Source organism: Saccharicrinis aurantiacus, assembly GCF_947489045.1.
Classification (GTDB): domain Bacteria; phylum Bacteroidota; class Bacteroidia; order Bacteroidales; family Marinilabiliaceae; genus Saccharicrinis; species Saccharicrinis aurantiacus.
This window is the reverse complement of sequence record NZ_CANLCN010000006.1, coordinates 173015-230685: the sequence shown is the minus strand read 5'-3', so window position 1 is coordinate 230685 and position 57671 is coordinate 173015. Positions and strand designations below refer to the sequence as shown.

Below are 57671 nucleotides of genomic sequence, written 5' to 3'. Positions count from 1 at the left end.
TATGTCTTCAAAGGTGATACATCACCTTTTACTCAACCGTTTCAATTCAACTACCAATAAACAAAACTTAATGTCAAACATTAATTAATTACTTCTTAGCATCTTTCGGACGCTTAGTTCCGTATTTAGAACGACGCTGAGTACGACCCTCTACACCTGAAGCATCTAAAGCCCCACGAACTAAGTGATAACGAACCCCTGGAAGATCTTTTACTCTACCTCCACGTACTAATACGATAGAGTGCTCTTGTAAATTGTGACCCTCTCCTGGAATGTAAGCATTCACTTCTTTCCCGTTTGTCAAACGAACCCTAGCAACTTTTCTCATTGCCGAGTTTGGTTTCTTAGGTGTAGTTGTGTACACCCTTACACAAACGCCTCTTCGTTGCGGACAAGCATCTAGCGCTCTAGACTTACTTTTCTCAACTAACTGAGTACGGCCTTTGCGAACTAACTGTTGAATTGTTGGCATATAACTATATTTGTTTAAATAAAATTTTCATTATCAACGCTTTTCAGCGACTTCTTATCTTAATAAAACATACTGATTTACAGTAGTTTTTACACATTTAGACAAAAAAGCGATGCAAAAGTACTAATTTTCAATTAATAAACACCATACATGCGCTTGTTTTTTCAAATTATTGTCGGATTTAACAAATTATAATATCTACGGAATGAGCAAGATAGACCTCAGAATAATCACAACTGCAAGTTTTAGCGCACATATTCTATATGATTATTAAAAAAAAGCTTCAAATATCAATAGTTCAATAGTTTCTTTAAAAAAAATCTAAGAAATTAAACCTAATAATAAATTACACCATCTTTAAAAAAGAAAATACACTCTCATATGTAACATTATAACTTTCCAACAATTGATACTTATTGACATCATGATATACAAACACAAGTAAGTTTACTTTAAAAATATACACGAATATTATAGATTAAAGCAAAATGTTAACATTCTGATAATCTATAATAAATAAAAACAGCCTACACAATATTTATTATATTTGCGCCAAATTCTTTTATTAATTAGAATAAAAAAAAGAACTTTTGTTCTTTAAAACTGCACGTATATTCAAATTATACTCTGTGCTAAACATATTAAAAACACAATGAAAGCATTTGTATTTCCTGGGCAAGGTGCCCAATTCGTAGGTATGGGAAAAGACCTATACGAGAATTCTGAAATGGCTAAAGAACTTTTTGAAAAAGCCAATGATATTTTAGGTTTCAGAATTACTGACCTGATGTTTGCTGGCACTGATGAAGACTTAAAGCAAACAAAAGTTACGCAACCTGCTATATTTTTACACTCTGTTTTATTAGCTAAAACAATGGGTGAAGATTTTAAACCTGAAATGGTTGCTGGTCACTCATTAGGTGAATTTAGCGCTTTAGTTGCTGCAGAAGCAATGTCGTTTGAAGATGGCTTAAAATTAGTTTCACAACGTGCTCAAGCAATGCAAAAAGCATGTGAAGCAGAACCTTCTACTATGGCTGCAATTATTGGATTAGAAGATTCTGTAGTTGAAGAAGTATGTGCAAGTATTGACGAAGTTGTTGTAGCTGCAAACTACAACTGCCCAGGACAACTTGTAATCTCTGGTTCTTTTGCTGGCATAGATAAAGCTTGCGAGATTTTAACTGAGAAAGGTGCAAAGAGAGCTCTAAAACTTCCTGTAGGAGGAGCATTTCACTCACCATTAATGGAACCTGCTAGAGTTGAATTAGCAGCTGCGATTGAAGCAACGGAAATAAAAAATCCGGTGTGCCCAATCTATCAAAATATTAATGCAGAGGCAAACACCGATGCTGCTACAATAAAAGAAAACCTAGTAGCTCAATTAACGGGTGCTGTAAAGTGGACCCAAACAGTTCAAAACATGATTGCTGATGGTGCAGATTCATTTACTGAAGTAGGTCCTGGAAAAGCATTACAAGGTATGATTAAAAAAGTTGACCGTAAAATGGCTGTTGCTGGGGTCAGCAGTTTATAAAAATATACCTTTTACAAAGGTATAAAGCCGGAGGTAAGCACCTTCGGCTTTTTTGTATCCCTATTTCGCAAACTGAAATACAAACCTATTTAGATATAATTCACAGTAAACACACATCTACCTATAAATAAGAGGCAGTTACGCTTCAATTCCCCATCATTTCAAATACATTTAACTGAAAGATAGTTTGCTAAATGAAAAACCCGAAAACATATTTGTCATCGGGTTATATTCATCACTTACGTAGAATCAATATTTCTAATAAAGAAGCTCATTGATAATTACCTACATAAAAATAACTAACAATTCTAATACTTAACCTAAGTAAGCACTATACATCCATACTAATTTTTCCTGTTCTCGGATGTAATCGCTCATTAAAGCTCCTGTTCCCTCATCGCCGGCATCTCCTGCAGCCTCAAGAATATTGCGTTGCTTTGTAATCAAAATAGAGAACGATTCCAACAAACTTTTAATAGCCTCAGTACCATCGGTAATATTATGAGCTGCTTTTATATCGCTTGCTTTAAGGTATTCTTCAAAGGTATGCGTAGGCACACCTCCTAAGGTTAATACTCTTTCTGCAACCTCATCAACTTTGATTACTAGGTCGTCGTATTGCTCTTCAAACTTTGCATGTAATTCAAAAAAATTGGCTCCCTTAATATTCCAATGAAACCCTCTTACATTCATATAGAATAATTGATAATTAGAAAGTAAATCATTTAACTCTCTTACTAATGCTATTGCCTTCTCACTATTTAATCCAATCTTATTCATAATCTCAATATTCTAAGTGTTTTATTTTCTTTGAACACTACAAATATGAGGCTCTTCATGATATCAATCAAACTGATTTTATCTATGCAGTAATAGATAATATTTATATTCACACCAACAAACCTAGGTTACTTACTAATTTCTTCGAGTACCTTTACCTTGAAACTTAATTCTAAATACAGGTTAGTATCCTCATTTAACTTACCCACAATTCCACCTTCAATTGTGCTTTTATTAGCATCATAGTTAAATTCGGTAATGCCAAATTGCGCACCCTCATCCGACTGAATATTCAATACTCTATTATCCTTTAATTTCTTAACCATACTAAAATTTAATTCAACCAGGCTATCTTTTCTTGCATCTTGAATAATAAAGAAATCTGTTGTGCAAAAGAAGTTTGCCATATTTAATACTGAAGATCGATTGTAAACATTAAACTCTTTTATAAAAACAGCATCTTCAACATATTTAATAACGGTATTGTCTCCTAAATCGGAATACTCTAAATTAAATGATTCATCAATAACAGTTCCATCACTCAAAAGCCCACGAACAACCCCTTTAACATAGCCATTCTTACTTTCTATTTGATCTTTTTTGACATAATCGCCTTTTTTACAAGACATAACACCACCACACAGTACTACCAACAAAGCAGCTACTAATTTATTAACACTCATACAATAACGATTTTCTGCGCCTTGAACTAAGGCCATTTACAAATTGACTTTTGTAATTTTCACGAAGGGGTGCACAAATATATTACAAATTATTAAAGTTAAAATGCAATGATAATGTAATACCAAAAACATCATCAAATGATTGATATAAGAAGTAATGAATTTTAGGATCACACGATTATAGAAGATTTATTAGACCTAGATTTAAAAGTCTTACTATTTTTATGCAAAATAAACCATGATAATGCGAAAGGAATACGATTTTATTGGAACCGTTGATATCCCAGATGATGCTTTATATGGCATACATTCAGTAAGAGCACGGGATAACTTTCCGGATAACACACGCTTTCATAAAGAATGGTATCAGGCTGTAGGCACTGTTAAGGAAGCTTGCTACGTATCTTATAAGAACTTTAAAGTTGCTACACAGTCAAAATTTGGAGATGCACACAAACATCCGTTTATGAACGATGCAACTATTGATGTCCTTATTAAAGGAGCAAAAGATGTGGCACTCGGAAAACACTACAATAACTTTATTGTTCCTGCCATGCAAGGAGGTGCTGGCACTAGTATCAATTTAAACATTAATGAAATAATCACTAATGTAGCACTTGGCTCATTGGGATATAAAATTGGTGATTACTCACAGATTGACCCCATAGAATCGGCTAATATCTTTCAATCAACCAACGACATTATTCCGTCCGCACTAAAAGTAGCCTCAATGCAACTACTAAACGATTTAGACAAATGCATTGATGGATCATTACGTAGCCTAGAAAAAATTGAAAGTGCAACCAGAAATAGGCTTCGGATTGCATATACTCAAATGCAGGCAGCAGTACCTAGTTCGTATGACAAATTATTTAGTGCTTATAACAATGCATTATCGCGAGATTGGTGGCGCGTTAGTAAATGTAATGAGCGGATTAAAGAAGTGAACCTTGGTGGTGGTGCCATAGGAACTGGCATGAGCATCCCATCCTATTTTATTATTGAAGCTACAAGACAACTTCAACGAATAACAGGATTACCCCTGACTCGATCAGAAAACCTAATGGATACAACCTCAAATTTAGACGTATATGTTGAGGTACATGCCACACTTAAATCACACGCAGTAAACCTTGAAAAGATGGTTGCTGACTTAAGACTTTTAAGTTCCGACTTATTTATTGATCAGGAACTCACTATTGCACAAAAACAAGTGGGGAGTTCCATTATGCCAGGCAAGATCAACCCCGTAATTAGTGAGTTTGTAATTTCTGCCGCACATAAGATATATGCGAACGATTTGCTAATTTCAAATTTATGCGGTCAAGGATGCCTAGAATTAAATGCATACATTCCTACAATAGGTCATGCTTTAATCGATAGCTTAAAACTATTAATTGCCTGTAATAAAACCATCACGCAAAATTTGCTTAAGGATATACAATTCAAAAAAAATGACACCATAGAGACAGTATTGAAAAATCCTTCAATTACAACAGCACTCAGCCCTTACATTGGCTATCACAAAGCTGCTGAATTGGCACAATACATGAAAACAAAAAACACTTCTATTTTAGATGCAAATAAAGCCTTAAAAGCTATCTCAGACAGCAAGCTGAACGAAATCTTACAACCAGCGTTCTTATTAAAGTTAGGTTATCGAATTGATGACTTATAAATAAACTAAAAACTGGATTATGGCTGGTGAAACAAATTTAAGCAAACTCCTAAAAGGAATGACTCCTAAGTTAAACAAAGGCTCTTATGTTTTTGTAACTGTTACCGATCCTTCGGTAGTTGAGAGAAGTAATACTTTATGCGAATTTAAAGAAGCCGAAAGCACCACTCTCATTATAAAACAGCAAAAAGCAGATGAGCTTTTGTTAAAATACGACTATGTAGCTTCTTGGATTAGTCTTGAAATTCATTCTTCTTTAGATGCCGTAGGATTAACAGCGGCCTTCTCTAATGCTTTATCCGAACATAATATAAGTTGCAACGTAGTGGCCGCATATTATCACGACCATATATTTGTTAATAAAAACGATGCTGAGAAGGCTATGAATATCCTGAGTAAATTCTCAGACTAATAAACTATTACAAGTAATTCAAAGAACCCTCGTCTATTTTTACAAAAGGAGCAACAGCTCTTTCGTAAATACCTAGTACAAATGCAATGGTCATTCCGTAGTTGGTAATAGGCACCCCGGCATCAATAGCAGGCTTTAATCGCATTGCTAGTTGCTTTCGCGATATCATACATCCTCCACATTGAATCACAATAGAATAATCCTCTATTGGGTGTGGCAAATTATCAAAACCTGCAACTACATCAAATTCGTGATGCTTGCCTGTATAATTTGAAATCCATCGAGGTATTTTTGAACGTGCTATATCATTGCATGAGACATGATGCGTGCACGACTCTAGTAGTAAAACTCTATCTCCATCCTTTAGGTCATCAATTTTTGGCGTACCCTGCAAATATCTCGTAAAATCACCTTTATAACGCGCAAGCATAATACTAAAACTAGTTAAAGGAATTTCTTTTGGGATAGATGCGTCTGCCTTGAGGAACACTTGACTATCCGTAACTGCCAAATTAGGTTTAATCCCTGTTCTTTTTAAAAATGCATCAACCTCCCTCTCTTTTAAAACAATACAAATAGCATCGTTATCAATAATATCGCGTATAGCCTGAACCTGAGGTAGAATCATTCGGCCCTCTGGAGCTTCAATATCAATTGGTGTAATTAACAACACAATATCGCCATAACTTATTATATCGCCCAATAAGGAAGGGTGCGTAAAAGCTGTCTCAGGAATTGCTTTAGTAATTGCTTTTATTAATTCCTCGGTATCCTCCTCTTTATTAAAAACTATAAAATTAGCGTGGTTTGTATTACCAATTGCTTGCATAATATCAGCATTTGGCGAGCTTACATCACTCTTGCTGTATACAATAACATAAGGAATATCGTTTTCTTCGAAGCTTTTAATTATCTGAGTCTCGGCATCATCAAACCTATTATTACTAACCAACAAAATACCCAAGTCTACAAGCTTGATAGATTTTTGAGTTTTCTGAACTCGCTTTTTACCCAATTCACCAACATCATCATAACCCGCAGTATCAATAATAGTAACTGGACCAAATCCCGTAATTTCCATTGTTTTCTTTACCGGGTCAGTAGTTGTTCCTGCCTGATCAGATACAATGGCGATTTCTTGGTTAGCGAGTAAATTTATTAAGGTACTCTTGCCATAATTTCTCCTTCCAAAAATACCAATATGAGGGTGCTTATCTCTAGCCATCGCTTTTTTATGCAAAGTTATAAAAGCATTAAGTTAATTGGTAAAAAAAAAAGAAGGAAGATAAGCCAGAAGCTTAATACACATTGATATTTACATATTAATTCACGTAATTGCTAGAATAGCTTCGCACAATAGAACGGGAGAGATTGATGATTGAAATTGAAGAACTTATTTTCGCACTAAACGAGTTAGAAAGTATTGTAGTGATTACAGATACCAATGGTATGGTGCGCTATGTTAACAATGCTTTTATTGAAAAGTATGGTTATACAAGACGTGAAATCATCGGACAATCTACCAAACTATTAAATGCAAGCTACCACAAACCCGCATTTTATAAGGATATGTGGGACACTTTAAATACTGGCGAGACTTGGGAAGGCATTTTTCTTAATAAATCTAAAAATGGCAGGCTAATTTGGGAACGAGCAAAAATATCACCCATTAAAAGAGATGGCAAATTAGAAGGTTTTATTGCCATCAAAGAAGATATCACTTACAAAAAACAACTTGAGGAAGAATTCCGCAAAGAAAAATTCTTATTAGATGAGCTTTTTGAAAATACTCCTTTTGGAATAGTCATTTTTGAACCCAAGAACAATAAGAAATCTTTTGAAGAATTACTAGTTCTTAAGGCGAACCCAAAGGCAAATGAAATATTTCAGCAAAAGTCATTAACAGGTTTTAGCTTAAATAATTTCTTACCCGACTTTAAGTCGATAAAAGAGGGTAACGTTGATAACCTATTGTACAGAAACTCCATTGAAGAGTACTTTAAAAGCATTAACAAATACCTAAAGATTATTAGTTTCCCTCTTGACAAAGATGGCTACTGTATGTTTATACATGACATTACAGATTATAAAAACATCATTAAAGCAAAAGCAAAGAGCGAACTACGCTATGCAAAGCTAGTTGAGGATGCACCTGCACTAATTAGACGATTTGATATTAATGGCATTTTGAGTTATGTGAATTCATATTATGCTACCTACCTTAATTCTGATACAAAATCCTTATTAGGTGCCAATGTATATAGTTTATTAGAAGACGGAAAAAGGCGTGTCTTTAAGAAAAACATAGATCTATTATCTGCAATCAATCCCATCATAGAATACGAACAACATTTTATTGATAATGATGGAAAAGAACATTGGATTAAATGGATAGATAGAGCACTATTTGATTTACAGTCAAATATTGTAGAATATCAATCCATTGGAATGGACTTTACGAACCTTAAACAAACAGAACTATTGCTAGAAGAACAGAAAAACAGATTGGATGCCATTTTTGAAAATTCACTTATGGGCATCTGTGTAATTAGTAATAAAGGAAATTTAATTACCAGCAACCAAAGGTTAGCTACAATGCTTGGTTTTACGCACATGAAAGACTTTATCGGTAAAAACTATTTAGATTTTGTAGCAAATAAAAGTGTACATGACGATATAAAAGAAAATTTTAAAACCGTTTTTTCAGGCAGTGTAAGTAGCTTCAACACTCAACGTCAATATAGAAGCATCGATAATAGATTGTTTTGGGGAGATATTTATATTACACCTATCTCTTTCGAAAATGGTAGAGTAACAGAGGCCGTAGGCATGGTGGTTGATATATCAATGCGTAAAAAAGCAGAAGAAGAACTCAAAGAGAATGAAGAGAAGTTAAGACAACTAAATCTCACTAAAGACAAGCTATTCTCTGTTATAGCACATGATATTAGAAACCCTTTTAATGCAATATTAGGCTTCGCTAATATTCTTGAAAATAGCATTGAAGATTTATCTACAATTGAAATTAAAGAGTTTGCACACAAAATTGTTAACGCAAGCGAACAAACTTTTAAGCTACTCGAAGATTTACTTACTTGGGCAAAATCCCAACTAGGACAACTTAAAGTCTACAAAGAACTTTTTAATCCTTCCACTGTGGTTGATGAGTGCATTCTATCACTTGAGGCTTTAAGCAAATCAAAAGATATAAGTATAGAAGCGACAGTTACAGAAGGTTTAATTTTAAACAGCGACTTAACAATGTTTAAATTTATAATGCGAAACTTGTTGCACAATGCTATAAAATATTCTTATAATGGAAGTAAGGTACTCTGTGTAATTGAAGGATTTGATGACCAGAACATTGAACTCAGAGTAAAAGATTATGGCGTTGGAATAAAAGCTAAAAAGTTGAAAAATCTATTTGATATTAATGAGCTAGTCTCTTCAAGAGGAACTGCTGAAGAAAAAGGCACAGGATTAGGACTATCGATGGTAAAAGAAATGACGGAATTAAATGGCGGATACATCACTGTAAAGAGTCAAGCAAAGAAGGGAAGTGAGTTCTCTGTCATTCTTCCCAAGGGCTAAAAAGCCTCTGAAAGTCTAAAATACACATTACTATTCTCACGCCCCATTGCCAAATCTAGTGCTGCATTTATCTTCAGCTTCTTAAACATTTTAAACCTAACTCCAGTTCCAATAGATGGAAGGAAATTGGCATTATTGATATGCCAAACTTGATCAAATAACAAACCAACTCCACCAAACGCAACCACACCCCACCTTTTAGAGAACATCCATCGCATTTCTGATTGATAAGTTACGATGGAATTATCCATATAACGTCCACTAATATAACCTCTCAGAATTGACGATCCACCGGGGGAAGCCTTCTCGTGTAATGGCATTTCTCCAAAACCAATTTGTGAATAAAGTCTATTGGCAAATATAATTGGCTTGGGTGTATCTATTGGAAAGTAATTTGTAAGTCCGATTGTTACCTTCTGATAGGGTTCTATTTCGTTATCTAATTCAACTAAGCCCTGAATTGTACCTTCTAAAAACCAAGCCTTTGTTGGAAAATAGATATCGTCGCGTGTATCAAATGAAACTTTTAATCCAGGCGTTACATACCAATTATAATTTACTTTTTCACTCTCGTCTGATTCTGAGCCAAATTCACTCAAATAATTTGCATTCACAATAGGTCCTAAGTAGAAGTCTGGCACAATGCTATACAAACCAGAAAAGCTGGAAGAAAATCCACGAAAGTGTAATTTGGAGTATTGCGAATTCTCTGGATCAAGATGGACATTCATATAACCTACATAACCATCGAACCAAAATTTATTTTTATTTAGATAGTTAGTACTCTTTATACCAGAAATTAATGACCCTCGTAAATTAACCATTAAAAGACCCTGAATGGTAGATGGGTGCGTCTCCTCACTTAAACCAGGCAATTTATATATAACTACTGGCACAATGGCAATTCCTGTTCCAAAGGATGGGTTAAATGTAGGAGCAGGTAATATACCAACATCTTTTTGAAGCGCATCCGTTACTAAGGAATCAAGAGCTTTATAGGAGTGCTGTAAAGATTGCGGGATTTGTGCTGTAGATACTGAATACATACAGATTGTTAGAAATAGATAAATATATCTCAATCCACCTTTTATATAACGCAATGTATGTTTCCCAGATAAAGTCATTACTGCAAAATAATAAAAAAGCAATGCTTAGACATTGCTTTTTAAAATTAATAAGGGAATTACTTATGCCTTTTTCTTAATTCCTCGGCTAAATCTTCAATACGATACCCTTTGTAGGTAAGTAGAACAATTAAATGATACAAAAGATCTGCACCTTCATACAAAAAGTTTTCGTCATCGTTAGCCATAGCTCCGATTACAGTTTCTATTGCCTCTTCACCAACTTTTTGTGTTATTTTTCGAATACCTTTCTTAAATAAATGAGTAGTATAAGAATCAGCAGGCATTTCCTCTTTACGCTTATCAATAAAATCTTGAAGCTCTGTTAAAAAGGTAATATCTGCTTTATTTTCCTCTTGAAAACAAGTATCATCGCCAGTATGACACACGGGGCCAACTGGATTAGCCTTAATTAGCAATGTATCATCATCGCAATCAATTGCAATTGAAACCACATTTAAAAAGTTGCCCGACTCTTCACCTTTGGTCCACAAGCGATTCTTTGTGCGGCTAAAGAAGGTAACTTTTCGCTCTTCTTGTGTTTTATCAAATGCCTCTTGATTCATAAAACCAAGCATTAATACTTTGTTTGTAACTGCATCTTGAATAATTGCAGGCACCAATCCATTTCCTAATTTATCGAAATCTATTTTCATATTTAAGTCTTTAGTTAGCTGTTAGCATGTGCCGAAATAGCAATTAACAAGCTTTTGTTTTTATTACAACCTTACACTAATTCCCTCGGTATTGAGGTATTGTTTCAAATCAGGAATTCCGATTTCTTTATAGTGGAAAATACTAGCTGCTAAACCAGCATCTGCTTTTCCTTTTGTAAACACATCTTTAAAATGCTCCATACTACCAGCTCCACCACTGGCAATGATAGGAATAGTAAGATCTGTTGATAGTTTAGCAAGTGCTTCGTTCGCAAAACCTTGCTTTACACCATCATGATCCATTGATGTAAACAATATTTCGCCAGCTCCTCTATCTTCAGCTTCCTTAGCCCAAGAGAACAAGCGCTTCTCTGTTTCAATTCGACCACCATTTACAGTAACTGCCCAATCGTCGCCCGACATATGCTTAGCATCTATAGCAGTTACAACAAACTGGCTTCCGAAATTGAGTGCCATATCATTAATTAACTGAGGGTTTCGAACTGCAGAGGAGTTAATACTGATTTTATCGGCCCCGGCATTAAGTAAAGCCTCGGCATCTTTAATTTCACTAATTCCACCACCTACTGTAAACGGGATATTTACGTGCTGCGCTATACGCTTTACCAAATCAACAAAGGTTTTACGCCCCTCGTGACTAGCTGTAATATCAAGGAATACAAGTTCGTCGGCCCCTTGTTCGGCATATAAAGCACCCAACTCAACAGGATCACCAACTTCTTTTATTCCTACAAATTTAATCCCTTTCACTGTCATCCCATTTTTAATATCTAAACAGGGAATTATTCTTTTTGCGAGCATTTTTCTTTAGTTTATTAGCCAGTAGTCAATGGCTAGTAATTTAAGTTTGTATTTAGGCTTTTTTGCAGTAATTATCATCATCCTCTAAAGTGAGTTTGCTATAAACTACTAACTATACCTCTCCAATTCCTTCAGGCTAATACGTCCTTCATAAATTGCTTTTCCGGTAATTACTGCAGGTACCTTAGCTTCAACTAATTCGTCGATATCTGCTAAACTACTCAATCCACCACTTGCTACTAAGTATAAATCAGGAGATTGTTTTAATAACTTTTTGTACAGTTCTGTTGAAGTTCCTTGCAACATCCCATCTTTACTGATATCTGTGCAAATTACTTTATTAATTCCTAGTTGCTCATATTCTTTAACAAAAGGAAGTAATTCTAAATCTGATGTTTCGAGCCAACCACCAACAGCAATCTTTTCATCTTTAACATCAGCTCCTAAGATTATCTTATCTGAGCCGAACTTCTCTATCCAACTTGTAAAAACGGCTTTATTTTTAACAGCAATACTTCCGCCAGTTATCATTTGGGCTCCACTCTCAAAAGCAATTTTAAGATCCTCATCGGTTTTTAAACCTCCTCCAAAATCAATTACTAAGTTCGTTTTGCTGGCAATTTGTTCTAGCACCTTATAGTTAATGATTCGCGAAGCTTTAGCCCCATCTAAATCTACTAAATGTAGTCTTTTGATACCATGATCCTCGAACATCTTAGCCACTTCAAGCGGGTTTTCGTTATAAACCGTTTTTTGGTCATAATCACCCTGGCTTAAACGCACACATTTTGCATCGATAATATCAATGGCTGGGATTATATCTATTTTGGCCATTATTATAGTTTAATGAAGTTTGCTAAAATTTTTGAACCTACATCACCACTCTTTTCAGGGTGAAATTGGGTAGCATAAAAGTTATCCTTTTGCAAAGCAGAACTGTAAGGTAAAATATAGTTTGTTGTAGCTGCAGTATCATTACCTAATGCCACATAGAAACTATGAACAAAGTATACAAACTGATCTTCGATGCTCGAATCAAACAAAGCACTTTTGGTATTACCAATGGTATTCCATCCCATTTGAGGCACCTTAATATTCTCTGTATTATTTTCAGGAAGTTGAAATTTCTTTACCTCCTCATCAAATATACCAAGACAATCAACATTACCTTCTTCGGAGTGTTTACACATTAGTTGCATACCAAGGCAAATGCCTAAAACAGGTTGCTTTAAACTCAAGATAAGTTCATCCAACTCTTGTTCTTTCAGGTATTTCATGGTTGTGCTAGCCTCTCCCACTCCTGGAAAAATAACTTTATCTGCACTTTTTATTTCTTCAGGATCTGAAGTTATAATATGCTCCACTCCCAACCTATCAAGCGCAAAGCTTACGGATTGAATATTACCCGCGTTATATTTTATTATAGCAATTTTCATATTTATTAGGCCTTATAGGAATTTGTAATCTTACTTTAGTAAATCTTCAATTACAACATTCATTTTATTAAACTCTTCTTCATTAAAAAGACGAGTTAACATTACAATTTTACCGTCTCTATCGATAATTACATTTCGTGTAATACCAGCCTTCTTCTTTGCGTATAAACCAAAAATATCAGCGCCATCATCTAAACCTAAAGGATAAGATATGCCTGTATCTTTAGCAAATTTATTCACAGTCTCAAGAGGTTCATCTCTATCTAAGCCAACCAGTACAAAGTCCTTATCTTTATTCTTTTTCCAAATATCATTCTCAATATGTGGCATCTCTGCACGACAAACACCACACCAACTTGCGGTAAATTGTAACATTACAACTTTGCCTTTATGATCAGACAACTTAAACGTTTTGCCATTATTCAATTTACACTCAAAATCAGGAGCTATATCTCCAACTTTAACAATATACCCTCTATCATCCTTCTTCTGTGCATGAGTAAAATTTAAACCAATACACATTAATGCTAAAGCAAATAAATAGTTCTTCATTTTTCTTAATTAAATATTATTGTTCGGTTTTTATAAACCAATGTTTTTCTATCGATATGCGCTTTTACGGCACGTGCCAACACAATTTTCTCAACATCTTTCCCTTTTTGGATAAGGGTTTGGATTGAGTCGTGATGAGAAATACGATTAATATCCTGTTCAATAATTGGCCCTGCATCCAAATCAGAAGTTACATAATGACTGGTAGCTCCAATAATTTTAACCCCACGTTTATGTGCAGCATGATAAGGCTTAGCTCCTGCAAATGCAGGTAAAAAGGAATGGTGGATATTAATAATCTTCTCAGGATAACTTTTGATAAACTCGGCTGAAAGCACTTGCATATAGCGTGCTAATACAGCAAAATCAATCTTATACTTTTTCAGCACCTCAAGTTGTTTCTTTTCTTGTTCTGCTTTTGTTTCAGCAGTAATTGGAATATGCACAAAATCAATTCCGAATTGCTTTGCCACAGGCTCTAGGGTAGTGTGATTACTTATTATAACTGGCACATCTACCTTATATTCTCCAGTTTGATAACGCGCCAGTAAATCGTATAAACAGTGCGCCGCCTTAGACACAAAAATTGCCATACGAGGTTTTTCATCAGAGAAATTTAAAGTATACTTCATCTGATATGGCTCACCAAGAAACTTTGAAAAAGTAGAATCAATTTCACTTTTAGGTAGATTAAAATTACTTAAATCCCAAACCACACGCATAAAGAAAAGATTATCTTCTCTATCTACATGCTGATCTACCTCAACAATATTACCATGGTGGAGATTAATAAAATCGGTAACTCGTGCAACAATTCCACTTTGATCAGGGCAATGTATCTTTAATATGGCTGTATTATTAACTTTGTTTTCCATGCAATTCAGACTTGATAGTTTATTTTGTTTCCTCTGAGAGGGCTGCAAAAATAAGGATTTATCATCAGATGTTAAATGAAAATCTGATTTTTATCATACTTCAATTAAGCTTTGATGCTTTTAATGTAAGTATTGATATCTTTCTTAAGATCGCTTGCTTCTCCAAGCATTTTTACAAAGCCACTTCCGATAATTGCACCTTCGGCATATTTACAAGTAGTTTCAAATGATTCTTTATCACTGATACCGAATCCGATTAATGATGGATTTTGCAAGCCAAGAGACTTCACTCTTTCAAAATAGGCCAACTGCTCATCTGATAATCCTTTTTTTGCACCAGTTACTGAAGCTGACGAAACCATGTAAATGAAACCATTTGTATTGGCATCAATTAACTTAATACGTTCTTCAGGTGTTTGAGGAGTTATTAAGAAAATATTTGAAACTCCATTGGCATCAAAGGTTGGCTTATAAACATCTAAATATTCCTGAAAAGGCAAGTCAGGAAGAATAACACCATCAACACCAACTTCGTTGCATTTCTTGGCAAAAGCCTCCATTCCGTATTTGTGTACTGTATTTAAATAACCCATCAATACAATTGGCATTTTTACTTTTGAACGTACATTAGCCAATTGTTCAAAAAGAACTTTTAGGCTCATTCCGTTTTCTAAGGCTTTCTCTCCACTTTTCTGAATGGTTGGCCCATCTGCTAAAGGATCTGAAAAGGGAATTCCAATTTCAACAATATCAGCACCTGACTCTTCAAGAGCTTCGAGTATTGGTACAGTATCATTTAAATTAGGGTAACCTGCCGAATAATATATTGAAAGTATATCTTTCTTATTTTGAAATAATTCTTTTATTCTGCTCATCTTTTAAAGTATCAAGTCTATAAACTAAAACGATCCATATAGGTACTCATATCCTTATCTCCTCTACCCGATAAAGTAATAACCACAGTATCTTCTGGCTTAAACTCCATTTTATTAAGTGCCACAAAAGCATGTGCACTCTCCATAGCCGGTATAATACCTTCTAATCGGGTAACTTCAAGCGCCATATCTAAAGCCTCTTGGTCTGTTGCATCCAGAAAAATAGCTCTATCTGTATCTTTTAAATGTGCATGTTGAGGTCCGATACCTGGATAATCTAAACCTGCAGAAATGGAGTAAGGCTCGATAATCTGCCCATCGTCATCCTGAATTAAGAAAGTTTTGCTTCCATGGATAATACCAATATCACCTAATGCAATTGTTGCAGCTGTTTCTCCAGAATCAATACCTAGTCCGGAAGCTTCTACAGCAACTAATTTGACTTGTTCATCATCTAAGAAATTATAAAAACTTCCCGAAGCGTTACTGCCACCTCCCACACAAGCAACAACATAATCAGGGTATTCACTTCCTGTTTTCTCTTTAAGCTGTGTTTTTGTTTCCTCACTAATCACACTCTGAAAACGCGCTACAATATCGGGATAAGGATGTGGGCCCACCACAGAACCAATAATATAAAAGGTATCCTCTGGATTACAAATCCAATCGCGGAGCGCTTCGTTTGTAGCATCCTTCAAGGTTTGATTACCTGATTCTGCTGCAACTACTTTGGCACCTAGCATTTTCATACGAGCCACATTGGGAGCTTGACGTTCAATATCAAGTGCACCCATATAAATTACACAATCCATGCCCATTAAAGCACAGGCCGTTGCTGTTGCTACCCCATGCTGACCAGCACCTGTTTCTGCAATAATGCGAGTTTTACCCAATTCTTGGGCCAATAAGATTTGACCTAAAGAGTTGTTTATTTTATGAGCTCCCGTATGATTTAAATCTTCGCGCTTTAAATACACATTGGTTTTATATTTTTCGGAAAGACGCTCTGCATAATATAAAGGGGTCGGGCGTCCTACATAATCTTTTAGAAGCTTTACATACTTCTTACTAAACTCAGGTGTATTAATAACATCTAAATACACACTTTTGAGTTTATCGATATTGGGCTGAAGCATTTCAGGAATATAAGCACCGCCAAACTGGCCGTACATTCCTTTTTCATCAACATTATACTTAGAACTCATATTATTGATTTTTAATTTTCTGAATAAACTGTTTTACCTTCTCTACACTTTTAAGTGCTGGTTCAATCTCAAAACGACTGTTAATATCGACTGCATGAATATTTACATCCTTCAATTTTAGAATATCTGAAGCATCATCCACATCGATACCTCCACTTAAGAATAAAGGCTTTTGATTATTGTATTGTTTTAATAATTCCCAATTGAATTTATGTCCGCTACCTCCATAATTTTTGGTTTTGGTATCAAATAAAAAGTAATCAGTACACAGTGCATATGGATCAAGAGTACTAAAGTCAAACTCTTCTGAAACCTGAAAGGCTTTAATTGTTTCCAATCCTAAACTTTGAACTGAAGCACAAAACTCAGGCGATTCATTGCCATGCAACTGCACGGCATTCAGTCCACATTTATTAACGCAACTTTTTATGTAGCTGAATTCAGCATTTACAAAGACACCCGTTTTTGTAATGGTATTGGGAAGTTGCTTTAATAACTCAACATCGATAATACCCTCAACAAAACGTGGTGATTTACCATAAAAGATAAAGCCTAAATAATCTGGCCCTAAGGCAGCGACAGCTTTTATATTATCACTATCGCGCATACCGCATACTTTTATTTGTATGGATTGTGACATTTACTGTGCTATTGATTTTGAGAATTCGATGCAAGCGTCACCAGGGTTGTTGGTGCGCATAAAGTTTTCGCCAATTAAAAAGCCTTGGAAACCATGTTTGCGAAGCAGGAAAATATCCTCGGGAGTATAAATTCCGCTCTCTGAAATTTTCACAGCACTATCGGGCATTTGTTTTGCCAAATCGATACTCTGCTGTAACGAAACTTCAAATGTTTTCAGGTTTCTATTATTAACCCCTACTACATCAACCAAAGGATTTACTATATCTAACTCTTCTTTACTATGTACTTCCATTAAGATATCTAAACCCAAATCCTTAGCTAACTTTGAAAGTTCCTCGGCTTCTTGATAGGATAAAATAGCTGCAATTAATAAAATAGCACTACCTCCAATGGCTTTTGCCTCATGCACCTGATACGGCGAAATCATAAAATCTTTACGAAGCAAAGGAACAGTAGTTAACTTTCTAGCTCCTATTAAATCGCTTTTATTTCCTCCAAAAAACTCGGAATCCGTCAGCACACTAATGCCTGAAACACCCGCTTCTTCATATTTGGGCACAACATCTTCAACCGTTGACATACTGTTGATAACTCCTTTTGAAGGAGATTGACGCTTATATTCTGAGATAATTCCATTATGCTCCCCATCAGTTAAATAGGTTTTTAACGATGGTACTTCAGCTTTATAACAATCGTAAGATTTAAGTTTATCTATTGTTTTAAATTCTTCGTGTTGCTTCACTTCAATACGTTTCTGAGCAACTATTTTATCAAGGATATTCATAATCTTTATGATTGCTTATTTTATTTCAATTAAGGTTTTAAGTACACTTTCGGCTTTGCCTGATAATAATGAATCTTTTGCCAACTCAATCGCCTCCTCTATAGATTTAGATTGATCCATACACTTTATAGCCAATCCTGCATTTGCAAAAACAGCACTATTTTGAGCTTCAGTTCCTTTACATGAAAGGATATCTGTAAATATTTTGGATGCTTCGTTTACCGTATCTCCTCCAAAAATTTCATTTTGCTGTATACGTTTAAAGCCAATTTGTTCAGGAGTAATTAATTTCTCTCCTTCATTATCTATAATTTTAAAATCGCCTGTTAGCGATATTTCATCATAGCCATCTAAACTATGCACAATAGAATAATTTTTTGTGGTATTTTGATAGAGGTATTGGTACAAACGTAACAACTCTAAACTAAAAACACCTAAGAATTGATTCTTCGGAAAAGATGGATTTACGATTGGCCCTAACATATTGAAGAAGGTTTTTAAACCCAATTCTTTTCTGAAAGGTGCTACCGCTTTCATGGCCGGATGAAAAAGCGGGGCATGTAAAAAAGTTATACCTGCCTTATCGACTTGCTTTTTAAGTAAGTCTTCATTATTTGTGAAAGAATATCCTAGATACTCCATTACATTTGATGAACCACACGCCGAAGAAACCCCATAATTCCCATGCTTGGTAACTTTATACCCTGCACCAGCCACCAAAAAAGAAGACAATGTACTAATATTAAAGGTGTTTTTACCATCGCCACCGGTACCCACAATATCGATGGCGTTAAATTCTGAAAAATCCATTTTTAAACAAAGCTCCAACAATGCATCGCGGAAACCACTTAGTTCCTCAACACTAATTGGACGCATCATAAATACACTTAAAAAGGTAACTACCTGCGAATTATTGTATTTATTGGCGGCTATATTTATCAGCACTTCTTTGGCCTCTTGGCTAGTGAGCTGTTTATGCTGTATGAGTTTTTGTAATATTTCTTTCATCTTTCTAATAAATAACGAAACACAAGTATCAAGAAATAGGGCTTAATTACATTGTGCCTTATATTAAAATTCGATTTAGTTAGTTAACCAATTGCGCATCATATCTTTTCCGTGCTCGGTTAAGATAGATTCTGGGTGAAACTGCACACCTCTAACATCGTGTTCTTTGTGTCTAATTCCCATTATTTTACCTTCATCATCACGCGAAGTAACTTCGAAACAATCTGGTAAACCCTCATCTTCAACTGCCCAAGAGTGGTATCGGCCAACATTTATTTTTGATGGCATATTTTTAAACAGAATTTCACCCTCATCAATAATATCAATTGGAGTAGCTATGCCATGAAAAACAGTGGGTAAGTTGGCAATTTGTCCGCCATAAGCCTCGGCTATTGCCTGATGACCGAGGCACACACCCATAATACTTTTTGAACTACCGTACTTTTTAATAAGATCTATTAAAATACCTGCTTCGTGCGGAACGCCAGGTCCGGGTGATAATAAAATCTTATCGTACTTATTAATTTCTTCAATGTCTATTTTATCATTTCTATAAACATCTACCTTTTCACCAACAATTTCCTCAATATAATGAACCAAGTTGTATGTGAACGAATCGTAATTATCGAAAACTAATATCTTCATTTCTTTATAATTATTGAGTTATTGTATGTTAAAATTCATTTGCTAACTCGATAGCTTTTTTCAAAGCACCCAATTTATTATTTACTTCTGCCAATTCGCTTTCTGGTTCCGATTTTGAAACAACTCCGGCTCCAGCCTGATAAAATAAAGTATTATCCTTGCAAAGGAATGAGCGAATCATGATGGCCTGATTAAATGAACCATCGAAATTGATGATTCCAATACAGCCACCATAATAACCACGATTTTGATTCTCGTATTTCTCAATCAGCTGCATTGCTTTATACTTAGGCGCTCCCGATAGAGTTCCTGCAGGGAAAGTATCCGCCATTACCCTACAGGTATTAGAACCTTCCTGCAGTTCTCCGCTCACATCAGAAACCAAATGCAATACATGTGAGTAATATTGAACTTCTTTATAAGTATTCACTTTTACATTCTCACAATTTCTACTTAGGTCGTTACGTGCCAAATCAACCAACATCACATGCTCTGCATTTTCCTTAGGATCAGCACTCAATTGCTCGGCTAATTTTTTATCCTTTGCATCGTCACCAGTTCTTTTAAAAGTACCAGCTATTGGATTAATTGTAGCCACATTATCATCTATTACCAACTGAGCTTCGGGTGAAGAGCCTAATATTTTATAGCCACCATAATCGAAATAAAACAAATAAGGAGAAGGATTGATATTTCTTAAAGCACGGTATACATTAAAGTCGTCGCCCGAATATTTTCTTTTAAACTGACGAGATAAAACTATTTGAAAAACATCACCTTTAAAACAGTGCTCTTTTCCTTTCTTAACCATTTCAATATACTCCTCATCCGTCACATTGCTAGTTTCCTTTTCTTCAGCATTAAAGCGGTAAGAGGTAACAGTTCTATTGTTAAGCAATTTGATAATCTCATCTAACTCACTAGAATCACCTTCAGGTAAATTTTCGATGAGTTTTATCTGATTTGAAAAATGGTTAAAGGCCAGTATGTACTTATAATAATTATAACGCATCTCTGGAATCTCATAATCGCTATTCACACCATTATCAAACTCTAAAGACTCAAAATGCTGCACTGCATCGTATGATGAATAACCAAATAAGCCATTTGTTTCAATATGGTTATCGCTATTCGAAACATTGAATAATTTTAAAAATGCATCTAGCTGCGCCGGAATATCTTTTTCTGAAGCTGGTAATCCGTCTTCTTTACTTCCATCTGTTGAAGTAAGCTCTACTTTTCCTTTTTTTACCAGAAACTCTGCTAAAGTATTAAAGCAAATGTAAGACATTGAATTACTATTACCATGATAGTCAGACCCCTCTAACAGAATCGTGTTAGGAAAAAGATCTCGTAATTTTAAATAAACACTTACAGGTGTTACAATATCAGCAATATCAGCAGGTATTTTTTTTGAGCTGCATTTTATATTTATGTTTTTCATGATATGACTTATTTGAAATTGTTGAAAAAAAAATGGCTTACCGAGGATTCGGTAAGCCATTTTTCAAAATATTTTGTATAGCGTAGCGATTAACCTCTTTTTAAGTTAAGAAAAGCCAATGCCACCACCATGTATTGTTCATATTATTTATCATCTGCTTATAAATTGTTAGCGATTGCAAAGTTTAATAATATTTTTGAAATATCAAAATAATATCAAACTGAGTTTACGATAATTTTAATGATGTTTTAGCACCAAATACATCTTGTGATATACTAAAGATTGTTTGATCAAATTCTTCGCTAAGCCACTTGTAGAGAGTTGTAGCTTCAGAATCGTTTAACCATCCAAGAGATTTTTCCAATTCTTTTTTAAATAACTCAGGGTATTTGGCAACGCCTAACAATACCGACTTTTGATGTTCTAACATAATAATTATAGATTTCAATTAAAATTTACTTTGCAAAAGAACCACCTAATTATTAAGCTAATATATCTTTAACTACAACAATAAATTAAGTTCCCTTACTTCTGTTGGATACTTGAAGATAGGAATAATTATCTGACTTAAAAATTTAATCAAGTACCATACTTAGAGGGTCTTTCATCAATAATAAAAACAACAAACGACACATAACCTACAAGTTACACGCCTCCTTTAAAATGAATATAAATAAGACAAAAACACATCAAACATTTTGACATTACTAGGCATAGCTATTGATTACCAAACTCATAAACTTGTGAGTTTTTGTTGAAAATTTTATCTTTATTAAATTCTCAATAATCCAGATCTTATTATGACGAACACTCCTATTTATTTTATTGATGCATTTACATCTGATTTATTTTCAGGGAATAGTGCTGCTGTAGTAATATTGAATAATTGGCCAAGCGATGCGCTAATGCAAAATATTGCAAAAGAGAATAATTTATCAGAAACGGCTTTTGTAGCTCCCCATAATTCTGAATTAAAAATACGTTGGTTTACTCCAACTATCGAAGTTGATTTATGTGGTCATGCTACCTTAGCGGCAGCATATGTAATGTTTGAACATGAGAATTATGAGGGTGATGAAATTACGTTTCATTCAAAAAGTGGAGTTCTTAAAGTATACCGCAGAGACGATCACTTGGAGCTAGACTTCCCAAAGGATACTATTACTCCCGTGCTCGAATTTCCTGAATTAATTAGATTTGACAAAAGTGAGTTGATTAAAGAAATATACAAAGGCAGAACTGATTATATGTTTGTGCTAGACTCTGAAAAACACATTAAAGACTACGCCCCTTCTTTTAATATAATAAAGCAATTGGAATGCAGAGGAATAATTATAACTGCTCCATCTAAAACAGAGGTTGATTTTGTATCTCGTTTTTTTGCACCTCAAAGTGGAATTGATGAAGATGCAGTTACTGGCTCAGCCCACACAACGCTCACTCCCTTTTGGGCTCAAAGGCTAGGTAAATCTAAACTAACTGCCCATCAACTCAGCGCACGTGGAGGCAAGTTAAGCTGCGAACTCAATGGCGATAGAGTTTATATAGGTGGCAACTGTGTAACCTACATAAAAGGCAGCTTACTTATAAACACTTAACTATCGTATACTTTTTACACTAGATCGCTTATTTGGTGTTAAGTCGAAGTTAACACCAAGCTTAAAACCAGCTTTTGTTAATTGAATTTTATCTGCAATATTAATGGTTCCTGTGTAAGAATTTGGATCAGTTAATAAGCCTTCAGCAGTAGTGCTTGAAATATTATTAAGACCAGGCTGATAATATAAACCAAATGCCAAATTTAATCGCTTACTAACATAATATTCCGAACCCACTTCAATTAACCATGCGATAGAAGTATTAAATTCGGTAACGGTAGATAGCTCGGTAATATCCCGTGTATAAAAACCATATTCGGGCACATCATCAATTGTTAAATTCCATTGTGGATAATAACCAGAGGTTGACAAACTCCCTGAATTTATGGTAGTTTTAACGGTTCCTAAAAACGAGAATACCGGCCCTGTAGCACCATACAAAATAAAGTCGCTACTAATCCACTTTTGATATCTGAAAAACAAAGGAACCTCTATTGCTCCAATCGTATGCTCCTCTTCAATGTTAGTGCCACTAGCCATTAAAATGTAGGCATCATTATCCTGATCAATCATCGGTGCTTCCGATTGAAATGATCCGAGATTAAATGTAGCGCCATATTCATTATAGCGAATCCCAGACCCAATTATCATATATTCTGATATATGGTATTGAATATCTGCTCCAAAGCCTATACCCATCATTGACTCAGAACTATTCGTCCCATAGTCGTAGTTTACAGATTGTGAACCATACGATATAAACGGAGACAGTTTAATCTGCGCATTTAAGACCACAATTGGCATCTGCAGAACAAGAATAATTAAAGAGAGCTTTATATAGTTTTTCACAATGTAGTTGTATTAAAGGTAAATTATTAGCGTACAATAATTTTCTGAGTTGATGTAATTCCTCCTTGTGTTTTTATGATATAGACACCGTTTTTATCCAATTGAAACACTTCTTTCTGGCCAGCATTAAAAATCTGTTTTACTAGCTTTCCTGAAGTATTATAAATGGATATGGACGTTGGCTCAATTACATTAGTATTATCTGCTGATAACTCAACATTGATATTTTCTCCTGCTTGAGCAGGAGATGGGTAAGCGCGTGCCGATTTGGTTGCGGATTGAGAAATTTTATTACTTGTATAAACATCTCCCTTATTGGTAGTAACCACACAATAATACTCACCATCTAAACCTTCGGCTGAGTGATAAAATTGCTTTTCTGCATCAGTAAGTTTAGCCCCATTCTGATACCATTGGTAACTTTCAAATTGCTCTTGAACATTATCAACTAACAACATATTACTTCCCTTACTATGTATGGTTACATCTAGGTTTACCGTAAATAAAACTGAAACCGATTCAGCAGCGTTATAATTATTATTACCATCTTCTGAAGCAATAATATTAACTGATCCATATGAATGAATGGTTAGAACATTATTATCAACACTCACTATATTATTATCGGAGCTACTAAACGAAATAGCCTCGCCAGAAGTCGCAATTGCAGATAATTCGATGGTTTTGTCTTTCTCGTAACGAGTACTGGTTTCCATATCAAACTGAATACTATTTTCAGCTTTATTTATGGTGAGCGTACCCTCACTATAAATAATATTATAGTTTAAGCCATTGTTTCCATCATCAACTTTTAGAGTATTTTGTAAAATGTTGTACTGTCCGGCATCAAGACTTGCATTTACACCTATTTCGCCAACAAAATCATCCCCATTAAGTGGTGCTCCAGATAAAATTACATACGATAAAGTTGGCAATGGCTCTCCATATATTATTGTTTTATTATCCGCGCTAATTTCGATACTTATTTGCTCAATAGAAGCCGTGAGCATTGGTTGAGTTAAATTATAATTATTACTCTCATCACCTGAAATGCTTAATGACTCTAATGTAATACTCTTTTGATTGCCTGCGTTCGCATCAACAAAAGAAACTACTGGATTCGAATTAGATAATAATACATCATCACCATCAATAACTCCTTGCAAACTAGCTATACCTGTTAGAGTAGCAGTATTGGTTTTATCGTAGGTTTTATCGACAACCCCCAAGCCTGTTACAGTTAGTTCTTTTACGGTAATATTGGCCGTAAAATCACCCGGGTTACTAAGCGTATAGTTTGCATTATCTGATCCTGAGATGGATAGATTACTCAGACTGATACTTTTATTTTGCGCCACATTTTTATCCTCAAAAAACGCGTTGATCGCACCAATATTTAGCACAACATCATCTCCATCTAAAATTCCGTTAAGAGTTGGATTTCCATCCACTGAAGCAGATGTATTACCATCGTAAACCTTATCACTAAAACTTAAACCTTCGAGTTTTAACTCTACAGGTGTAATATTGGCATATGAATTTGGGATCGAATTTAGATTGTAATTGCTAGCATCAGTTCCACTAATACTAAAAGAGGTAAACTCAACCTTTTTATTATCTCCGATATTGGCATCTTCAAAATTGGCAGAACCTTCAATTAAGCTCACATCATCTCCTATTATAACACCAATTAATGAAGGGTTCTCAGTATATTGAGCACTCGTATTCTTATCGTATTGCTTATTTTCAGCTGATAGTGCTGAAGCAGAAATATCCTTTGTTGATATAGTTGCAGTACTAGTAACTATACCTAATATATAGTTATTGATATCATCTCCTGATAGTGTGTAACCCGTAATACTAACAACCTTATCGATCCCGACATTCTTTGAATCGAAAACCGCTTCCAAAGATGTTGTTTCTAAAATTACATTATCTGCCCCAACAATACCCACTAAATCGCCATTGTTTAAAAGTGTTGCTAGCGCAGTACCATCATACGCCTTATTTGCAACAACAATATTATCGATAGTTAATTCTTTGCTAGTAACAATAACTGACAACTCTTCAAGTTTATCAGGATAATCGATATTATTATTCGCCCTGAAAATTAAACTATATTTTGTTGCAGGGTCAGTTTTCGCAGGGATAGTACTTGAATTAGCAAAAAAGAATTCGCCATCAATACTAGTTCCATATCTATTATCAATAGCTGAGCCATCTGTAAAGGTAATTTCACCTAAAGTGGTTCCATACTCAACAACCGGAATGCTTGGTAATACTACATCGATAAATATACTTTCGTAGGCCCCGATATCAACTTTAGCATTAAACAAACGGGAATCATCATTTAAATCTTTAAAATCGTATATATCATCCGTTGTCAATTCATTACCATTCAAATCGGTATCTAAACCAATAGAATTTTCGTTTAATTTATCATTATCTCCATTTTCGATTAAAGAGGAAGTTTTCTCAATATCCCAATTAGCCAATAACACTTCCTCAGATTCCTCTGTCCCATTAATGACTCCAGCAAAACTAGTTGGATTCAGGAATCTTGGATATAACAAGCTTTCGGTACCATTATTACTAGCCGCTAATCGAATATTAGAATCCGAATAGTCTTGATTCTCAATGGCACAATAATCTAGATTTGAAGATGAAGATAGATACAGTTGTGGCGTACTACCAGCTTCAATTAGCTCGTTACCCCAAATAACTGAATTATAAACAGAACTTTCTTCTGAATACAATCCCCCTCCAGAGGCTAACTCAGCAACACAATTATTCTTTACAATATTTGAATTAACCAAATAAGATTGACGCACATATAAACCTCCACCTCGGTTACTTGCTGAATTATTAAATACTAAACAATTAAAAAAAGAAGATGATATTGCGTAAGATGCACCCCCATAATTTTCTGAAGAACAATTGAATATTTTAGATTGCGATATGGAAGAATCTATACCATAAATTCCACCGCCATTAGCTCCGCTACCTTTACTTGAACAGGATCTAATAACTGAACCTATGATTCGAGAACCTTGACTATATATTCCACCACCATCACTTTTGTAACTGTCATCGGAAAAACACCCCTCAATAGTGGAATTACGAATTGAAGAATTTATGGCAAACACACCACCCCCACTTAACGATGTAGAGCTCTCTCCCTCAATATGACAATTTAGAACTTTGCTATTCTCAAAGTTCGAATTGGTAAGATATACACCACCTCCTTGAACAGAGATTTTACCATTAATGGAACAATCTGTAATCAAACACGATTGAATTGAGGTAGTACCACTTGTATAGAGACCTCCTCCATAGAAAAATGTATTAGTAGCCCCGCTTACATTTTCACAATTTCGGACAATACAATTCTCTATTGTACCACCTCCGGCCACAATTCCTGAAGCGAGATAATGATAATTAGATGTGGCAAAAACCATATCTTCATCATTATATCCATCCTCAATAATAAATCCATCAATGGTTGTTTCAATACTTGCATCTTTGGGAATTATGACTACATGGTTTGAATTATCAGTTTTAACTCCTTCTGTGTTTATGTCGCCACTTAATATGGTAGGATGAGTAAATTCCCAATTATCTATAGTTCCATTGCCATCAGAGTCAGTTCTTTCGCGCTCACCAATGCTTGCCTCTGTTCCATTAAACCCTCCATAAAGCTTAACACCCGATTTTAAAGTAAATGACGCTCGCCTGTAGGAAACATCAGGTTTATAGGTACCACTCTTTACCCATATTTCCTGTCCTGAGGTAGATTCTTGAATGGCTGTATTAATATCAGCAAGTGCAGTATTCCAACTTAAACCATCGTTATCGTTATTTCCATCAGTGCTTACAAAAATTTGTGCATATGATAAGAAAACATTAGAGAAAAGAACAAAACAAATGAAGAGTCGTTTTTTCAGAGAGCCCATGTTATTATCGTTTAAAACTCAGTAACCTGAGAAGATTGTAAGGATTTATTGTTAGTGCTTTGTTTAATACGATAATAAACACAATCGGTTTCATAAATCATCAGAAAGTTATAAAACCCTTACATCGATAAAGTTTTTGCCAAGTATTTAAACGGCATTAATTAATAAAAAACGTATTATTAACGATTAAAACATATACAAGTAATATTGGTACCATACTTTAGCTACAGAATTAAAAAGGTTATTACTAGGCAATCTGTAAGCATCTCATTGGAAGGATGATACTTGTCGTGAGTAATACCTTTTACTTTTTATTCCCGTATAATCCCCTATACCAAGCTACCCTCCTTCCTCTTATTGTTTAATAAAAATGCTTACTGCGTTGAACAAGCTTAGTGATTTTTAGGTTACTCTTTTACTGTAATTAAATAACTCTTATTATTGTTATTAAGCGTTGGCTTTTGATAAAATATGGTCTTATTTTTGTAATAAATCGCGAGGTGCAAAATAATAGACCAACACTCTATTAAACATAAACACAAACTACTGTAAATATATAATGGAATATAATGTAAAGTTACCCTTAAAGCGCTTTTTAAATCTGCTTAAGGTTGAAAAGCAAGAGATCTTTAGCATATACGTTTATGCCATATTTAACGGGCTTGTATCACTATCACTCCCACTTGGAGTTCAGGCAATTATAAATTTAATATCAGGTGGACAAGTAAGTACTTCTTGGATTGTTTTAGTTACCATAGTCGTACTTGGTGTGGCCTTAAATGGAGGAATGCAGATTATGCAGATGACCATTTCTGAGAACATCCAACAAAAATTATTCGCTAGATCAGCCTTTGATTTTGCCTATCGCATTCCTCGTATTAAGCTAAAAGCATTTGATGATGAATATGCTCCTGAGTTAACGAATCGTTTTTTTGATACGCTTACTGTACAAAAAGGACTCTCAAAAATATTACTCGATTTTTCTTCGGCAATACTTCAAGTGGTATTTGGCTTAATCTTACTCTCTATTTATCACTCATATTTTATTCTATACAGTATTACTTTCTTAATTGTAGTTTTTATAATATTTAGATACACTGCAAAAAAAGGACTTATCACAAGTTTAAAAGAGTCTACCTACAAATATAAAGTAGCCCATTGGCTAGAAGAGTTAGCACGTACACAAGATACATTTAAAATGGCTCCTGACTCATCCTTACCTCTAGGAAAAACGGATGAAGCAGTCTCAGGATATTTAAAGTACAGAAAAAGTCATTTTAAAACCTTAGTAATTCAATTTATAAGTTTGGTGAGCTTTAAGGTTGTTATGACAGCCGGCTTATTAATTATTGGTGGATTATTGGTAATTGGACAAAAGATGAATATCGGACAATTTGTTGCTGCCGAAATTATCATTTTAATGATTATTACTTCCATCGAAAAAATAATGCAGATTATTGAAACCATATATGATGTTTTAACTTCCGTTGAAAAAATGGGAAGTATTGCTGATTTGCCGCTTGATTGCGAAGACGGTGAAAACATTGATATTTCAAAAACTAAAGCATTTGATATTAAAGTTTCAGACCTTAGCTATTCTTTCTCAGAAGTTGAAGGGACAGAAGTTATCAAGAATATTAATGTAGATATCAAAGCTGGAGAAAACATTTGTATTGCAGGCTACCATGGATCTGGAAAATCAATACTAATAAAACACCTTGGCGGTTTATATGATAATTATTCTGGTAGAATTCTTTTTAACGATGTTAGTTTAAAGAACTGGAAAAAAGGGGAACTTCGTTGCCAAATAGGATCATGCCTCTCAAAAGAAGAAATTTTTGCGGGCAGCATTATGGATAATATTACCCTAGGTAAACCAGGTGTTGGTAAACTAGAAGTTGTTAAAGTGGCGAAAGTACTTGGAATTGCTTCGTTTATTGAAACGCAAAAAAATTCATACGAGACTTTACTAATTGCAGAAGGTAAAAACCTTCCTAAAAGTGTTCGCCTTAAAATTATCCTAGCGCGAAGCATAGTTGCAAAATCTCAGTTGATTTTACTTGGTGATTTATTCAATCAATTAGGAAAAACCGATAAAGAGAAATTTCTTAACTATATCATGTCACAAGATGCAACATGCATCGCAACATCAAACGATCCTGTTGTAGCAGATTGTTTTGATCGTGTATTGGTATTAAACCAAGGAGAACTTATTGCCGATAACCATCATAGCAAACTAAAACATTTAGGATGGTATAATAATGTATTTCAAACTAACAACCGATGTTAAATATATCAGAAAATAAAAGCACTGCCGATAAAGTTAATTTAAAGAACTATAAGGCATTTGGCATGGTTAAAGACTACACTGCCCGCAAAATATTTACGCGATTACTTATAGCCTTTTTTGGTATCCTATTTTTATCGATGTTTCTACCTTGGACTCAAAATGTTAGAGCAAAAGGGTATGTAACTACACTTAAACCAGATCAACGTCCGCAAATTATACATTCTATAATTGGAGGTAGAATCGAAAGCTGGTTTATTCAGGAAGGAGATTATGTAAGCAAAGGAGACACCATATTATTTTTATCTGAAACTAAGGATGAATATATGGATCCTGATTTATTGGGGAGAACTGAGCAACAGATTGAGGCTAAGAAACTAGCTGTTCAATCGTATATGGAAAAGATTAATGCACTTGATGAACAAATTAGTGCACTTTTATCTACTCAAAAACTTAAGATTGAGCAAACCCATAACTACATTAAACAAGCTCAACTAAAAATTATATCAGATAGTATTGCTTTTGAAGCTGCTAAAACGAATTACGAAATTGCTGAACGTCAATTTAAACGTACCGAACAGCTTCATGCCGATGGTTTAAATTCTCTTACTGAGTTAGAAACACGTAAGCTAAAACTGCAAGAAACAGAATCAAAAAAGGTAGGAGCTGAAAATAAACTCCTGAGTAGCCGAAATGAATTAATTAACTATCAGGTTGAATTGTCATCTGTAGCAAATCAATATCGTGAAAAATTAAGCAAATCTGAATCAGATAAATTTTCTGCTTTATCAGCTATGTACGATGCCGAAGCGGTTGTTACAAAAATGCAAAACCAGTACATGAACTATTCCGTTCGTACGGGATTGTATTATGTTACTGCTCCGCAAGATGGGTACATTACAAAAACCATTCGCTCAGGAATTGGAGAAACGGTAAAACAAGGAGATGATTTAGTAAGTGTTATGCCTGCTGACTTTGACCTGGCTGTTGAAATGTATGTAGACCCAATAGATGTGCCACTATTACATGTTGGAAATAAAGTACGCTTTATGTTTGATGGATGGCCGTCAGTTGTGTTTAGTGGTTGGCCAGGTGTTTCATTTGGAACATTTGGTGGAGAAGTAGTTGCCATAGACAATTTTATTAGTAATGGAGGTAAATATCGTATCTTAGTAGCTCGAGACAAAAATGCTATTGACTGGCCAGAACAATTGAGAGTTGGCGCAGGAGCAAATGGTATTGCATTATTAAAAGACGTACCTGTTTGGTACGAAATATGGCGTCAGTTAAACGGTTTCCCACCTGATTATTATGCTAAACAGAGCAGCGCTGCAAAAGAAAAGAAATAATTTTATTAGTTATTATTCTTCTACAAACAGCGTTAACAACGAAAATTGATTTATACGATGATTCGTAATTATATAACAATACTATTTATGCTTTTATCAACAATGTTGGTAAAAGCTCAAATTGATTCTACGGTTTTCACTCCTGATCAACTACTTTGGTATATCGAAAAATACCATCCGGTTTCGATACAAAGTAATTTACTTTTAGAGAAAGGGGAAAGTGAAGTAAGAAGCGCTAGAGGAAATTTTGACCCTTATTTGTATGCAGGACTAGATCAGAAATATTATGGAGACAATCAATATTATAGCATACTAGGAACGGGCTTAAAAGTTCCTACTTGGTATGGCGTTGAGCTAAAAGCTGGTTATGATCAGAACCAAGGCTACAATTTGAATCCCCAAAACAAAGTACCTGATGATGGATTATGGTATGCTGGAATTTCTGTTCCTATTGGTAAAGGTTTAATTATTGATAAACGAAGAGCTTCGTTACAACAAGCCAAATTATATGCCGAGTCAACTAAGGCTGAACAAGAAAAGATGATGCTTTCATTATATTTTGGGGCTATTAAAAAATACTGGGATTGGGTTGAAGCGTATAACGAATACAAAATATTTACAGAGGCAGTTGAATTAGCTAATGTTCGTTTATTAGGTATAAAAGGAAGCTATCAGTATGGTGATAAATCGGCTATTGATACGCTTGAAGCCTATATTTTGGTTCAAAACCGTGAATTGAGTAAAACACAAGCTCGACTCAAATACAATAACGTAACCTTAGAACTTTCAAATTACCTATGGTATGAAGACGGGATGCCTTTAACTATTAGCGACCAACTTCACCCTCCTCTATATAAAGAAGTAACTCCCGCACCCGCTATTAGCACTGACTCATTGAGTATACTAATTAAGGATTTAGCATTTAGGCATCCTGATATGCAGATAATGGATTACAAAATTGAGTCAATGGAGGTTGCTTTGAAACTTAAAAAACAGGATTTTATGCCTGATTTTAAGGTCAATTATAACTTTATAAACCAACCACATGGAGGAAATTTATTTCAGAATTACTCCATTAATAATTATAAATGGGGATTTAACTTTAGTATGCCCTTATTTTTAAGATCAGAGCGTGGAGATTACAATATGCAAAAACTCAAGGTTCAGGATGCACAATTAGATTTAAATCAGAAACTACTTGCCTTAGAGAATGAATTACGCAAGCATTACAATACCCAAATAACACTCAACGAACAAGTAAAGCTTTATCAGGATGTTGTTGAGAACTATGGCAGAATGTTTTCTGCAGAGAAGCGCAGATTTGAATCAGGAGAAAGTTCATTGTTCATTGTAAACGCACGAGAAACTAGCTTAATTGAAGCTCAACTTAAATTGGTATCCCTATTGGCAAAATACAATGTATCCCAGGTTGGCGTTGGCTACGCAGCAGGCTTATCGATTTACTCTAATAATCAGTAAAGCATTTCTAAATCATCTGAACATATTTGGGATTCTACTACCTTTAAAGCAACCATGCAAGTCAATAAATCAAATTGACTTGCTCTTAAAAGCTTACATGAGTAGAACTAATGAACCATAACATATCGGTTTATATCATTTAGGATAATTACCTCTTATTCTAATCTCATAGGGACTTATTTTGATCGTGCTGATGTGGCTTAATACAAATTTTAATAAAGGGATTATTGTAGCCAATCGGATAACAATCATTTTTCTTATTTAAGCAAACAAATCCCACCCTCTATACACAATAATTAGGTTCAGGGTTCACTAATTATTTTAGACTCTGAAATCTTATTTAAAGAGTATCCTTTTCTGACTCTATATCACCTCCCGCAACATCAAGAATATTTCATTGATTTTAAATCAATACATTAAATAATAATAAACTCTCTATAGCCTCTTTACCATTACTATCGGCTAGCTTTATTTCACCCTCCTCTAGATAAGTGCGAAAGTATGTGCTGGTATACCTCCTAATGCAAGGATACCGTTTGCCACTTCATCAACTTTAACAAGAAAGATCATCAAAAGCTTCTCAAATTTTACATGTAACTCTAAAAATCTCTCTCCAAGATATCTATTTCAACCATTATCAAACGAATTCCAATAAAATAATTCGACAACAAAGAGCATTTTGGTACTTACTTACTAAACTAATTTCAGTTTTACGAATATTCTCAATCAACTACTGAGTTAACCCATCGCCAATTACAATAACGGCACCGTACATATTAACCTCTTGCCAACCATCTAAAGCTTAAACACAATCGAATTTCATATACTTTCGCGACCCAATTTAAAAAAACAAATTAAACTTAAGGAATGAAAAAAACAGTTTTACTATTAATTATTGCTGCAATAAACTTAGTTGCCTTAGCACAAAACGAAGAACACACAGTCGGTAACAAAATTATCTTAAGCACAGAACCAACTATTGGGGTGTACTGTGGTGCTGTGTATTCAGATATAACTAACCAATTAGTTGTCCCGTCTAATACAACACCTAGGGGAATGTCAGTATTTAGCAATCAGCAAACTACACTTGACAATATACAGCATATTGATTTTGGAACAACAAATGATGTGTATGGATCTGCTCTTTCTGATTTGGACAATGATGGTGACTTAGACCTAATAACGGCTGGTCCTAATGGAGCAAGCACAAGCCCTAATAATATTTACTATTGGGATGAGCAAGAAGATCAATACAAATATACTGGATCAACCTATTCATTTGGGCAACATGCGATTTATGGAAAGGGTGTGGTCACTGGCGACTTTAATAACGATAATAAAACTGATATAGTTTGGTTTACAGAGAAATACTACTATTCAAGGAAATACGGCATTGTAGTTGGGATTAACAATACTACAAGTCCTGATAACATTACATTTGAATCAATGAACAAATATCACATTGAAGATGATGAATTTCGATATGGGAATACAGCATATTCGACTGGTGATTTTAATGCAGACGGCAACTTAGACATTGTTACAGTTGGTAGACAAGCAGGAGATACTTACAGACTATTATTAGGAAATGGTGATGGTACATTCACATTAAGTAAAGGTGATTCAGCCGGAGATAATTTTGAACCCATGTATATTTCGACCGGTGATTTAAATAATGATGGTAAAATTGACCTAATCATTACAAGGAATGACTATACTAATAGGAAAACAGTTATTGAACTTTACCTATGTAATGATGATTACACATATAGTAAAACACAGTTATATAGCTATAGTTATTCATATGCTAACATTGCTTACGCTGTTGATATTAACAAAGATAATCATCTAGACATTGCGTGCATAACTTATCAAAATAGAAAAGTCAATATTTATCTAAACCAGGGTGATGGTATCTTTAAATCAAAATCAGATATCCGAATTAGCGTGGAGAAAGATCCTCGACAATTGTTTTTTGACGATCTTGTTCCTGGAGGTTACTTGGAAGTTATTACTGTTGCAAACTATAATGAAATTGCTTATTATGAGATAACTAAAGATACGCCTACAAATATATCTAACAATGAGTCTCAATTTAAGGCTTACCCAAATCCGACCAATGGGCTTATTAATATACCAAACTACACAGGATCGGTTAAAGTTGTTGACCTAACAGGAAACACCGTATATTTTACACCATCCTTTAACCATTCAATCAATATAAGCAATCAGCCAAGTGGTGTATATTTCTTAATTCTTGAAAAGAACGGTCAAGCGTATCAACAAAAAATAATTAAGAAATAGTATTTCAACTATCGTATAATCAATCGATATACAAGTAAAAACTAGGAGGTGCGTTGATATATTATTTGATTTTCACATGGCTTTAATTAAATAAATATTAGACGCATCTTACCTAGTGAACAGGGTTGGTACTATTAAAAATTGAGCATAAAAAAAGAGGAAGACTTATTAAAAAATAAGTGCTTCCCCTTTTAGTTAGGTTTGCATATTTTTGAAACTAGTTACCAATCTTTTCAAAGGTAAATGTACCTCTATCATATCCTGTATCTGGTGTTGCTTTAGGGTATATGAAATACTCTATTTCAAAGATTGTGCCTAAACATGAATTATACATACCTGTTTGCAAACTTTTAATCCAAACATTTTCGTAACCCGAGCCTAGATCTTCGAAAAAGAAGGCATCGGGAATAGAAACATCATAGCTATTTCTATCAAATTGAAGTTCTACCTCATTTTCTTCAACCATCCATAGACCTTTACTTAAGACAGAATAAGATCCTGATCCAGCTCTCATGGTCACTTCGTAATTATATGTGCCATCAGATGCCTTTTCAGTAACATGAAATTTACCCGTAAACATGCGTCTATCAAAATCGCAATGGCGGAATAAGTTTAGCTGAAACTCATTGTCAAACGTAGCTACATTCTCATCTTTTTCTGCTCCCAAGTGAAGGGTTAATGTTGCACCTTCTTCAACAGCATTTTCGTAAATACCCTGTATCTGAATATTAGCTAAAGCTTCTCCTGCAGGAACAACAATTGTTTTAGATATAAACTTAAAATGTACATTTTCTTCGGCACTTGAATTTTCAGTATCAACAACAATATTAAATACCTGCTCAGTATCTTGTACTTTTGTAACACCTACTTCTATTTCAATAATAGCTTCATCCTGATTCACAATAATCATATCCTCAGAACCCATAAAATGAATTTGAGAAGGACCATCATATAGGGTTACTTCGTTTTTATAACAAGCCGTTAATACAAAACTTGTTACTAAAAACATTGCTATTTTATTAATTGTAATTCGCATAATTTTTTTCTGAAATTATTAATAACCTGGATTCTGCTGTATATTGCTATTTCCGTTAAGCTCGGCTCTAGGAATAGGCCATTGCCATCTGAAATTATCAGGCGTGATTTCTAAATCGTTACCTACAAAGGTGTTTGCTTGAGGAACTCTTTTAAAGCCCTCGCCGCGACGTTTTAAATCAAACCAATAGAAACCTTCGAACATTAGTTCTTTTTTACGCTCTTGAGCAATAAACACATCTAAATCTACATTCTCAGAAATGCCATCGAAACCAGAAATACGAGCAGATAATAATTGTTCTAAGTCTTCAATTGCTTCGGTCTTTTTATCTAAATGTGCATTTGCTTCGGCACGAATTAAATACATCTCGGCAATACGCATTGGCTTTGGCATATTAGTACCTTGTGCAGTAAACAAAGGATTAGTTGGATACTTATAAATTAAGTTCCCTTCCCAACCAAAACCAGTTTGTGTAAAATCAAAATAAGCTCTTGCTCTAATATCATCATCCTGATTATATGACTCAAACCAATTATTTGCAGGAATATAATCGGGATTCGGCAATTGTGTTTGATTTTGTCTTAGGTAAAAGTTATAACCTAAAGATGGCCCAGGTGCATTAACAGTGTACTTAACCTTCCATATTATCTCATTGCCCGTATCATGAAGCCAGATATTTGTAAAATCAGTACCACTTGCTAATGTATAAGTTCTATTCTCAATTACTAATGTAGCAGCATCAGCAGCTTTTTCATAATCCTGCATATCTAAATATACACGTGCTAACAAACCATTGGCAAAGTCTTTAGTGAAAAAGGTACTCTCGCTTTCTGAATTATCTTCGAAAAGACTAATCGCTTTTTCTAAATCATCAATAAGCATGCTATACACCTCTTCTATAGTGTTACGCGATGGCTCGTCATCATCAAAGCCGGTTACATAAGGAATACCTAAATCTGTTTTTGCTGAAGAAGCATTATAAGCTTTTGCATAGATACGTACCAAATCGTGGTATAATAATGCACGGCCTGTATAAGCCTCAGCCAAAATTCTATTTTCTTCTTCTTCCTCTATTTCTATATTCTTTAAGTTTTGAATTAGAAAATTAGCATTATAAACAATGCTATAGGTAGTAGCCCAAACTGTTGAAACCTCGCTAGATCCAGGATGTAATCTCCAGGCATACACTTCGCCCCAAGTATTAGAGAACTGATCCGTTGCATAAGCAGCATCTGTTGCTATATCAAGTGTTGTTGTTAAATAGGTACCATATGATCCGGTAGAAACAAAACCTGAGTACATACCATTTAAGATTACTTGTGCATCCTTGGCATTGGTTAATACATCATCAGTTTCGGTTTGATCATAAGGCTTTTTGTTAAAGAAATCCTCGCAAGAGGTAAGACTTGTAACAAGGCCAATTAGTAAAATATATTTATATAAATTGCGTATCATTTTTGTAATTTTTTACGATGAAATCTTCAATATTAAAAGCCTAAATCAAGACCAATTGAGAACGTTCTTACATTAGGATACATATTGGCTTCTGAAGCTCCGTAAAATTCCGGATCCATACCATTATATCCAGTCCATGTAAGTAAGTTTTGACCTTGTAGGTATACCCTTGCACTGCGGAATACCTTTGTTTTATCTAATAAATTATCATTTAGGTTGTAGGATACTGTAAGGTTTTTCAAACGTAAAAACGATGCGTTTTCAAGTAAACGGGTATCATATTGATTATCCTGATACTTTGGATGTGGGTGTTTTGCATCGTCACCTGGTTGTTTCCAATAATCGAGCATTTCTGTACTTTGATTATACGACATAAATACTCCTTGACTCTCAGTAAAGTAACGTGTTGAATTAATAATCCACTTATCAGCCATCCAAGTAAACTGTGCATTTAAGTTCCATCCTTTATAAGACAAACTTGTTGCAAAACCACCACTAACAGGAGGCATCCATGATTTACCTTCCATTAATTGTCTGTCGCTATCTGAATACATATTGGTTACACCACCATCAGCCGTATACCATAAGCCTTTACCATTGGAAGCATCAACTCCAGCCCATTCTGTTAGGTTGAAAGTACCGTATGGCTGTCCTACTTTTAGGGTTGTAAAACCACCATCAATTTCGGTAATGCCACCATATAATTCTGTGATAGTATTTATATTATATGCAACATTTGCACTCACATTCCAACGTAAGTTATTGGTTTGCACCAAATCATAATTCACATCAACTTCGATACCTTTATTCACCATTTCGCCAACATTCTCGAAACGACCAGAAGTACCTGTAGTTAAAGAACGAGGAACATAGAATAACATATCTTTTGTTGTTTCGTGATACAAATCAACATTAACTTGTAAACGACGGAACATCGACATTTCGAGACCTATATTGGCTTTTAGTTTTTTCTCCCATGTTAAATCATCGTTACCAAACTGCGCAAGCATTGCTGCACTATAATCATCGTAAGTACCATATGAGAACAGATTAAGGTGATCGTAATTACCAATATTATAGTTACCTGTTTCACCTATACTTGCACGCAATTTCATTTGATCTATCCAATGAATATCTTGTAAGAAGGCTTCTTCTTGCATGTTCCATCCCGCACCAGCACTCCAGAAAGTACCCCAACGACTATTTTTACCAAAACGAGAAGAACCATCTCTACGGATACTTAAATCAACCATGTATTTATAGTTATAAGTATAATCCATATTGGCAAAAAAGGAAGCTACTGTATAATCATAATTAGACCCACTCCATCCGTTAGGCGAAATAGATGATGCAACACCTAGCACTCTCAGGTTTTCGTTTGGTAAGTTCATACCAGATACACCAAAGCCATCATAATGATTACTTACAATCTCCTGTCCTCCAAGCACACCAAACTTATGCACATCGTTAATATCAAATTTGTAACGTAAAGTATTTGTTGGTGTAATACGAGCATTACGTTGGAATGAGCGTGAAACTCTACCATTAAACTCGGCTCCCCAAACAGACTCTGGATGCAAATAATCGTTACCGGTATAATCGTAAAAATCTAAACCTACGTTTGTTTTCCAAACTAAGTTAGGCGCTAACTCAGCATCGAAAAAGATACCCCCTACTATTTTTAAAGTGTTGTTATCATTACTATTTAACAACAACTGCTCTACAGGATTGGCAAAAGGAAAACCTTCGCTATTGTAGTTTCCATTGGCATCTTTAGGCGCAAAGTATGGATTTAATAAACGGGCACCGAAAATTGGGTTATATACGTTATTTGATGCTTCTCCACCTGTTACGGTATTAGAGTGTGTTTGGTATCCCAAAGTAAGATTTACACCTAGATTTACCTTATCAGAAACCTTATTATCGATATTTGCTCTAAAGTTAATTCTATCAAAATCGGAGCTATATAAAATACCCTCTTGTGCATAGTAACTACCGGAAAGATAAAAACGTGTTTTTTCGTTTCCTCCTTGAGCTGTAATCTCATGTGATTTTGTAAAAGCATTTCTTAACACTTCGTCTAACCAATTGGTATCAATTCTGCTTAAAGCTAATTTCTCTTCTGGGGTATAGTTTTTTAATCCTAATTCTTCTTCGTACGCAATTTTCTGTTGCGTATTCATCATATTAAAATTATCGCGTGCAATTTGGTTGTAACCATACTGAGCACGATACCCAATTTTTGTTTCCCCTGAGCTATCTCCTCTTTTGGTGGTGATAACTATAACCCCATTACTGGCTCTACTACCATAAAGTGCCGTTGCTGTTGCATCCTTTAATACCGAAATGTTTTGAATATCATTTTGGTTTAAGGCACTAAATTGACTAGCCGAAATAGGAATACCATCCATAATAAATAATGGATCGCTACCGGCATTAACCGAACTTACACCACGTATACGAATGGTAGCTGCTGCACCAGGAGCACCTGATGAAGCTACTGCAACTAAACCTGGAGATTGACCTTGTAAGGCTTGATCGAAACTCGCTACAGGCACATCGGCAAGTGCTTTTCCATCTACATTTGCCGAGGCTCCTGTATAGGTTTCTTTTCTTTTGTTACCATAACCTGTAACTACAACCTCGTCTATAGACTCTGAATCGGTAGAAAGGGTTATGTCAATTTTGTTTTGACCTTTATAAACCACTTCTTGGGCTTCGTATCCTATAAAAGAATACACTATAGTTTGGTTGTTATCAGGGGCCTGTAAACTATAAGACCCATTTATATCCGTAACGGTACCCATTACCGTTCCTTTAATAACTACACTAACTCCGATCATTGGTTGTCCATCAGATTTATCGATGACAGAACCTACAACAGTATTGTTTTGTGCAAATACTGAGCCTCCAATCATCAATAAAATGAACAAATTATTTAATAAATACCTCATTGAGAAATAATTGTTATGTTTAAATTTTTATTGTATTAGTTGATAGTTATAGGAATTTCGTAGGTTGTGAAGTTTTTGCTATGATCAGAAACTGTAACAACCACAACATAATCACCAATCATTATTGAAGGAATTGTTTCTTCAAATAACCATTGACTTTCTATGGCATCATTTGTTCCAGATAAAGGGAATGTAACAGGTGTAGGATTCCAAACTTCATCCCAACCCATTGTTGATTTATTAGATTCTGAAACTTTTCGTAAGCTACATGTTACTTCTTTCAGTTCTTTGTTATCCTCAAAAGTTGCACTTAAAAATAAAGTACTAGACATAGGATAAACTCTATTTTCAACAGGTGAAGAAATACTCGCTGTTGGAGCTTCTGTATCTTCTACTTCATCTTTACCACAAGAAGCAAAAACAAGAGATAGAAAAATTAGATTTAGAAAAACTGTTACTCTTATGTTCATAATATTAGTATTGTGTCTCATCTATTAACAAGACAATTTTGATATCATTATTTTTAGAAAAATATAGAATAGCATAATGAGCAGAATTCATAGTGAACTAAGAAGTCTGCGCACATACTTTATTTATAGCTTATTTATTTTTTTGATAGTTTCGCTGTTATTGGTATCAACTACTTTTAAAATATATAATCCTGGCGCTAAGTCGGCAATATTGACTACAGTAGAATTTGGGTCACTCAATTCTTTTACCTTTTGACCACTTATGGCGTAAAAGCTTAAGTTTTTTATAGGAATATTAGTCTGAATATTTAGTACATCTTGAGCCGGGTTAGGATAAACAGATATCTCGTTTTCAACATCATCAATACCTACTCTGCGCTCTAATGTTATTTCGAACTCCATTTCGGAACCAAATTCGAAATTATATGAACCTTCTTTGGGTGAGAAATCAAGAGCTGAAACACTATAAGTATAGTTACCAAAAGGAACATGTAAGAAAGATACAAGTCCGTAGTAATCGTCTGAATCCTCTGTTTCTCCTTCAAATACAATAGAAGAATCATCGAGATTAGTTAATGTAACCAATGCGTTTGGAACGCGATTATTTCTATCACCCAACACAGTAATTCTAACATCAACTAAATCTTCAAGGAAAACCTCTCCGATACCAGCGCCATTTTCAATGTGGACATACTCTCCAATTATGGTAACATATCCGTTTAGCGAAATTTCGAAGGTATAAGTACCATAAATAACATCTTCGAAAATTAGAGATCCTAATGTTGCAGCTTCGTTACTGGTATAGTTGCTATAAACAATATCTTCGAATTCATTATTCTTTAAAATAACTTCTGCATTACCCAAGCCAACTAACTCAGTATTGAATACCTGAACTGGTAAGTTTGCTATATTACCTTCAAGTAAAATTGTTGGACCGCCTATGGTTTCCTCATTTATAGAAAACTCTCCCTGGTATGTTGCGTAGCCCTTAGCTTCAACTGATAAATAGTATTCACCAAAATCCACATTAATAAACTTTGCTACTCCAGCCTCAGATCCTTCTCCGAGAGTTACAGCTTCGAAAGTTAAACTCGAATTCGTTTTAGAGGTAAATATAACTGTAGCCCTATTAACAGGAGCGTCATCATCTTGCACCAAAACATTAAAACTTACAATTGCCGGATCTAATGTTGCCTCAACACTACTTACTGTCTCTGCATCTACTTCAAATATTCCTGTCTCGCTAATATAACCATCAGCACGTACTAAATAATCATAGGTTCCGTAAGGAATATTTTGAAATAGAAACGTACCATCTTCTCCTGTCTCTCCATCAAAGGAAATACTTACATCTTCGGTATTGGTTAGGGCCAAATATGCACCTCCTATTACTTCAATGTTACCATCTGCATCTTTAGATTGAATAAGCGTAGTGAAATTAGCAGGAGGGAATAAATTAACAACGATGGCATCATCTTCAAAATCTTCGTTCCAAACAAAACTACCGGTTTCTGTTGTTAACCCAGAGTGTTCAACCACATATACTATTTCCTTAAAACTAGCATTTTGAAAAGTGCATTTTCCGTTTTCGTCGCTCATTCGCATATCGAAAGGGTGCACAGCTCCTACATCGTAGACCTTAACCCATACCCCTTGAATTGGCGTATCAGTTCCATCTTTTTCATAAATCTCGAAATTCAAATCAGCTCTTGCCTCCTCTAATTTACCTTCAAAATCATGAGTTGGTTTAACTACTTCTATTTCGAAACTTTGTGTAATATAACCTGCGAACTCATAATCACAGGTATACGTACCATAGGGAACATCTTTAAAAATAGTATTTGGCATGTCCATATCCCCAACCGTAGTTTTATAAAAAACTAAATCAGGATTGCTTTGGCTAACTAATGTAATATGAACACCCGCTTGGTACGGATATTCTTCTGAAGGATAAAAAGCCTCTATGCCAAATGTTAGTGTCGACAATGGTAATAAACTTGCAGATCGCTCTTCGCTATAATCTTCATCCACAGAAATATTACCATTGAAATTTGCATAATTATCAGCTGAAATATTTACTTCATAATCGCCATAACGTACATTACTAAATAAAGCCTCTCCATTCTCATCAGCAGTTTCTGTATAAGTATATGGTCCGTAAGTAATCACTATCTCAGCACCAACTAGTACCTCAGCTGTAGTTTCATCTGTTACTTTATATGCTAATCGGTCAACAACGTCGGCATCTGTATTCAAGTTAATGCTCAACTCTAGGTCAGCACCAGCTCCAAAATATTGGTTTGCATTTTTAGTTGTGTACCCATCTGCTTCAATGGTATAAGAATAAGTACCTAGCTTAGCTTCGTTAAAGGCACATTCTCCCTTATCATTACTGGTTAAAGTAGTTGTAAAATTACCGTTCGCCAAGGTTAACTTAGCACCAACAACAGGCTCATTTTCTTTATTCAATATTGTAATAGTTGTACTACTTGTTTCGAAACCGAAATCATCTAATTTATGAGTATATATATCACAACCTTGACCATTACCCACTTGGGCCGTTACGTACAATAGACCGTTATTATATAATATATGGTCTACTTTTGGCCACATATTCATAATACCATCACTATTCTCAATTGACAAATTATACGATGAAGATGAGAAAGCCTCGTTAACAAAAACCATACTGTTTTGATCCGCTTCACTCCAAGTAGCAATAGCAACGTTACCTCCAGGAAGAGCTTCTAAAGCAGTAACCTCTACATCTCCGAGTTGGCTTATTAGATAAGGCTCCGGATTAGTTAAAGTAGCATCTATTACATAAACACAATTTCCATCTGAAAGATGGGTAGCTGCAAAAAACAGATAATTATCTGATAATGTAAGATATTTAATATTATCACTAATATTTTCGTTATTAATGCTAATTAACCTTGCTTCTTTATTAACAACCTGCACCAACTTATGAGTCTCTGCTGGTGAGGGAGTTGTTTGCTTACAACCTATACCAAATAGGTTTTCTCCCAAACTGATTGTTTCTGTATTATGAAAACGAAAGTTTTCAACACTCCTAGGATTATCCAAATCATCTTTAATTACATAGGATAAGTTTTGCGGAATATTAGCACGTGTTGCAAACAAATAATAATCATCAAAAGGTGTTACTTCTGAAATGCTTGATGACATATCATCAAGAGAAAAGACATAATCTGCTTCACTACCTCCTGTAACCGAATGATTCATTTTAAATACGGCGGACATATTATACATTCCCCCATTGTTTATACCTGAAATAAAGTAGAAGTCAGACCCTTCTATAAACCCCTTAAAAAAACCTTCTTGAGATTCTGCTGTATGATAAGGGTTAATATAAGTTTCTCCTGTATTAAGTTTGGCTCTTAAGGTACCTGGGTCTGTTCCGTCGGTTTGATATACCCATGCTTCATAACCTTTAAACATATCATAACGTCCTAGAGCGGTGTAATAATATACTATTTGATTATCATCATACTCCATACGCTGCACATTACCAACGGCGGGATTCGTCCCATGTCCATAATTTAATAGCATTTTAGCCGAGGCTCCGTTAAAAATACGAAGTTCAGTGCCCATACCATTGGCAGCATCACCATAGTAATAAGCATTTTTATCACCAGCCCATGATTCTAGTTTATCAACTGTACCTGCACGTAATGTCTCAATGGTATTGAATGTTGCACCGTCAGCTGAAGCACCAATAATATCAGTAGCTCCTACTCGTGCTGTATATATTAACCCCTCACTATATGGCTTAAGTACATTAACTCCATATGGTAGGCTATGCACCTTACTGGTATTTAAATCTACCCCAGGGGTATTATCCTCGGCAGATACTTTACTTACAGAAGCAAGTGCAATTAATAATGTAATTAAGAATAAATAATTTCTCATTTTGTATGATTTATGGTAAATGATGCACTAAGTGCATCATGAACTCAATAATTATCTCTTTGTAATTTTTTCGATGATAACCTTATCGTTATTGGTGATTTTTAAAATATAAACACCACTTGAGTAAGCTTGCATATCTAAGGTTGTTTCGCCGCTTAATGCAATCTTTTGATAGTATACATTATCTCCAGACGAGTTGAATAACTGAATAACAGACTCATCAGTCGTACTAAAATTCGTTTTAATACGCAATAAATCTTCCACTGGATTTGGATATACCTGTAAGTCGTGTTTATCAGTATCATCAATTCCGATACGATTAGAAACAAATGCCATAAAACCTGTGGTAAGAGAAGCTCCATCAGGATCGGTTGCAATTACAGTAATGTAAACATCACCCAATTTTAAAGGCTTTATTAAAAATTCAGAACCAATAACATGCGCATGAGTTAATACTTCGTTTGCACTATAGATTAATTCGTACTCCAATGGGTCTCCATCGGGATCTGTTATATAATTACTAAAATCCATATAAATACCTTCTGGACTTTGCAGCATAAACTCCTGATCTCCAATTTCAGGATCTTCAACAGGTGCTCTATTTACATTGGTAACTGAAACATTTAATACGAACTGACTTGTATTACCATACTCATCCTCACCTTCTACTAAAATAAAGTGATCACCTTCGCCATCATAATCTGGAGCAAACTCGAATCTAATATCAGTTCCTTCATATTTATAGGTGAAGTATGGTTTATCCTCCAGTACCTTAACGGTAAAGTCGTCACCTTCTTCATCAAAAGGTTTTAGAAGATATTGGATGGTGTCCATTTCGAAACATGATAAATGCACACTATTTCCATCTGGATACTGAGGGCCTTTATTACGCCTTAGCATTACTGGTACATCAACTGCGCTATTCAGCGGATCGTTATTATGTATAGTAATATCCGCAACATTTTCTCCTTGCTGAGCAAATATTGATGCAAATGTAAGATCTACAGTTACTTCCTCGTTTGGCGCTAGAGTTCCTTCTTCATCAGAATCAATCATTATCCAGAAATTACTACTCGCTTCGTATTCTGCAGCTTTAATTGCCCAACCTAAATCGCCATAACCACTCTCTACCATATCGAAGTAAACACTTCCATCTCCGAAAAAGAAACGACCAAACTCAGCTTGTTCGATTTCTGTAACTCCCTGAGGGAAACCTACCTCTTGATCATACTTGATTACAATAAAGAATTTCTCTTTTGGATAAAAGAATAGCTCAGTACCCAAATCGATAGTAACAAAATCTCCATAGGTGGTTTGTGCATCGGCAGTATGTATATAGGTTGAAGTATGTAATACTTTAGTATTATAGAAATTAGAACTTCCACCTCGAATTTCTACTTCAATATCTGTATTTAAATGTGTTCCCCAATTATACCAAGTTGCCACATGCGATAAGTTAAACCCCTCAACAGGAGCAGTAAAAGCAGTTGCTGTACAGAAAGGAAAATTACCTCCGTATCCGAATGCTAACGTATACTCATCATTATCATCATGTTGTAATACATTATTATAATCATCTGGATTAAATGATGGTTCATCATCTTCATCATCAAAAGATGAAACCAATACCTGCTTTTTAAGCGGCATAGCTTCTGCTGATGTAAAAAAGTTTTTAGCATCCAATGCATTCTGAGCTAGGCTAAAGTCATCTTCCATTTTAAAGTTAACCTCCAAACGGTAGTCTAAGTCAGATGCTCCTATATTTTTAAATGTAAAACTACGTTGCTCTTCCTCATCATCAGTATTCGCAAACACTTCAATTAAAGAAGTATCTGCTTCAATTACTGGGGGAAGACGAAACTCTCCTGTAATTGGGATTTTTATATTTCCCTCATTAGCATTACAAAAAATAACCATATTGTCGGAGATATCTTCAATCTCCATTGGCATCACTCTTAAGTTAAAAGTTTCCCTAGTATTTGGCTTTAGCGTGTAGTTGATGTATTGTCTACCTATATCAGCCCACTCTTCGTCATTCTCAGGATTACCAAACTTTTCATTATCTCCCATAGAAGTACCAATACGGAAGCCCTCTTCTAATCTAACCTGATAAATATGTAGTGGGTTAGTACCTTCGTTACTAACAGTGTAATTAAAATCGTAGTAAATATTTGAGCGTTCTCCATCCACATCAGGATCGTCAGCAATAAATAATGTACCTAAGTTTAATGTATCCTCAATTACAATTTTATCTTCTCCAATTACATTTAGTGTTACAGGGATTGAAAAATCAGGTGCTGATGGTGTATTGTTTTCAAATAATAGATTCGACTCATAAGTACCTCCATATATTGATTTTGCATTTAAATGCACATCAAACTCCATTTCTCCTTCAGGCTCAACCTCATAAGTATCCGTTGGCAAGAATGTTACAATCGACTTATCGTAGATAACGCCTAATGTATTGGCTGACACCTGAATACCAGAAGTACCATCTTGGTTTTCGATACCTACGATTCCTTTTAGAACTTCAGCTCTATCGTGCTCATCTACATCGTACATATATTTAATAATTCCATTCTCGAAGATCCATACCTCAACAGAAGCAGGTGTACCACCTCCCCATGATAAAAGATCTTGATAACGAATTACAAATTTATCTTCGTATGCTTTTGTATAAATACCTGTTAGCGGGAAATACTCAGGGTTACTTAATCCACTAATTGAATATAATGGAGCTAAGAATCCTTTTACACCTTCCTCATTTGGAATATAATACTGAGGTCCGTCCCAAGTAGCCTCTTGGTCAGGTAAGAAAGTAATGATCCCATTTATTGCGATAAATATAGTATCGTATAACTCACCATAAAACGGCACTTCGAATGGTAAAGCAAACTTTTCCCAATACATATTTGGGTTTGTAATATCCTCAGGTCCATCCCATTTATCACCAGTTTCCATTACGTCGCTTGGAGAGAAATACTTAGAATTCTCGTCTGTCTCTAACGTAAAAGTATAACTAGAACCTGGCTTATAATTTTCTTCACCCTTCGGCAATACATTCATCCACTCACTTGCGATTGGTGAAATTTCTAAAGGATTTTGTCCATCATTATTTATGATAACATTTATTACTTTTTGCTCTCCGTATTCTAAATTTTCTTCAAGCTTATCGGTACCAGAACCAATATATGGCGCTTCAATAACGTTACAAGTAATTGGCACTCTTAAATCGTCACCTTCACTTGTTGATATTACAAGAACATCGTTAATTTTAGTTGTTTCAAGCGCATTTACTGTGATAGTGTAATCGATGAATGTACCTGGGTGTACTTCTGCTTCGGTATACCCTTCAACTTCAAAACGTTCGTTTTCAACTTTTACATCGGTGATAAACCCAATGGCCTTTCCATCGTTACCTACATTTAATACATGATCGATAACTGCTCCTTTAAACACATCACCAAAATCAACAGTATCAACACTAAAAGTATAATTAGCATCACCTCCTGAGGTAATTCTAATATCAACAGCGTGAGTTACAGGATTATTAATTGGATCGTTAGTAATTATATTTATGCGTTCTTGAAAAGAACCTACATATAAACTATCTGTACTTACTTTGTATTTCAGTTCTACAGTACCACCAGCCGGAATAGTTCCAAACGGATTTGTTAATTCAGTTACTGCACCAAAACCAGGGTTTTTAAAGAAAACTCTATGTCCGGTGGTTGGCGAATAATTCTGAATCATAGGATCTTCTTCTTCAGTACCAAAACCATTTAATACTAATAAATCCTTGATATCGTAATCCTCAATGGCAACAAGAGCATAAGCACGGTTAAAACCAATGCCTGAATCATCTATAATTGTACCTAGGTCTTTATACAAGTATTCGATATCCCCATTTTGATATAGAACAATTTGGAATGTGATTTCTACATCTTGCCAACCAATACCACCAGCTATACTTTCGTCCCATATATAAGAACCATGTGATACTTTGTCGTACTGAATTATAAATTTACCTGGTAGCGACTTATAATAAATATCTCCATTCAAGTTTAAGTCGAATGGCATACCCCATGCAGATACCAATTTACTTGGCTGCGCAAAACTATTATAACCTGCTGGTTTCGCATTAAACCATCCATCGTTTACAAACGAAACAGCTCCTTGATTGGATATATAACAAGTATCGTAGCGCTCACCAAAATATGGAAAGCTAAAGCCTATTAAGGCATCAGATAATATAACACTACCATCTTTTAAGAAAATATCAGCGATGTTAGTACCATCTGAGATATCTGTCCACTCAAAGGCTTCTTGCTCTCCTGGTTCTGGAGCATCGAAACCTACCACATAACCAAAACGATGTACAAATGAATCGTCAAAGTCTGGCATGTTTGAACCGTCAGCAAACTTAGGTACGTAATATCTTAATGGGAAAGCACCCTCATTATTTAAATTAAATGTTCTTTCGAATTCGGTCCCTAAAACAACATTATCAACTTCGTTTACTTCTGGTGTAACGATAGCTTCTGGTGGCAGTGATGCAACACCATATAAATTGAATTTGTGTGTTCCTCCATTCTGTTCGGTAAGAGTAACAACTGCATTTGTGGAACCCGTTTTAGTCGGCGCATATTTAAACCTTAATGTTTCTGAGCGTTCAGCCTTAATGGTAGGTGGCATTAGACCAACTATAGTAAATGCTGGATCAGATATTTCACATTTTAATGCGTCAGAACCGCTATGGAAAGCACCTAAACCATTATTGAATACATCAATTTCAAGTACTTCTTCGGTACCTACAAATACATTCCCGAAGTCAACTAAATCGTCACTTGCCATTTGGTATTTCTGACCTGTAATATCGAAAGTCACTGGCAATAGCTCCCAATTATTTTTATACCCTTCGCCAAATATTTGAAAATTGGCTCTATAGTCTCCACTAATTAAACTATCAGCATCAATTGTAAAAGAGACCTCAACATCTTTACCCGGATCTACATAACCCTTTGTTTTATCGAATGTTACATAAACATCTAATTCAACCAAGTTATTCATACCTATTGAACACCATACTTTAGACGGATCGTAATAAATATCTCTTAGAAGATCCCAAGATTTTCCCTGATCGTTACTATAATAAGAATAGTTAGACGAATTTTCGTCCTGACCCTGAGATGCAATTAAAGGAAAACGGTGACCTGGTGGAACATGTACTACAATAAAGAATACATCGTTTTGATCGAAATAAATTTGCTGATCAAGTTTCACCTCCTCAAATTCCAAAGAGAAACCTTCTAACTCAAACATTTGCGTATGAATTAATTTTGCTGTTTCAATATTTTCTCCTTTAAGAATCTCTAAATACAATGGCTCAATTACTGCTCCTTCGAAATTTAAAGCTACTTCAACACCAGTAAGGTTAAATCCCTTAGGGTTATTTACATAGTATTGGGTGGCCATAGAGTTTGGCACACGAGTATCGTTATCACCAATGGTCATCATAGTATATGATAACTCATCTGAATCAAAATGAAATAAGTAACGCTCTTCGGGCTTTTGCTCGTAGGGTGTAATTTTAGAATTATTACTAGCGGCATTACTCCCTAACTCGCGTGTTGACATGGCATCTATATAGGTTTTATATAGAATTCTTTCGTATCCACTTAAAATATCTGTATTTCCAACATGACGAGAATTGATATCCCAACTTAATAAACCTTCACCATCATTTGTAATGCTGAATTTATCTTCATGGGTTTTATCGTTGCGCACATCAATTGAAAAGTTAATTTCGCTAGGGTTTAATACAAGCCCAGGACCATTATTTGTTTTAACAGAAATTTGATTCGACATTGGTGCTTCGTTACCCCAACGATCGACTCCTTTAACAACTATATGATATTCTGAATTAGCTTCGAGATGACGTAACTCATAATCAAATTGCGTTCCTGCATCTTGAGTTGTAGATTCTACTACCTTTTTGGCAAAACGAATATTTGATGCAGTAATAGGCTCATCATGATAATATATATGAAAGTAACGTGGCATATCATCATCTTCATCGGCAGGCACTGTCCATTTTAACAATACCATAGTTGAAGAGGAAATACGCTCCTGTTCTAAATCTGTAATTTTATCTGGCGCAATACCATCATCGTTTAATAATGATAAATAAGCATCAACACCACCAATTCCCATTTTACCTTTGTAATGCTCATTGGCAGGCACTGTATCCATCGGTATAGTACCACCTAAAATACGTAAAGTAAGTTGTTCGTTAGTGAAGTTATCACCACCAAACTCCGAAACGATTAATCCGGCAATACCAGAAACATGGGGACAAGCCATAGAAGTACCATCATAAAACCCGTACTCATTATCGGGCATAGTACTTAATACACCTTTTGTTTCATCGCCTGTTACATCACCACCAGGAGCACTTACACTAACCCACTCTCCATAATTAGAATAAGGAGCCATTTCGTTTTCAGTAGCTGTTGCAACCACAGAAATTACACGTTCGTAGCAACCAGGCCAATAATCTCCTTCTTCAGAATTATTACCTGCAGCAAAAATAACTACACCACCTTCCATGGGGCTATCTACAAAGTAGCCGGCCTCTTCTATAAAATAATCGATAGCATCTAATATAGATTGTTCACTTACGCCCGGCTCGTTATAACCCCAACTGTTTTGAGCAATAATAGCACCATTATCAGCTGCATAAACAAAGGCATTCTCAGCACTTCCGTTGGCAGATTCTGACATGATCATACATGACATCATACGCACTCCATCGCCTATACCAGAACCTCCGGCAACACCAGCAACTCCAATACCATTATTATTAACAGCAGCTACAGTACCAGCTACGTGAGTACCGTGTGGTAGGGGTTCAATATCTCCTGATTCATCAACAAAGTTGAAACCATATATATCATCTATATAACCATTACCATCACTATCCTCGCCAGGCTTACCATTTAATTCAGCTTCGTTAACCCACATGTTTGCATGTAAGTCTTCATGCATTACATCAACACCTTGGTCGATAATGGCAACAATAACCTCAGGACTACCTGTTTGGCGCTCCCAAGCTTTAAGTAAATTTATATCTGCTCCTGGTATTCCAGGGTTTTCGTCGGTATTGTGATAATGCCACTGCTCGTTAAAACGTGGATCATCAAAAGGCGACTCACTTGTTCTTATTTTATTAGTATAGTCTTCAACCGTCTCATTTAACTGCGTTAAAGTATGCGGAATTAAACTTTTCTGATAGAATGGCTCTGCTAATTGTATTTCGGCACACTGGCCATAAGCTTGAACAATCCTATTAATCTGATCTTCTGATTCAACTTCAATTTTATACCATAAATGTAAGCCATGCTTCTGGTGCCTAATTTCATGCTTAGCCGAATACGGGAACAAGCGCTCCATTTTAACAGCCTTAAATTGTACATTAAGCTTATCAATACCAGATATACCAACATTGGCAAAGCCTTGAGCACCCTTTATCGACTTTAAACCATTTGGACTAACAACCATTTCGGGTTTAACCTTAACCTTAATAGCTCCTTTTAGCTGTCCATTACTAAATTGCTCTATCTTTTGACCATTGGCAGGAATTGCCAATATCAAAAGACCCAATACAATAGTAAGTAAACGAAATTGTGTAATAATTTTATCCATACTTTAATTGAGTGAAGTGTCCCTTCTTATTTTTTTGCCTTACTTTTTAAGATTTTTGCTTTTCTGCTTGCCTCTAGTTTTTCTAGAAGTTTCTTAAAAACTATATTTTCTTTTTCCCTTTTCTCTATAAGCTGATAAATCTCTTTATCATCCATTTCTTTATCCATGCACTCGCAATAAATTAATATCCTGATCTATTTTCATAGAGCCACAAAAAAGCCAATTTGTATTGCTTTTATAAAATTGAGAACCCTCTCAAAACTTCACTTTACTCAAACAAAACCTCAGCATGTAAAAAATAAAATGACGTGCAACTTTATTTTCAACCTCTCACAAACAATTTATATCCACTATTTCACAGATACTTAGCACCTCAACAAGTATATCTCATATGGAAAAATAAAGAAATAGGACAATTTTATGGCCTGAGTTTTGCAGATAGGCGAGATAGTTATACTATTGACTCCACATTAACACTACAACACTACACACGTGAATACATTTATTCGTTACATTTTAATATGCACCCTATTTTTAAAGGGGGTTACAGCATTTTCAAATGGAATTATAAAAGAAGACAGTCTTAAATATCAGTTAAAGACTAAAAATAGCCCTGATGAGAAGTTAAAAATCATAATAGAGCTAATAAGACATACAAGAAAGTATGATCTACGTAAGTCAATTATGTTTGGTACACAAGGTCAAGAGATCGCAAACCAACACAATAAAACATATGAGTCGGCAATAATTAGTCTCGAAAATGGCATTACTGAGTTTTATATTGGTAACTATGAAGAAGCCCTTGAAAACAACCACAATGCAATAGGGTACCTCGAAGACAATGCCCTATACTACGAATTAACAAGAGTGTACGTTAATATAGGAGCCATATATGACCGCCTTGAGAATTATGAAAAAGCCATTAGCTTATATCAACAGGCATTGCAAAATTTTATTTTAATTGATGATATAAAAAAAGAAAAGAGCACAAGTGCACAAGCACAAATTTATAATAACATCGCAAGTGCTAAAGAAAAACTAAATTTACCCAATGAAGCAAAGCAATATTACGAGAAGGCTTTACATGTGGTAAAGGGTTCAAATTTAATAGATATTGAGGCATCAATTTATAATAATCTTGGAAAAATTGAGACTGCAAATAAGAACTATAGTCTGGCAAAAAAATATTTAGACAAATCTATTCAACTACGAACCAAGTTAAATACTCTAGAAGGATTATCTAAATCTTATTATTTTTTATCAAGCTATTATTACGAACAGAATATAAATGATAGTGCAGAGTGGGCCGCAAAAAAATCGTTACAAATTAGTCAGCAAATAAAAGCTTTAGAGCCCCAAAAAGTATCACATATGTTCTTATATCAAATTTATGAGAAACAAGATAGAATACCTGAGGCCTTAGAAGAATATAAGTTATATAAACTTATTAACGATAGCATAAACAACAAACAGAACATATCGCAAATTTCACAATTACAGCTAGCTTTCGAAGTTGAACGAATTGAAGAAGCAAACGATAGAGAGCAAGCTAGGCTGAGGTTTAAATATATTATGCTCATTGTAATTTTATCTGCCTTACTAGCAGTAATAAGCCTATTATTCAGAATATCGAGAATACAAAAAGGTAAAATAACTCTAGAAAATACAAATCTTGCATTAGAGATTGAAACCAAAGATAAAGAACTAACCACTAATGTAATGTACCTAGTGCAAAAAAACGAACTATTAAATACCGTAACCAAGGATTTAATAACTGTAAAAAATAGTCTTAAGGGCGAGCATAAAAAAGCTTTACAAAAGGTAATTTACAATTTACAGTCTCAATCGGATAATGAGGTTTGGCGAGAATTTGAAATGCGCTTTAATCAGGTTCACAAAGATTTTTATGAGCAGATACGTGCCAAGCATCCTGATATTAGTCCATCAGAGGAGAGACTATGCGCATTACTACGCTTAAATATGACCTCAAAAGAAATAGCCGCTATAACCCATCAAACCTTAAGAGGCGTTGAGGTGGCACGCGGAAGACTAAGAAAACGCCTTGGTTTAACTGGTATAGATATTAATATCATTACCTATTTGGAGCAATTTTAACAAAAGGTGGGGTGTTAATCACAATCAATAAGTAACTCGCTAAATCAACATACGAGCTATAAAATACATCTTAGGTCTATTCCTTCTTACGGAATAGGCCTTTCATTTTGTTTAATAACCCGTTTCTTTTCTCATCAATATCTTCATCCGATTCTGTAGGAGTATCTTTCTGTTTGCGCTCGTCGCGTTGCTTTTGTTTGCGCGCTTCCTTTTTATCATTCGATCTAAACAAATCAAATAGCTGCTTATCAGGATCTGTTTCAGAAAAATCGGCACAATCCACCAGCTTTCTTTGACTGGCTGACAGAGCCTTAAAGTTATTGCGCGTGTATTTGTTGTATTTTGAGTTTGCTTCTACCTTTTTCATAAACAAACCATAAATTGGCAAAGCCATATGCGCACCTTGCCCAAGTGCTGTTGTTCTGAAATGTACTTTCGGGCTTTCTGCTCCTACCCAGGCACCAGCTAATAAATTCGGCGTATATCCAATAAACCAACCATCTGCGTTGTTTTGGGTCGTTCCTGTTTTCCCAGCTATTTTGCTTTTCAAGCCATACTGAGAATGCAATGCTCTTCCGGTTCCATTTTCAACAACGCCCTGCAGCATGTGATTCATAAGTTCTGCTGTTTCGGGGCTTAATATGTTTTCATTTTTTGCAGGAGCTTTATATTCGTAAAGTACATTACCCTTGCCATCTTCAATTTTTAACAAAGCTACGGCTTCACTTTTTCGTCCTTCATTTGCGAAGCAGGAGTAGACTGTTAACATCTCCTGCAAAGTTATTTCTCCTGTTCCTAAACTTATGGAAGGTACTGCAGGTAAATTTGATTTAACCCCCATTTGTTGTGCTAAATCAATTACTTTATCAACTCCTGTTTCTACCATAATTTCGGCAGTAATGGTATTTACTGAATTGCTTAAACCACCTTTCATCGAGTAATATCCTTCGTGCTCGCCATCTGAGTTGGCCGGAGACCAATCTTTATACTGAGAATAAACCCGTTGCTCGTTAGAAATATAATCACAAGGTAGCATTCCATTTTGTAAAGCCGTTGCGTAAACAATTGGCTTAAATGTTGAGCCAACTTGTCTGCGTGCTGTAACATGATCGTACTGAAAATACTCATGATTTACGCCACCAACCCACGAAAGCACATGCCCCTTTTGAGGATCCATCACCATGAACCCTGTATTTAATATTTTCAGATAATGTCGGATTGAATCCATCGGTGAAAGATTAACTTCCTTAGGTTCAGGGTAAGCAAAAATGGTCATCCTTTCTAGCTTCGACATAATTGATCTGATCTCTTCCTCAGATTTCCCTTTTGCTTTTAAGGCTTTATAGCGAGATGTTCTTTTTAATTCTCGATTAAAAACATTGGGATCATTTTTCCATGGATCTCTATTCTTCCAGTGTTGCTTAAACTCTAATTGTAAACTATGCATGTGTTGCAAAACTGCTTCCTCAGCATACTTTTGCAGAGTAGGGTCAATTGTGGTATAAATTTTTAAGCCATCTGTATAAATGTTGTAATGGTCGCCGTATTGATCTTTAAGTATTTTCTGAGCTTTACGTTTAATCACATCTCTAAAATAGGGCGCAACACCCGTATTGTGATCCATTTTGCGATAGTGTAAACCCAAACCACTCGCTTTGTACTTTTCAGCTTCAGCTGATGATATGAAATTCTGTGATTCCATTCTACTAAGTACAATATTTCTTCTATTCTTTGATTTCTCAGGATGTAACCTTGGATTGTATGCTGTATTAGCCGCTAACATACCTACTAAAACAGCAGCTTCGTTAGGTTTTAAATTGGCTGATCTTTTGTTAAAAAATCGTTGCGATGCTGCCTCAATACCGTATACATCTTCACCAAACGGAACCGTATTTAGGTACATTATCAATATTTGATCTTTAGAATAGACCTTCTCTAAACGTGCGGCTGTAAATATCTCTCGTGACTTATTCACTAACATTGAGAATGCGCCGTAGGATTGTCGAGGAAAAAGGTTCTTTGCCAACTGCTGACTGATAGTACTACCTCCTCCTTGTCGGGTATCACCCATTAAAACAGTGCGAAATAACACTCTTCCCAGACTAACTATATCAAAACCTTTGTGTTCAAAAAAACGAGAATCCTCGGTAGCTATCAAAGCATTACTAGCGTGTTTTGAAATGTGCTTATTTTCAACGCTCATGCGATTTTGATAATAGTATTTGCCCATAAGGGAACCATCAATTGCATATATTTCAGATGCAATATTATTATCAATTCCAACAAGGTCTTTCTCAGATGGGATTGGTCCGAATATACCGAGGTAAACGAAAAGTAAAAATAAAAATAAGAACCCAACTAAGAATGCGAAAGCCTTTGTGCTAAAAAGCAGCGCCTTTTTCCATAAAGGTGTTTTCTTATCAGTCTTTTTAAGCTTTGCATTTTTCTTTTTTGCTGGGCTTGCTTTTCTTTTTTGGGCCATTCTAAATATTTTTCTGAACCACAAAAATACAATTGTAAAACAAAAAAATGTGGTGAATACAATAAAAATATATTTCAGCTTAGTACTATAAAATTAGAATATAGTTATGTAGATAAACATTGACATTAATACAGTCTTCTGCACCCTTATGGATACTTAAAAGTTTATCCTTTTTGTTTTATAAAAATTAGTAGCTTTACGCTTATACTAAAAAAATAAAAGACATGAAGAATAAAGTATCACCAATCATATTAACTATTGTTTTTGCAGCTATTGTTATACTGCTTGTATTTGGAAGCAGAATGTTTCATATTATTGAACCTGGTGCAAGAGCAGTGATATTTAAACCTTATACAATAGGTTTAGATGTAGAAAACATAAAACAACCTGGTTTAGCAGTTATTGCTCCTTGGAATAAGCTAATTACTTACAAAGTGAAGGAACAAACTAAGGAAGAAACAATGGACGTACTGGATAAAAAT

39 protein-coding genes and 1 pseudogene (1 of these 40 cut by a window edge) are annotated in these 57671 nt (G+C 35.0%); 11 read left to right on the top strand and 29 right to left on the bottom strand.

Annotation, left to right across the window (positions count from 1 at the left end; genetic code table 11):
- Positions 1–88: 88 nt before the first annotated feature.
- Entirely contained in the window at positions 89–472 is a 384-nt protein-coding gene (gene rpsL / locus QMO11_RS09350) for a 30S ribosomal protein S12 (RefSeq protein WP_068474333.1), read from the bottom strand.
- A gap of 652 nt (positions 473–1124) precedes the next feature.
- Between rpsL and fabD the strand changes: the two genes are divergently transcribed.
- Positions 1125–2009: an ACP S-malonyltransferase gene (gene fabD, locus QMO11_RS09345; protein WP_282037035.1), complete on the top strand. Its 885-nt coding sequence runs from the start codon at positions 1125–1127 to the stop codon at positions 2007–2009.
- 315 nt (positions 2010–2324) lie between these two features.
- On the opposite strand, the gene QMO11_RS09340 is transcribed toward fabD, so the two are convergent.
- Together QMO11_RS09340 and QMO11_RS09335 are read right to left on the bottom strand one after the other, a co-directional pair.
- On the bottom strand, positions 2325–2789 hold the full coding sequence (locus QMO11_RS09340; RefSeq protein WP_282037034.1) for a Dps family protein: 465 nt from the start codon (positions 2787–2789) through the stop codon (positions 2325–2327).
- Positions 2790–2917: 128 nt separating this feature from the next.
- The gene (locus tag QMO11_RS09335; RefSeq protein ID WP_139314925.1) at positions 2918–3472 is read right to left on the bottom strand and encodes a hypothetical protein; all 555 of its coding nucleotides are present in this window, start codon (positions 3470–3472) and stop codon (positions 2918–2920) included.
- Positions 3473–3716: 244 nt separating this feature from the next.
- Between QMO11_RS09335 and QMO11_RS09330 the strand changes: the two genes are divergently transcribed.
- Together QMO11_RS09330 and QMO11_RS09325 are read left to right on the top strand one after the other, a co-directional pair.
- Complete coding sequence (locus tag QMO11_RS09330; protein WP_282037033.1) at positions 3717–5150, top strand: lyase family protein; 1434 nt, start codon at positions 3717–3719, stop codon at positions 5148–5150.
- A 19-nt stretch (positions 5151–5169) separates the two neighbouring features.
- Positions 5170–5562, top strand: coding sequence for an ACT domain-containing protein (locus QMO11_RS09325; protein WP_282037032.1), 393 nt, complete (start codon positions 5170–5172; stop codon positions 5560–5562).
- Between the two features lie 7 nt (positions 5563–5569).
- On the opposite strand, the gene hydF is transcribed toward QMO11_RS09325, so the two are convergent.
- Positions 5570–6787 carry a [FeFe] hydrogenase H-cluster maturation GTPase HydF gene (hydF, locus tag QMO11_RS09320; RefSeq protein ID WP_282037031.1) on the bottom strand — a complete coding sequence of 406 codons (1218 nt, stop codon included), beginning with the start codon at positions 6785–6787 and terminating at the stop codon, positions 5570–5572.
- 149 nt (positions 6788–6936) lie between these two features.
- Between hydF and QMO11_RS09315 the strand changes: the two genes are divergently transcribed.
- Entirely contained in the window at positions 6937–9153 is a 2217-nt protein-coding gene (locus QMO11_RS09315) for a PAS domain-containing sensor histidine kinase (protein ID WP_282037030.1), read from the top strand.
- On the opposite strand, the gene QMO11_RS09310 is transcribed toward QMO11_RS09315, so the two are convergent.
- The 15 genes and pseudogenes from QMO11_RS09310 to QMO11_RS09240 form a co-directional block, all read right to left on the bottom strand.
- Positions 9150–10199: a BamA/TamA family outer membrane protein gene (locus QMO11_RS09310; protein WP_282037029.1), complete on the bottom strand. Its 1050-nt coding sequence runs from the start codon at positions 10197–10199 to the stop codon at positions 9150–9152. The genes QMO11_RS09315 and QMO11_RS09310 overlap by 4 nt on opposite strands.
- Before the next feature lie 137 nt (positions 10200–10336).
- Positions 10337–10936 (bottom strand): annotated as a pseudogene (hisIE, locus tag QMO11_RS09305) (bifunctional phosphoribosyl-AMP cyclohydrolase/phosphoribosyl-ATP diphosphatase HisIE); the annotation flags it as partial.
- A gap of 60 nt (positions 10937–10996) precedes the next feature.
- The gene (gene hisF / locus QMO11_RS09300) at positions 10997–11755 is read right to left on the bottom strand and encodes an imidazole glycerol phosphate synthase subunit HisF (protein ID WP_282037027.1); all 759 of its coding nucleotides are present in this window, start codon (positions 11753–11755) and stop codon (positions 10997–10999) included.
- 108 nt (positions 11756–11863) lie between these two features.
- Entirely contained in the window at positions 11864–12589 is a 726-nt protein-coding gene (gene hisA / locus QMO11_RS09295) for a 1-(5-phosphoribosyl)-5-[(5-phosphoribosylamino)methylideneamino]imidazole-4-carboxamide isomerase (RefSeq protein WP_282037026.1), read from the bottom strand.
- A gap of 2 nt (positions 12590–12591) precedes the next feature.
- On the bottom strand, positions 12592–13191 hold the full coding sequence (gene hisH / locus QMO11_RS09290) for an imidazole glycerol phosphate synthase subunit HisH (RefSeq protein WP_282037025.1): 600 nt from the start codon (positions 13189–13191) through the stop codon (positions 12592–12594).
- 30 nt (positions 13192–13221) lie between these two features.
- On the bottom strand, positions 13222–13743 hold the full coding sequence (locus QMO11_RS09285; RefSeq protein ID WP_282037024.1) for a peroxiredoxin family protein: 522 nt from the start codon (positions 13741–13743) through the stop codon (positions 13222–13224).
- 5 nt (positions 13744–13748) lie between these two features.
- Positions 13749–14618, bottom strand: a complete 870-nt coding sequence (gene purU, locus QMO11_RS09280) for a formyltetrahydrofolate deformylase (RefSeq protein WP_068474385.1) — start codon at positions 14616–14618, stop codon at positions 13749–13751.
- A gap of 104 nt (positions 14619–14722) precedes the next feature.
- The gene (trpA, locus tag QMO11_RS09275) at positions 14723–15493 is read right to left on the bottom strand and encodes a tryptophan synthase subunit alpha (protein WP_282037022.1); all 771 of its coding nucleotides are present in this window, start codon (positions 15491–15493) and stop codon (positions 14723–14725) included.
- Between the two features lie 17 nt (positions 15494–15510).
- Positions 15511–16698: a tryptophan synthase subunit beta gene (gene trpB / locus QMO11_RS09270; protein ID WP_068474390.1), complete on the bottom strand. Its 1188-nt coding sequence runs from the start codon at positions 16696–16698 to the stop codon at positions 15511–15513.
- Between the two features lies 1 nt (position 16699).
- Positions 16700–17338, bottom strand: coding sequence for a phosphoribosylanthranilate isomerase (locus QMO11_RS09265; RefSeq protein WP_282037021.1), 639 nt, complete (start codon positions 17336–17338; stop codon positions 16700–16702).
- Positions 17339–18124 (bottom strand): indole-3-glycerol phosphate synthase TrpC, encoded by a 786-nt coding sequence (gene trpC, locus QMO11_RS09260; protein WP_282037019.1) that lies wholly within the window; start codon positions 18122–18124, stop codon positions 17339–17341.
- Between the two features lie 15 nt (positions 18125–18139).
- A complete protein-coding gene (gene trpD, locus QMO11_RS09255) occupies positions 18140–19132 on the bottom strand; it encodes an anthranilate phosphoribosyltransferase (RefSeq protein WP_282037018.1) in 993 nt (330 codons plus the stop codon).
- Positions 19133–19207: 75 nt separating this feature from the next.
- Positions 19208–19777 (bottom strand): anthranilate synthase component II, encoded by a 570-nt coding sequence (locus QMO11_RS09250; RefSeq protein WP_068474408.1) that lies wholly within the window; start codon positions 19775–19777, stop codon positions 19208–19210.
- Positions 19778–19805: 28 nt separating this feature from the next.
- Positions 19806–21221 carry an anthranilate synthase component I family protein gene (locus QMO11_RS09245; RefSeq protein ID WP_068474875.1) on the bottom strand — a complete coding sequence of 472 codons (1416 nt, stop codon included), beginning with the start codon at positions 21219–21221 and terminating at the stop codon, positions 19806–19808.
- A gap of 226 nt (positions 21222–21447) precedes the next feature.
- The gene (locus tag QMO11_RS09240; RefSeq protein ID WP_068474411.1) at positions 21448–21651 is read right to left on the bottom strand and encodes a hypothetical protein; all 204 of its coding nucleotides are present in this window, start codon (positions 21649–21651) and stop codon (positions 21448–21450) included.
- Positions 21652–22021: 370 nt separating this feature from the next.
- On the opposite strand from QMO11_RS09240, the gene QMO11_RS09235 reads away from it, so the two are divergent.
- On the top strand, positions 22022–22819 hold the full coding sequence (locus QMO11_RS09235) for a PhzF family phenazine biosynthesis protein (protein WP_068474414.1): 798 nt from the start codon (positions 22022–22024) through the stop codon (positions 22817–22819).
- Here QMO11_RS09235 and QMO11_RS09230 read toward each other — a convergent pair whose 3' ends face one another.
- Positions 22820–23668 (bottom strand): outer membrane beta-barrel protein, encoded by an 849-nt coding sequence (locus QMO11_RS09230; protein WP_282037014.1) that lies wholly within the window; start codon positions 23666–23668, stop codon positions 22820–22822.
- 26 nt (positions 23669–23694) lie between these two features.
- Positions 23695–27621, bottom strand: a complete 3927-nt coding sequence (locus tag QMO11_RS09225) for a YDG domain-containing protein (protein WP_282037013.1) — start codon at positions 27619–27621, stop codon at positions 23695–23697.
- 559 nt (positions 27622–28180) lie between these two features.
- On the opposite strand from QMO11_RS09225, the gene QMO11_RS09220 reads away from it, so the two are divergent.
- The 4 genes from QMO11_RS09220 (at position 28181) to QMO11_RS09205 (ending at position 35040) form a co-directional block, all read left to right on the top strand.
- Positions 28181–29911 carry a peptidase domain-containing ABC transporter gene (locus QMO11_RS09220; RefSeq protein ID WP_282037012.1) on the top strand — a complete coding sequence of 577 codons (1731 nt, stop codon included), beginning with the start codon at positions 28181–28183 and terminating at the stop codon, positions 29909–29911.
- A complete protein-coding gene (locus QMO11_RS09215; RefSeq protein ID WP_282037011.1) occupies positions 29905–31257 on the top strand; it encodes an HlyD family secretion protein in 1353 nt (450 codons plus the stop codon). Before QMO11_RS09220 ends, QMO11_RS09215 begins: the two co-directional genes overlap by 7 nt.
- 87 nt (positions 31258–31344) lie before the next feature.
- Positions 31345–32736: a TolC family protein gene (locus QMO11_RS09210; protein ID WP_282037010.1), complete on the top strand. Its 1392-nt coding sequence runs from the start codon at positions 31345–31347 to the stop codon at positions 32734–32736.
- Between the two features lie 867 nt (positions 32737–33603).
- Positions 33604–35040, top strand: coding sequence for an FG-GAP-like repeat-containing protein (locus QMO11_RS09205; protein ID WP_282037009.1), 1437 nt, complete (start codon positions 33604–33606; stop codon positions 35038–35040).
- Between the two features lie 217 nt (positions 35041–35257).
- On the opposite strand, the gene QMO11_RS09200 is transcribed toward QMO11_RS09205, so the two are convergent.
- The 7 genes from QMO11_RS09200 to QMO11_RS09170 all read right to left on the bottom strand — a co-directional run bounded on the left by QMO11_RS09200 (position 35258) and on the right by QMO11_RS09170 (position 52759).
- Positions 35258–36076, bottom strand: a complete 819-nt coding sequence (locus QMO11_RS09200; protein ID WP_282037008.1) for a hypothetical protein — start codon at positions 36074–36076, stop codon at positions 35258–35260.
- An 18-nt stretch (positions 36077–36094) separates the two neighbouring features.
- Entirely contained in the window at positions 36095–37531 is a 1437-nt protein-coding gene (locus QMO11_RS09195) for a RagB/SusD family nutrient uptake outer membrane protein (protein WP_282037007.1), read from the bottom strand.
- Positions 37532–37563: 32 nt separating this feature from the next.
- On the bottom strand, positions 37564–40485 hold the full coding sequence (locus tag QMO11_RS09190; RefSeq protein ID WP_282037006.1) for a SusC/RagA family TonB-linked outer membrane protein: 2922 nt from the start codon (positions 40483–40485) through the stop codon (positions 37564–37566).
- Between the two features lie 35 nt (positions 40486–40520).
- Positions 40521–40955, bottom strand: a complete 435-nt coding sequence (locus tag QMO11_RS09185) for an Ig-like domain-containing protein (RefSeq protein ID WP_282037005.1) — start codon at positions 40953–40955, stop codon at positions 40521–40523.
- Positions 40956–41078: 123 nt separating this feature from the next.
- Positions 41079–44888, bottom strand: a complete 3810-nt coding sequence (locus tag QMO11_RS09180) for a carboxypeptidase regulatory-like domain-containing protein (protein WP_282037004.1) — start codon at positions 44886–44888, stop codon at positions 41079–41081.
- A 51-nt stretch (positions 44889–44939) separates the two neighbouring features.
- Complete coding sequence (locus tag QMO11_RS09175; RefSeq protein WP_282037003.1) at positions 44940–52592, bottom strand: S8 family serine peptidase; 7653 nt, start codon at positions 52590–52592, stop codon at positions 44940–44942.
- 26 nt (positions 52593–52618) lie between these two features.
- Positions 52619–52759, bottom strand: a complete 141-nt coding sequence (locus tag QMO11_RS09170) for a hypothetical protein (protein WP_282037002.1) — start codon at positions 52757–52759, stop codon at positions 52619–52621.
- 325 nt (positions 52760–53084) lie between these two features.
- Between QMO11_RS09170 and QMO11_RS09165 the strand changes: the two genes are divergently transcribed.
- Positions 53085–54707 (top strand): tetratricopeptide repeat protein, encoded by a 1623-nt coding sequence (locus QMO11_RS09165; protein ID WP_282037001.1) that lies wholly within the window; start codon positions 53085–53087, stop codon positions 54705–54707.
- 76 nt (positions 54708–54783) lie between these two features.
- Here QMO11_RS09165 and QMO11_RS09160 read toward each other — a convergent pair whose 3' ends face one another.
- Entirely contained in the window at positions 54784–57189 is a 2406-nt protein-coding gene (locus tag QMO11_RS09160; protein WP_282037000.1) for a transglycosylase domain-containing protein, read from the bottom strand.
- A 224-nt stretch (positions 57190–57413) separates the two neighbouring features.
- Here QMO11_RS09160 and QMO11_RS09155 point away from each other — a divergent pair, with 224 nt between their 5' ends.
- Positions 57414–57671, top strand: partial view of a prohibitin family protein gene (locus QMO11_RS09155; RefSeq protein WP_083634502.1) — the 5' end (the start) only. It continues 561 nt past the right edge of the window; only the first 258 of its 819 coding nucleotides appear in the window; the start codon lies at positions 57414–57416; its stop codon lies beyond the right edge, outside the window.

Bases quoted from the DNA above. Each gene is read 5' to 3' on its own strand.
- rpsL (WP_068474333.1), bottom strand. From the start codon at position 472: ATGCCAACAATTCAACAGTTAGTTCGCAAAGGCCGTACTCAGTTAGTT.
- fabD (WP_282037035.1), top strand. From the start codon at position 1,125: ATGAAAGCATTTGTATTTCCTGGGCAAGGTGCCCAATTCGTAGGTATG.
- QMO11_RS09340 (WP_282037034.1), bottom strand. From the start codon at position 2,789: ATGAATAAGATTGGATTAAATAGTGAGAAGGCAATAGCATTAGTAAGA.
- QMO11_RS09335 (WP_139314925.1), bottom strand. From the start codon at position 3,472: ATGAGTGTTAATAAATTAGTAGCTGCTTTGTTGGTAGTACTGTGTGGT.
- QMO11_RS09330 (WP_282037033.1), top strand. From the start codon at position 3,717: ATGCGAAAGGAATACGATTTTATTGGAACCGTTGATATCCCAGATGAT.
- QMO11_RS09325 (WP_282037032.1), top strand. From the start codon at position 5,170: ATGGCTGGTGAAACAAATTTAAGCAAACTCCTAAAAGGAATGACTCCT.
- hydF (WP_282037031.1), bottom strand. From the start codon at position 6,787: ATGGCTAGAGATAAGCACCCTCATATTGGTATTTTTGGAAGGAGAAAT.
- QMO11_RS09315 (WP_282037030.1), top strand. From the start codon at position 6,937: ATGATTGAAATTGAAGAACTTATTTTCGCACTAAACGAGTTAGAAAGT.
- QMO11_RS09310 (WP_282037029.1), bottom strand. From the start codon at position 10,199: ATGTATTCAGTATCTACAGCACAAATCCCGCAATCTTTACAGCACTCC.
- hisF (WP_282037027.1), bottom strand. From the start codon at position 11,755: ATGCTCGCAAAAAGAATAATTCCCTGTTTAGATATTAAAAATGGGATG.
- hisA (WP_282037026.1), bottom strand. From the start codon at position 12,589: ATGGCCAAAATAGATATAATCCCAGCCATTGATATTATCGATGCAAAA.
- hisH (WP_282037025.1), bottom strand. From the start codon at position 13,191: ATGAAAATTGCTATAATAAAATATAACGCGGGTAATATTCAATCCGTA.
- QMO11_RS09285 (WP_282037024.1), bottom strand. From the start codon at position 13,743: ATGAAGAACTATTTATTTGCTTTAGCATTAATGTGTATTGGTTTAAAT.
- purU (WP_068474385.1), bottom strand. From the start codon at position 14,618: ATGGAAAACAAAGTTAATAATACAGCCATATTAAAGATACATTGCCCT.
- trpA (WP_282037022.1), bottom strand. From the start codon at position 15,493: ATGAGCAGAATAAAAGAATTATTTCAAAATAAGAAAGATATACTTTCA.
- trpB (WP_068474390.1), bottom strand. From the start codon at position 16,698: ATGAGTTCTAAGTATAATGTTGATGAAAAAGGAATGTACGGCCAGTTT.
- QMO11_RS09265 (WP_282037021.1), bottom strand. From the start codon at position 17,338: ATGTCACAATCCATACAAATAAAAGTATGCGGTATGCGCGATAGTGAT.
- trpC (WP_282037019.1), bottom strand. From the start codon at position 18,124: ATGAATATCCTTGATAAAATAGTTGCTCAGAAACGTATTGAAGTGAAG.
- trpD (WP_282037018.1), bottom strand. From the start codon at position 19,132: ATGAAAGAAATATTACAAAAACTCATACAGCATAAACAGCTCACTAGC.
- QMO11_RS09250 (WP_068474408.1), bottom strand. From the start codon at position 19,777: ATGAAGATATTAGTTTTCGATAATTACGATTCGTTCACATACAACTTG.
- QMO11_RS09245 (WP_068474875.1), bottom strand. From the start codon at position 21,221: ATGAAAAACATAAATATAAAATGCAGCTCAAAAAAAATACCTGCTGAT.
- QMO11_RS09240 (WP_068474411.1), bottom strand. From the start codon at position 21,651: ATGTTAGAACATCAAAAGTCGGTATTGTTAGGCGTTGCCAAATACCCT.
- QMO11_RS09235 (WP_068474414.1), top strand. From the start codon at position 22,022: ATGACGAACACTCCTATTTATTTTATTGATGCATTTACATCTGATTTA.
- QMO11_RS09225 (WP_282037013.1), bottom strand. From the start codon at position 27,621: ATGGGCTCTCTGAAAAAACGACTCTTCATTTGTTTTGTTCTTTTCTCT.
- QMO11_RS09220 (WP_282037012.1), top strand. From the start codon at position 28,181: ATGGAATATAATGTAAAGTTACCCTTAAAGCGCTTTTTAAATCTGCTT.
- QMO11_RS09215 (WP_282037011.1), top strand. From the start codon at position 29,905: ATGTTAAATATATCAGAAAATAAAAGCACTGCCGATAAAGTTAATTTA.
- QMO11_RS09210 (WP_282037010.1), top strand. From the start codon at position 31,345: ATGCTTTTATCAACAATGTTGGTAAAAGCTCAAATTGATTCTACGGTT.
- QMO11_RS09205 (WP_282037009.1), top strand. From the start codon at position 33,604: ATGAAAAAAACAGTTTTACTATTAATTATTGCTGCAATAAACTTAGTT.
- QMO11_RS09200 (WP_282037008.1), bottom strand. From the start codon at position 36,076: ATGCGAATTACAATTAATAAAATAGCAATGTTTTTAGTAACAAGTTTT.
- QMO11_RS09195 (WP_282037007.1), bottom strand. From the start codon at position 37,531: ATGATACGCAATTTATATAAATATATTTTACTAATTGGCCTTGTTACA.
- QMO11_RS09190 (WP_282037006.1), bottom strand. From the start codon at position 40,485: ATGAGGTATTTATTAAATAATTTGTTCATTTTATTGATGATTGGAGGC.
- QMO11_RS09185 (WP_282037005.1), bottom strand. From the start codon at position 40,955: ATGAACATAAGAGTAACAGTTTTTCTAAATCTAATTTTTCTATCTCTT.
- QMO11_RS09180 (WP_282037004.1), bottom strand. From the start codon at position 44,888: ATGAGAAATTATTTATTCTTAATTACATTATTAATTGCACTTGCTTCT.
- QMO11_RS09175 (WP_282037003.1), bottom strand. From the start codon at position 52,592: ATGGATAAAATTATTACACAATTTCGTTTACTTACTATTGTATTGGGT.
- QMO11_RS09170 (WP_282037002.1), bottom strand. From the start codon at position 52,759: ATGGATAAAGAAATGGATGATAAAGAGATTTATCAGCTTATAGAGAAA.
- QMO11_RS09160 (WP_282037000.1), bottom strand. From the start codon at position 57,189: ATGGCCCAAAAAAGAAAAGCAAGCCCAGCAAAAAAGAAAAATGCAAAG.